This window comes from Brachybacterium rhamnosum (assembly GCF_039526185.1).
GTDB lineage: Bacteria > Actinomycetota > Actinomycetes > Actinomycetales > Dermabacteraceae > Brachybacterium > Brachybacterium rhamnosum.
In genome coordinates, this window is the sequence record NZ_BAAAIS010000006.1 from 56125 (window position 1) to 113275 (window position 57151).

Consider the following 57151-nt stretch of genomic DNA (forward strand, 5'->3'; position numbering starts at 1 on the left):
CGACTCCGTGATCAGCTCCGCCGAGGAGCTGAAGTACGTGGGCGCCCTCCGACGCGAGATCGCGGACGAGTTCCGCGAGCCGGCACCCGAGCTCGTCAAGATGCTCATGGGACGCGTCTCCGACCGTCGGGGCACGGCGGAGAACATCCGCCAGTTCACGGAGCTGACCTCGAAGGCGATGAAGCAGTTCCTCAAGGAGCAGGTGAACGCCCGCCTCAAGTCGGCGCTCGGGGAGGCGGAGCCCGCGCCGCTCGTCGCGGGCGCACCGGCACCGGACGCGGAGGCCGAGGTCGCCGCGACGAACGCCGACGAGGCGACCGGCCCCGCCGACGTCGTCACCACCGAGCAGGAGCTCGCCGGCTACCAGATCATCAAGGCGATCGCCTGCAGCGACGTGAAGCCGCAGCGCATCACCCATCGGGATTCGAAGACCTACTTCGCGATCATGCTGGACGACAACAACCGCAAGTCCATCGCCCGCCTGTGGTTCAACGGGAAGTCCCGCAAGCACCTGGGGCTGTTCGACGAGAACAAGGTGGAGACCCGGTACCTGCTCGAGGACCTCGATGACATCTACCGCTACGCCGAGCAGATCCGCGACACGGTGCGGCGCCACGCCGGGGACCAGGTCCCCGGCGAAGCCTGAGCGGTCCCCACGACGCAGGGAGTCCCCCTGCCCGCATCACGGGCAGGGGGACTCTCTCTCGAGCTGGAGACGGGAATCGAACCCGCAACCACCTGTTTACAAGACAGGTGCGCTACCGTTGCGCCACTCCAGCGGGCCGGGGCCGATCAGCGTGCCGATCGACCCCGGAATGGTAGCGGAGAGCAGGGCTCCCCGCCCATGTCAGCGTCCGCTGTCGGAGGCGCCACCGGTGTCGGAGGCGGAGGATCCCGCCGCCTCGAGCACGGCCTGCTTGAAGGCGCCCTCGGTGTAGTAGTCCTCGAAGACGGTGCCGTCGATCGCGACGTACGGGGTGGAGCTCGCGAGATCGGCGCCGTAGGGCTCCGCCGCCTTGCGCACGTAGCCCCAGTACGTCTTGGAGCTCATGCAGCTGCTCACCTCGTCGCTCGCGCCCGCCTGCTTGGCGTACTCGAGGATCTGGTCGTCGGTGAGCCCCGCGGAGCCCTCCGCCGGCTGGTTCTCGTACATGAGGGTCGTGAACGCGAGGGCGTTGTCCGGGTTCTCCTCGTACACGCACACGAGCGCATTCGCGGCGCGCGTGGAGTAGTCGCCGCTCGTGGAGTTCGCGTCGAGGAAGCGGCGCGGCGTGAGGTGCAGCGTCATCTGGTCGTTCTCGACGAGCTCCTGGATGTCCGCGGAGTTCACGCCGTCGAACTGCCCGCAGTAGGGGCACATGAAGTCGAGGTTCAGGTCCACGACGGGGGCACCGGAGCCCTCCTCCGCGCCGAAGCTGAGGTACGGGGCGTCCTCGCTCACGCCGGTCGGCATGGTGACCGGCTGCTTGTCCGCGGTGGCGGCGCGGTAGATGAACAGGCCCGCGACGGAGAGCAGGGCGAGCGCGATCACCGTGATGACGGCGATGATGATGATCCGGACCGAGCGCTGACGGCGCAGCTCGGCCTGGCGCTGCTGGCGCAGCGCCTCGCGCTGCGCCTCGCGACGCTCGCTCGCGGACTTCGGGGATCCGGACGCCATGGTCTCTCCTTGCGCCGTGCGGCGGTCGAGGGTGGGAACGCCGCGAGTGTATCCGTGGAACCTTCGACGATCCCGGGACGGGAGACCCGGCCCACGCCGCCCGCTCAGCGGCGCCAGAAGGCGATGGTCTCGAGGGTCGGCCCGGAGGAGAACGGGAAGTAGTCGACCATGCCCTGGCGCGCGCCGATCGTCGCGACGACCGCGACGAGCAGGAGCAGCAGCAGGCCCAGCAGGACGGCCGTCCAGGTGCGGTCCGGGGCGGCCGCGTCCACCATCCGGTGGGCGCCCAGGCGCGTGGTGCGCGATCCGATCCCGACCCAGGTCAGCAGGGTCGTGATGCCGACGGCGGTGCCGAGGGCGACGCCGTCCGGCAGGGCGGTCCCGGTCCCGAGGTACGTGGCGGCGTCCACCGCGACGCCGACGAGCAGGCCCAGCAGCAGCGGCAGCACCGCCTGGAGCGCCGTCTCCGCGACGCCCTGCAGGAACCGGAAGGGCGCTGCGGTGCCCGCCGCCCAGAGCGGCCCGGCGCCCGAGGAGCCGCGCATCCGTCGTGCGGCGACGGACCGGTGCGAGCGCTCCCAGGTGCGGGCGGCGCCGCCCAGCAGCAGCAGGAGCACGAGGGCGATGTAGGGGGCGATGACGCCGAGTCCGATCAGCAGCAGGTGGCCGAGCCACACGAGCACCGGCCGTCGGGGCGGCGGCGGGACGGGCTGCGGCGCCATGCCGTACGGGGCCATCTGCCCGTAGGGCTGCGGGGCCGGGTAGGGCGACGGGGCGGAGGTCTGCGCCGGGTACGGGGAGCCCACCGGGGCGGTCACGGGATAGCCGGCGAGGCCGCCGTCGGGCCCGCGCTGCACGGGTCGCTGCGGATCGTAGGAGCGCGGGTCGTTCCCGCTCGGGGTCGGGGTGGGGACCGGCCGGGGCGGCGCGGCGAGCTCCTCCTGGATCACGGGCAGGCGCATGGTGGGCGACTCGACGACGGGGAGCGCCTCGGTGCGCGGCGCCTCGGTGCGCAGGGCCTCGGTCGGCGCGTCGTACCCGCCACCCGGCTGCTCGCGCACCGCCTCCGCGCGGGCCGCGCCGGCGTCGTCGATGCGCGGCAGCGTCTCGGTGCGGTCGCCGTCCGCGACGACGGGGAGCACCTGGGTGGCCTCCGGTCCGGGGGCGCCGGCGCCCGTCGCGGGGTCGTCGGCGGCATCAGCATCAGCACCGTCGTCGGCGACGGGGAGGACCGTGGTCGCCCCGTCGCCACCTTCCCCGCTCGCCGCCTCGTCCCCGGGCGCCTCCGACGGTGTCGCCGCGGTGGCGCCGGCAGCGGCCGCGCCGGCGGGGAGCACGGCGGTGCGGCCGTCGGCCCCGAAGGCCTCGGTCTCCCCCGCGTCCTCGAAACGGGTCAGGTCGAGTTCCGCGAGCTTCCCGAGGTGCGTCGCCGGGTCGGGACGCCGCGCGGGATCCGCCTGCAGCGCCTCCCGCAGCCAGGCGGCGAGCTCGACGGGCAGCCCGTCGACGTCGATCTCCCCGCGGTCCGCGCGCAGGAACACCAGATCCGCGCGGCCGCTGCCATAGGGCTCGCGGCCCGTCGCGGCGTAGGCGAGCATCGCCGCGAGGGACCACCAGTCCCCCGCCTCCGCGGTGTGGTTGGTGCGCACCACCTCGGGGTCGAGGTACGCGGCGGTGCCCATGACGAGCCCGGTCGAGGTCAGCCGGGACTCCTCCGCGGCGATCGCGATCCCGAAGTCGATGATCACGGGGTCCAGGCGGTCGCCCTCGGGGTCGAAGCCGTCGAGGTCCCGCGGGCGGGCGCCGCGCAGCAGCACGTTGGAGGGCTTGAGGTCGCGGTGGATGACCCCGGCGGCGTGGATGACCCGCAGGGCGTCGCCGAGCACGAGCCCCACCTCGCGCACCGCCTCGGGGTGCAGCCCGCCGCGCTCGCGCACGGCGTCCTCGAGGGTGGGGCCGGGGACGAACTCGGTGACCACGAACGCGTCCGGCGAGTCGAGCTCCGCGTCGAGGATCCGCACGATCGACTCGCTGCGCACGAGCTTCTGGGCGGCGACCTCCCGGGCGAGGCGCTCGCGGGCGCGGGGGTCGTCGGCGATGTCGTGGCGCAGCAGCTTGATCGCGACCTCGCGGCCGTCGGCGTCGTGGGCGCGGTAGACGATGCCCATGCCGCCCGCGCCGATGCGCTCCTCGATCCGGTAGCCGGACTCCTCGGCGAGCGCGCCGAGCCGGGGATCGCGGCGGGGCGTGCGCTGGCGTCGGGTCTCCTCCATGCGCGCCATGCTACGGAACGGGCCGCGCGGCGACGTGCATCCGGGGCGGACCTTCACGAGGCGCACGCAGGCTCCGCACAGGGTGCGGGGAGGTCCCGGCTGTGGGACGATGCGCACGGCCGCGCGGGAGCGGCCGTGCGGCCGGAGCCGACCCCCGGGCGCGGAAGGGTGGGTCCCATGCGCTCGAACCTCTTCGACGCCACGAACCAGGAGCGCCAGACGACGGACCGCTGGGCGCTGCAGTCCTCGAAGATGCTGCGCTGCGCGCTGCAGCCGCAGTCCCCCGAGATCATCGCCGCGGCGGGCGCGATGGTCGCCTACCAGGGCCAGATGGACTTCGCCTACCAGGGCTCCGGCGGCGGCATGAAGCTCCTGAAGAAGCTCGCGACCGGCGAGGGCGGCAACCTCATGCACGTGCGCGGCCAGGGCGAGGTGTTCTTCGCGAAGAACGCCGAGGAGATCTTCCTCCTCCAGCTCGAGGGCGACGCGATCACGCTGAACACGAAGAACCTCCTCGCCTTCGACTCCTCGATCCAGTGGGACATCCGTTCCCTGGGCGCCGGCGGCTTCATGGCGGGCGGGCTGTTCAACCTCTTCCTCCAGGGACAGGGCATGGTCGCGGTGACCTCCGACGGCCCGCCGATGCTCCTGGACTGCTCGCAGCAGCCCACCTACGTCGACCCGCAGGCGGCCGTCTGCTGGTCCGCGAACCTGCAGCCGCAGATCAAGAACGACTTCAAGATGGGCTCGCTCATCGGCCGCGGCTCCGGCGAGTCCTTCCAGCTGGGCTTCCACGGCCCGGGCTTCGTCGTCGTCCAGCCCTCCGAGGGCGCCCCGGTCGTCACCAGCTCCTGACGCGGCCGGTCACCGGGGGCGGGCACCCGGGGTGGGCATGCGCGCCGCTCCCGGGCGGCCCGCCTACGATGACGCGGTGACCTTCGCGATCCCGACCGCGCCCGCTCGCGCGCTCGACGCCCTCGGCCCCGCCGGCCGGCGTCGCGCCGCGGCGGCGGCCGGCTCGCTGTTCGCCTCCGACGTCTCCGTCCCCTCCCCCGCCCTGGACCCGGTGCCGGTGGTGCTGGGGCCGGAGGAGTGGGGGGAGCTCTCCGCGGGCCTCGTCCAGCGGGCCCGGCTGCTGGACGCGCTGCACGCCGATCTCTACGGACCGCGCACCGTGCTGGGCAGCGACGTCGCCCCGGCCGCCGCGCTGCTCGCCGACCCCGCGTACCTGCGCACCGCCACCTCGATCCCCTCCCGCGGCGGCACCCACCTGCTCGCGCTCGGCTGCACCGTGCAGCGCGCCGCCGACGGCGGATGGCAGGTCCTCGCCGACCACACGGACGTGCCCGACGGCGCCGGCGTCGCCCTCGAGCTGCGCCGCGCCCTCTCCCGCAGCGCCCCCGAGCTGTACTCCTCGACCGCGCTGCGGCGGCTGCACCCCTTCATGGACGGCATGCGCTCCGCGCTCCACCAGCGCAGCCGGGCCGAGGGCCGCGCCGGCCGCGCCGTGGTGCTCACGGACAGCACCGATCCGCTTCGCGCCTTCGACCACCACTGGTTCGCGAACCTGCTGGGGGCTCCCGTCGTCTCCGTGACGGACCTCCGCACCGGCTCGGGCTCGCTCTCGCTGCGGCTCCCGGGGGCCGACCCCGACCCCGGGGACGGCATCGACGCGCTCGTGCGGCTCGTGCCCTCCGCCCTGCTGGACCCGCTGGACCTGGGCCCCACCCCCCTCGGCGGCGTGACGGGCCTCGTCGAGGCCGCCCGCTGCGGCGACGTGGAGGTCCTCAACCCGCTCGGGGCGGGGATCCTCGAGAACCCCGCGCTCGCGCGCGCGCTGCCGGACCTGTGCCGGCAGCTGCTCCACGAGGACCTGCTGCTGCGCCCGGCGGAGGACGATCCCGCGGATCCCGCCACGGCGCCCGGGGCGGCGCCGCCCTCGACCGCGCCGTCCCTGGACCCCGCGGGCGGCGACGCGCTCGTCGAGCGCCCGGTGCGGCTCCAGCTCCTCGTCATGGCCGGGGCCGACGGCTTCGAGGTCATGCCCGGCGGGATCGCGCGCACCGCGGACGCCGCCCCCGAGACCCTCAAGGACATCTGGGTCGCGGTGCCCCCGAGCTCCTCCGCGGGCGCGGAGACCCACGGCGGAGCCGGCACGACCGGCGCATCGGGGACAGGCGGCGCGGACGCCGTCACGGGCCTCTCGCCGTACCCCGCGATGACGCGCTCGGTGGGCTCGGACCTCTTCTGGTTCGGCCGCTACCTCGAGCGGGTCGACTCGACCGCGCGTCTGCTGCGCACCGTCCTGGACTCCACGAACGACCTCTCCGCGGAGACCGGCCGGGCCCCGCACACGGCGCTCGCCGTGCTGCTCGAGGCGACGACCGACGTCACGACGACCTTCCCCGGCTTCCACACGATCGACGTGCACGACACCGGCGCGGTGCGCGACGAGATCCGCAGCCTGCTCCACGACACGGGCCGCCCCGGCTCGCTCGCACAGTCCTTCGCCGCGCTCGCCCACACCACGCGCGGGCTGCGGGACCTCGTCTCGGACAGCGTCTGGCCCTCGATCTCCCGCATGCGCGGCCGCATCCGTGCGCTCGGCGGGGCCGACGAGCCGCTCGAGCAGGGACTCACCGACATGGTCGACGGCTGCCTCGCGCTCTCCGGCGCGGTCGCGGACTCCATGCCCCGCGATCTCGGCTGGGACCTCACCGAGACGGGTCGGAGGATCGAGCGGACCTCCGCCCTGCTCGCCCTGCTCAAGGCCGCCCTGGGCGGCCGCCGCAGCGCCGCCGCGGAGGCCCGGGTCACGGCCGCCGTCGTCGCGATCACGGAGTCCGGCGCGACCTACCGCCGCACGTACCATGCGGCGGTCCAGCCCGAGCTGCTGCTCGAGCTGCTGATCGGCGACGCGACGCTCCCCCGCTCCCTCGCCTTCCAGCTCGACCGGCTCGGCGCCGTGCTCGACCGGCTCCCGGAGCGGACCCCCGCCGTCGAGCTCCGCGCCCCGCTCACGGCGCTGCGCAGCCGCGTGGGCGCCTGGCAGCCGCGCGAGCTGCTGACGCCCCGCGACGAGGAGCCCGGATCCCCCACCGGTCTGGTCGCCGAGGCGGGCGCCGCCATGGAGTCCGTGCGCGAGCTGTCCACCGCCCTGGAGAACCGGTTCTTCCGCGCCTCCGAGTCCACCTCCCCCTGGGGGTTCGACGATGTCTGAGAACCTGCCCCGCATCCCCCTGCGCGACGAGGGCCCCGACGCCCCGGCGATCGACTACCGCGTCCACCACCTCACCGCGTACCGCTACGCGAAGGCGGTCTCCCGCAACTACGGCCGGGCCCACGTGGAGCCCCGCGCGACCCCGCACCAGCGGGTGCTCTCCCACGAGGTGACCGTGGACCCGGCGCCCGCCCGTCTCACCGCGCACACCGACTTCTTCGGCAACTCCTCGACCTACCTGCTCGTGGACGAGCCGCACGAGCACCTCGACGTGCACTCCCGCGCCGTGGTCTCCGTCGCGGAGCGCCGCTATCCCGCGGAGACCCTCGACCGGCCCTGGGAGCAGTGCACCCCGGAGCACTGGGGCCCGCTGATGCCGGCGGAGAGCATCGACTTCACCCACCCCTCGCCGCGCGTGCCCGCGCTCGCCGCCGCGCGGGAGCTCGCGCGCGAGGTGCTCACGCCCGAGCGTCCGATCGGGGAGGCGCTCGCGGCGCTGACCGGCATGATCTTCCGGGAGTTCACCTACGACTCCGCCGCCACGACCGTCACCTCGACGCTCGAGGAGGTGCTCCAGGCGCGGCACGGCGTGTGCCAGGACTTCGCGCACGCCGGGGTCGCCGCGGCGCGCGCCGCGGGCCTCGCGGCGCGCTACGTCTCGGGCTACCTGCGCACGGCCCCCGCGGCGGACGGCGCCCTCGTCACGGAGCCGGCGGACGAGATGATCGGCTCCGCCGCCTCCCACGCCTGGCTGAGCGTGCTCGTGCCGGGCACCGGCTGGGTGGACATCGACCCCACGAACAACACCTTCGTGGACCAGCGCTTCGTCACGACGGCCTGGGGCCGGGACTACGCGGACGTCCCGCCGCTGAAGGGCATCGTCGTGGGCCCGCCGGGTGCGAGCAGCACGCTCCGGGTCGCCGTCGGCGTGGTCCCGCAGCCCGCCGCCGACCGCCCGGCCGGGCCGGATGCGGGGGAAACCGCCTCCCGCGGGGGTCAGGGGGACTAGCCTGTCGGCGCATTTCCCGACATCCCCTCCCCTGCCGGACGGAGCCCCATGAGCACCCCCTCCACCACCCCCGCCCCGGCGAGCACGGCCATCCCCGCTCCCGCCGCCCTCGCCCGCACCCTCGAGGAGGGCATGCTCGCGAAGGCGACCATGCCGCGCGGGCGCATGTTCCTGCTGTCCCTCACGGGCGGCGCCTACATCGCGCTCGGCTTCGTGTTCATGGTGACCTCGCAGCAGGGCATGGGCGACTGGCCGGTCGGCATCTCGAAGGTCATCGGCGGCGTGGCCTTCTCGGTGGGCCTCGGCCTCGTCGTGGTCAGCGGCTCGGACCTCTTCACGGGCACCACCATGACGGCCATGCCGTGGCTCTCCCGGCGCATCACGACGGGACAGATGCTGGCCCACTGGGGCATCAGCATCGCCGGCAACCTCGTGGGCTCGCTGACGGTCGCGCTGCTGATCTTCCTCGCCGGGACCCCGTCCACGAACGGCTCCGCGTGGGGGCTCGTCGTCCTCACCACGACGGAGGCGAAGGTGACCCACAGCTGGGGGCAGTCCTTCGTGCTCGGGATCCTCGCGAACCTCGCCGTGTGCCTCGCGGTCTGGGTCTCGATCGCCGGGAAGACGGTCGCGGACAAGGTCCTCGCCGTCGCCGGCCCGATCGCGCTGTTCGTCGCGACCGGCTTCGAGCACTCCGTCGCGAACATGTTCATGCTGCCGCTGGGCCTGCTCGTGAAGAACGCGGAGGGTGCCGGCTTCTGGCAGGGCGAGGCGATCACCGCGGCCGGGGTCACGAAGGCCGACTTCGCGGCGATCACGGCGGGGCACGCGCTCTGGGACAACCTCGTGCCGGTGCTGCTGGGCAACATCGTGGGCGGCGCGGTGCTCGTCGCGGCGTACTTCTGGGCCGCCTACCGCCGTGACGAGGTGACCGCCGCCGGGACCACCGCCGCGCCGGCGGCCGATCAGGCCTCGACGGGCACGCGGGGCCGCGCCTCCTGAGCCCTCCCGCGGCCCCCGTGTCACGCAGGGGAGCAATGGTTCACACTCCTCGGCCGCCGGCATTTCCGCATATAGGATGGCGCGGAATTCTCAGCGACCCGGCGCCCCCGCGCGCCACGAGACCGAGGTGAGATGTCCTCCTCCACGCAGCCCTTCCGCCTGGCAGTGATCGGCTCCGGCCCCGCCGGCGTGTACGCCGCCGAGACCCTGCTGCGCTCCGCGCCCGTGAAGAGCGGTGAGCTGGCGGTCGAGATCGACCTGTACGACCAGCTCCCCACGCCCTTCGGCCTGATCCGCTACGGCGTCGCGCCGGACCACCCGCGCATCAAGGGCATCATCACGGCGCTGCACCGGATCCTGGACCGCGGCGACATCCGCTTCCTCGGCGACGTCGAGTTCGGCACGGACCTCACGATCCAGGACCTCCACACCCACTACGACGCGGCGATCTTCGCGACCGGCGCGCTCAAGGACGCGGACCTCGACATCCCGGGGATCGACCTCGAGGGATCGTTCGGCGCCGCGGACTTCGTGGCCTGGTACGACGGCAACCCCGACTACCCGCGCGAATGGGCGCTGGACAAGGAGTCCGTCGCCGTGATCGGCAACGGCAACGTCGCGCTCGACGTGGCGCGCGTGCTCGCCAAGAGCGCGGACGAGCTGCTGCGCACGGAGATCCCCGCGAACGTCCACGCGGACCTCGCCGCCGCGGCGACGACCGACGTGCACGTGTTCGGCCGTCGCGGCCCGGCGCAGTCGAAGTTCTCCCCGCTCGAGACCCGCGAGCTCGCGCATCCCAAGGGCGTGCAGGTCGTCCTCGAGGGCCGCGATCTCGAGCAGATCACCGAGGCGGAGTGGGAGGCGATCCGCGCGGACAAGCGCACCGACCAGATCGTCTCGACCTTCGAGGGCTGGCTCGAGGAGCAGAGGCGCCGCGAGGCGGCCGGCGAGGAGCCCACGGACGCCCACGGCGGCCCCGTGCAGCGCCGCCTGCACCTGCACTTCTGGCACCGCCCCGTCGAGGTGCTCGGCGAGGACGGCAAGGTCACGGGCATGCGCTTCGAGCGCACCCGCCTCGAGGAGGACGGCTCGCTCGTGGGCACGGGCGAGCTCGTGGACTACGAGCTCGGCGCCGTGTACCGCGCGGTGGGCTACTTCGGCTCGGCGCTGCCCGGGGTCCCCTACGACGAGAGCCGCGGCGTGATCCACAACGCCGCCGGACGCGTGACGAAGGCCGACGGCACCGTCATCCCGGGCGTCTACGCGAACGGCTGGATCAAGCGCGGGCCGGTGGGCCTGATCGGCGCCACGAAGTCCGATGCGATCGAGACGATCTCCTCGCTCCTGGAGGACATCGACGCGGGCGTCCTCACCCCGGCGCCGGAGCGCGACGCGGACGCGATCCTGCGCACCTTCGACGAGCGCGGCGTGGAGTACACGACGTGGGAGGGCTGGCGCGCCCTGGACGAGCACGAGAAGTCGCTCGGCGCGGCGGAGGTCGACGCCGAGGGCGAGCCCCGTGCCCGTGTGAAGGTCGTCGAGCGCGAGGAGATGGTGCGCGTCTCCCGCGACGGCATGACCACGATCTCGGTCTCCACCCCGGCCTGATCCTCACCCCTCCTTCCCCTGCCCGGGTCTGCCGGGTCGCAGCGCCACGGGCGCCGTCCTCCTCGGACGGCGCCCGTCGTGCGTCCACGTGAGGGAGCTCGCCCGTCGGGGCGGTGCGCGCCCGGCGCTCGGGACCTATAGTGGAGCAGTCATTCCATTACTAGGAGGCCCCATGCGCACCGTGTCCTACGAGCAGTTCGGCGAGCCCGCCGACGTCCTCACCACCCGCGAGGCGGAGGCCCCCGCGCCCGCCGCCGGCGAGGTGCTGCTGCGGCTGATCCTCAGCCCCATCCACCACCACGACCTGTGGACGATCCGCGGCACCTACGGCGTGCGCCCCGAGCTCCCGGCCGTGCCCGGCAGCGAGGCCGTCGCCGTGGTCGAGGCCCTCGGCGAGGGCGTGGACTCCGTGGCCGTCGGCGACCGCGTCGCCGCCACCGCGACCCCGGGCACCTGGTCGGAGCTGTTCACCGCCCCTGCCGGCTCCCTCGTCCCGCTGCCGGCCGAGCTGCCCGACGAGGCGGCCGCCCAGCTCGTCGCCATGCCCTTCAGCGCCCTGTCTCTCCTCGAGCACCTCGGCCTCGCCGAGGGCGAGGTGCTCGTCCAGAACGCCGCGACCGGCGCCGTGGGCCGCCTCGTCGCCCAGTTCGCCCGCGCCCGCGGCCAGCGCGTGATCAGCCTAGTGCGCCGCAGCAGCGGCGTGGAGGAGCTCGCCGCGCAGGGCATCGGCGACGTCGTCGCGACCGACCAGGACGACTGGCAGGAGCAGGCCCGCGCCCTCATCGGCGACGCCCATGTCGCCGCGGGCCTCGACTCGGTGGGCGGCGAGGCCGCCGGCCAGGTGCTCTCGCTGCTGGGCCGCGGCGGCCGCCTCGTCGTCTTCGGCGCGATGGGCGCGACGACCATGGCGCTCCCCTCCGGGCCGATCATCTTCAAGGATCTGAAGGTCGAGGGATTCTGGGGCGCCCAGATCTCCGCCGACATGAGCGACGAGCAGCGCCGCCGCCTGATCGGCGAGATCATCGCGCGCCTACTCTCGGGCGAGGCGACCCTGCCGGTCTCCGACACCTTCGGCCTGGACGAGGTCGCGGACGCCGTCGCGGCGACCCTGACCGACGGCCGCCAGGGCAAGGTCCTGCTGCGCCCCTGATCCCGGCGCACCACGACGAGGGGCCCCGGCAGGTGATTCCTGCCGGGGCCCCTCCGCATCCGCGCCGGGGGCGCGGGAGGGTCAGTCGTCGGAGACGGTGACCGTGACGGGGATGTTGCCGCGGGTCGCGTTCGAGTACGGGCACACCTGGTGGGCGGCGTCCGCGAGGGCCTGCGCCGTCTCCTGGTCGAGCTCGGGGATGACGACCTCGAGCTCGACGGCGAGCGAGAAGCCGCCGCTCTGCTCGGAGCCGATGCTCACGCGCGCACCGACGCTCGAGCCGTCGATCTTCACCTTGCGCTCGCGGGCGACGAGCTGGAGGGCGGAGTGGAAGCACGCGGAGTAGCCGGCGGCGAAGAGCTGCTCGGGGTTCGCGCCCTTGCCGGTGCCGCCCATGGCGGTGGGGACGGCGAGGTCGAGGGCGAGGTCGGAGTCGACGACGTCGACATGGCCGTCACGGCCGGCGCCGGTGGCGAGGGCCTCGGTGGTGTACAGGGGCTTCATGGTGTCGGATTCCCTTCCAAGGAGTTGAGGGCGGCGTCGAGGGAGGCGAGCGCCGCCCCCGTGTCCACCCGGGTCATGACCAATGCGCTGACGAGCAGCGCGACGAGGGTCTCGGCCAGACGCTCGCGATCGGCGAGCGGGAGGCCCGGATGCCGGGCCCCGACGCCGCGCAGGAACGCGGCGTGGAGCTCGGCGCGGTAGACGCGCACCACCTCAGCGATCCCGTCGTCCCGGGCGAGGCCCGAGCAGGCGGTGTTCACCAGGAGGCAGCCGTCGGGGAGGGTGCGTCCGGACGGGTCCGCGAAGATCTCGCGGGCGGAGCGGAAGTACCGCGCGAGGGCGCCGGGCTCGACGTCCGGCCCGCGCAGCGGGGTGAGACCGGGACGGACGACCTGGTCGAGGTAGTCCTCGACCGCGGCGTCGAAGAGACCGCGCTTGGAGCCGAACGCGTGGTAGATGCTGCTCGCGTTCAGCGCCGTGGCCTGCTGGAGCGTGGCCATGGACGCTCCGTCGTAGCCCTCGTGCCAGAAGACGTCGCGCGCGGCGCGCACCGCCTCGGCACGATCGAAGGTGAGGGGCCGTCCCATACGAGCTCCTCCTTCCGTTCCCGTCCCGGCCTCGCGGGCGCCGAGCCCTGGTGCCGGCGCCGCTTCCCCCACTATAATGGAATGACTACTTCAATAGAACCCCGGAGGTTCCTGTGGTCATCCTCGGATCCGTGCTCGCCCTCGCGGCGGCGGCCCTGCACGTCCTGATCTTCGCGCTCGAGTCCCTGCTCTGGGGCACGCCGCGCTCCCAGGCGGTGTTCGGGGCGCAGTCACCCGAGGAGATCGAGACGACGAAGCTCATGGCCCTCAACCAGGGCTTCTACAACCTCTTCCTCGCCGTGCTCGCCGCCCTCGGCGCGATCCTGCTGCTCGCCGGATCCACCGCCGTGGGCGGCGCGCTCGCCCTTGCGGGCACCGGCAGCATGCTCGCCGCCGCGCTCGTCCTGCTGCTCGCCTCCCCCGCGCACCGCGCCGCGGCGATCAAGCAGGGCACACTCCCGCTGCTGGCCGTGCTCGCGCTCGTGATCGGCCTCGCGATCTGACGCACCCGCGCGCAGGAGGGGCGCCCGCTCCCGCCGGATGGCGGAGGCGGGCGCCCCTCCCGTCGATCCCGGGAACCGGGCTCAGCGCCGGATGGAAGCCAGGTGGTCGGCGATGCGGTCCACGGCGTCCTCGAGGAGGTCCACGGGTGGGAGCGTCACGAGCCGGAAGTGGTCCGGCGTCGGATAGTTGAAGCCCGTCCCCTGCGTGACCAGGAGCTTCTTGGAGCGCAGCAGCTCGAAGGCGAACTGCTCGTCGTCGTCGATCCGGTACATCTCGCGGTCCACGCGCGGGAACATGTAAAGAGCACCCTGGGCCTTGACGACGTCGACCCCGTCGATCGCGCTGAGCCCCTCGTAGGCCACGTCGCGCTGCTCCTTGAGCCGGCCGCCCGGGAGCAGGAGCTCGTGGATCGACTGATGGCCGCCGAGCGCCGTCGCGACCACGTGCTGGGCAGGGACGTTGGGGCAGAGCCGCATGTTCGAGAGCACGTCGAGGCCCTCGATGAAGCTCGTCGCGTGGTCCTTGGGGCCGTAGAGCGCCATCCATCCGGCGCGGAAGCCCGCGACCCGGTACGCCTTGGAGAGCCCGTCGAAGGTGATGGTCAGGAGGTCCGGGGCGAGCTTCGCGATGTGGTGGTGGACCGCGTCGTCGTAGAGGATCTTGTCGTAGATCTCGTCCGCCAGGATCATCAGCCCGTGCTTGCGGGCGACCTCGACGATCTCCCTGAGCACGTGCTCGGGGTAGACCGCGCCCGTGGGGTTGTTGGGGTTGATGACGACGATCGCCTTGGTGCGCTCGGTGACCTTGTCCGCGAGGTCGGAGACGTCGGGCCACCACTGCTGCTCCTCGTCGCAGCGGTAGTGCACGGCGCGGCCGCCGGCGAGCGCGATCGAGGCGGTCCACAGCGGGTAGTCCGGAGCGGGCACGAGCACCTCGTCGCCGTCGTCCACGAGCGCCTGGCAGGTCATCTGGATGAGCTCGGAGACCCCGTTGCCGAGGTAGATGTCGTCCAGCTCCATGCCGGGCATGCCCTTGGTCTGGTAGTACTGCGCGACCGCGCGGCGGGCGGAGACCAGGCCCTTGGAGTCGGAGTAGCCCTGCGCGGTGGGCAGCGACCGGATCATGTCCACGAGGATCTCGTCCGGCGCCTCGAAGCCGAAGGGCGCGGGGTTGCCGATGTTGAGCTTGATGATCTTGTGCCCCTCGGCCTCCATGCGTGCCGCCTCTGCCGGGACCGGACCTCGGATCTCGTAGCAGACGTCGCGCAGCTTCGAGGACTGGGTGAAGATCATCAGTCGGCTCCTGTCGGGTCGGAGGGGAGAGCTCAGGGTAGCGCCGTGCGGGGCACGGGTGGAGGGATGCCCGCGGGAGGCCCTTGACGGCCCGTCCCGCACCCCTTATTTTCGGGTCGTAAGTAATTACCGGGCGAGGACGCCCGCCCCCGATCAGGAAGAGCGACGATGCCCACCGATCCCACGACCCGGCGCCTGCACCTCCGCGCGGCCGGCGTATCCCTCGTGCTCGACACGACCGGCGGGCGCGTCCCCGCGATCCTCCACTGGGGCGCGGACCTCGGCCCGCTCACCGGGACGGACCTCGCCACGCTCCTCGCCGCCGTCACCCCCGCGATCTCGAGCAACGGCCCGGACGTCCCGCTGCGCACGGGGATCCTCCCCCAGAGCGCCGACGGCTGGCTGGGCCGCCCCGGCCTCACCGGCTCCCGCGACGACGGCTCCGGCACCGCCCCGCGGCTCACCGTGACCGGCGTCCGGATCACCGAGCAGGGCACCGAGCGCACGCTCCCCGCCGGCGAGGGGACCGACCTCGAGACCGGCCCCGCCCTCGTCATGCTCGACCTCGCCGACGAGCTCCTCGGCCTCGCCGTGCGCCTCGACGTCGAGCTGCTCCCCTCCGGCCTCGTGCGCGTGCGCGCCGAGGTCACGAACACCGGCGACACCGCCTACACCGTCCACCAGCTCACCCCCGCCCTGCCGGTCCCCCTCGACGCCGACGAGCTGCTCGACTTCGGCGGCCGCTGGACCAAGGAGCGCACCCCGCAGCGCCGCGCCATGGTCACCGGCACCCACCTGCGCGAGAACCGCCGCGGCCGCACCGGCGCCGACGCCGCGCACCTGCTGCACCTGGGCACCTCCGGCTTCGACTTCGCCACCGGCGAGATCTGGGCCGTGCACACCGCCTTCTCCGGCAACCACACCCACCACGCCGAGCGGCTCTCCGCGGGCGTCCAGGTGATCGGCGGCGGCGAGCTGCTGCTCCCCGGCGAGGGCCGCCTCGCCCCCGGCGCCGCGATCGCCTCCCCCTGGCTCTACGGCGCCCACTCCGCCGCCGGGCTCGACACGATCGCCCGCCGCTTCCATGCCCACCTGCGCGACCGCGAGACGCACGGCGGCCTCCCCTACCCGGGCACCGACCGCCCCGTCACCCTCAACGTGTGGGAGGCCGTCTACTTCGACCACGACCTCTCCGTGCTCTCCGAGCTCGCCGACCGCGCCGCGGAGCTCGGCGTCGAGCGCTTCGTGCTGGACGACGGCTGGTTCGGCTCCCGCCGCGACGACACCTCGGGCCTCGGTGACTGGACCGTCTCGGAGGAGGCCTGGCCCGGCGGCCTCGCCCCGCTCGTCGAGCGCGTCACCGGCCACGGCATGCAGTTCGGCCTCTGGTTCGAGCCCGAGATGATCAACGAGGACTCCGACCTCGCCCGCGCGCACCCGGAGTGGATCATGGCCCCCGGCCCGGACCGCATGCCGCTGCCCGCCCGCCACCAGCAGGTCCTCAACCTCACGATCCCCGAGGCCTGGCAGCACGTCCACGACGCGATCGACGCGCTCCTGACCGAGCACGACATCGCCTACATCAAGTGGGACCACAACCGCGACCTCGTCGAGGCCGCGACCCGCGCGACCGGCGCCGCCGCCGTCCACGAGCAGACCCTCGCCGTGTACCGGCTCTGGGACAGCCTCAAGGCCGCGCACCCCGGCCTCGAGATCGAGTCCTGCTCCTCCGGCGGGGCCCGCGTGGACCTCGGCATCCTCGAGCGGGCGGACAGGATCTGGGTCTCCGACTGCATCGACCCCCTCGAGCGGGCGACCATGAACCGCTGGACCTCCCAGCTCGTGCCGCTCGAGCTCATGGGCAGCCACATCGCCTCCGGCGGCTCCCACACCACCGGCCGTCTGCACTCCCTCTCCTTCCGCGCCGCGAGCGCGATCCTGGGCCACCTCGGCATCGAGTGGGACCTGCGCCGCGCGACCGAGGAGGAGCTCGCCGAGCTGCGCACCTGGATCGCCCTGTACAAGGAGCAACGCGAGCTGCTGTTCACCGGTGACCTCGTCCGTGCGGACCGCGGCCAGGACGCCGTCTGGATCACCGGCGTGCTCTCCCCCGAGCGCGACCGGGCCCTGTACACGGTCACCGCCGTCGGCACCCCCGACATCGCCCCCGTCGGCGCCCTCCGCCTGCCCGGCCTCGACCCGCGGCGCCGCTACCGCGTGCGCCCGCTCGTGCTCGGCCCCCAGCCCACCGGCTACGTGTGGCCCGCCTGGGCCCGCGAGGGCGCGGACCCGGCCACGGACGCGAAGGGCGCCGGCTACGGCCCGCCCGCCCTCGTCGACCACCTCGACGTGCCCGGCGCGGTGCTGCTGCGCACGGGCCTCGCCGCCCCCGTCATGGCGCCGGAGACGGCGTTCCTGCTCGAGGTCACCGCGCTCGCGGACCGACCCTGACCCCCGCCCATCGGAGAGAGGACGACGATGTCCACCACCACCCCCGAGGCGACGAGGACGCCGGGCACGCGCCCGGCGCTTCCCCGCCGCCGCCACCGGGACGACACCCGCCTGGCTCTGCTGTTCATCCTGCCCGCGAGCGTCGGCCTGCTCGTGTTCCTCGTCTGGCCGCTGATCACGGGCCTGTACTACTCCTTCACCGAGTACGCGATCCTCACCCCCGCCCAGTGGGTGGGGCTCGAGAACTACCGCACGATGCTCACCGACCCGGTGTTCTGGAAGTCGCTGCGGGTGACCGTGCTGTACGTGCTCATCAACATCGGCGTGCAGACGGTCGTCGCGCTGCTCATCGCGGTGCTCATGCAGCGCCTCACGCAGTCCACCTGGCTGCGCTCGATCGTGCTCGCCCCTTACCTCGTCTCCAACGTCGTCGCCGCGATCGTGTTCCTGTGGATGCTCGACAGCCAGCTCGGCATCGTCAACATCGCGCTGCAGGCGATCGGCTTCGACCCCGTCTCCTTCTGGGCGAGCGAGACCTGGGTGATCCCCACCGTCGCGCTCGTGAACGTGTGGCGCCACATGGGCTACACAGCGTTGCTGCTCTTCGCCGGGCTGCAGTCCATCCCCGAGCAGCTCTACGAGGCGGCCCGCACGGAGGGCGCCGGCGAGTGGCAGCTGTTCCGCCGGATCACCCTGCCGCTGCTGCGGCCGATCCTCGCGCTCGTGCTGATCATGTCGATCATCGGCAGCTTCCAGGTGTTCGACACGATCTCCGTGACCACCCAGGGCGGGCCCTCGGACGCCTCCAAGGTGCTGCAGATGTACATCTACGAGAACGCCTTCGCGCAGTACCAGTTCGGGTACGCCTCCGCGCTCTCCGTGGCGCTGCTGGTGATCCTCGTGATCATCACCTTCGCCCAGTACTTCCTGAGCCGTGCCGGCGAGTCGGACCTGGACTGAGAGGACCCATCGATGACCACCACCGACGCCCCCGTCACGACCACCGCCCACGCGGCGGCGCCCGCGCCCTCCGCGCGGCCGCGCCGTCGCCTCTCCCCCGGCCGCCTCGCCGCCTGGGCCGTGATGATCGTGATCCTGCTGATCACGGTCTTTCCCTTCTACTGGATGCTGCGCACCGCCCTCTCCTCGAACACCGCGCTCGCCACCAACCCCAGCAGCCTGCTCCCCGTGGGCTTCTCGCTGGGCGGCTTCGCACGGGTCTTCGGCCTCCAGGACGTCGACACCGCCGTCTCCCAGGGCGGCTCCGGCGCCTCGATCACCTTCTGGCAATACCTGCTGAACACGGTGGTCGTCGCGACGAGCATCACCGTCGTCCAGACCTTCTCCTGCGCGATGGCCGCCTACGCGTTCTCCCGCCTGCGCTGGCGGGGCCGCGAGACGGTGTTCCTCGTGTTCCTCGCGGCGATGATGATCCCGCAGATCTTCACCCTGCTGCCCAACTTCGTGCTCATCAAGAACCTGCACCTCGTGGACACGCTGCTCGGGATCATGCTGCCCAGCCTGTTCATCTCCCCGTTCGCGATCTTCTTCCTGCGGCAGTTCTTCAACAACATCTCCCGCGAGGTGGAGGAGGCCGCGCTGATCGACGGGGCGAGCAAGGTGCGCGTGTTCTTCACGCTCATCCTGCCGATGTCCTCGGCGCCGCTCGCGACGCTCGGGCTGCTGACCTACATGACCGCGTGGAACGAGTACTTCTGGTCGCTGATGGTCTCCTACTCGGACTCCTCGCGGGTCCTGACCGTCGCGCTCGCGGTGTTCCGCGCGCAGTCCCCGAACACGGGCACCGACTGGGCCGGGCTCATGGCGGCGACGCTCGTCGCGGCCCTGCCCATGCTGATCCTCTTCGCGCTCTTCGCGAAGCGGATCGTGAACTCCATCGGATTCAGCGGGATCAAGTGAGGGACCGACGATGACCAACCACCATCCCCACCACCGCCAGCACTCCCTCAGCCGCCGGCGCCTGCTCGGCGGGGCCGCCGCCCTCGGCGCGGCGGCCGGCACGACGGCACTCGCCGGCTGCGGCTCCTCCGCCGCCGCGGGCGACGGCGTCGAGCTCGACTACTGGCTCTGGGACGCGAGCCAGCTGCCCGGCTACTCCGAGGCGATCGACCTGTTCATGGAGCAGAACCCGGGCATCCGTGTACGGATCACCCAGATGGGCTGGGACGACTACTGGACCAAGCTCACCGCGAGCTTCGTCGCCGGCGCCGGGCCCGACGTCTTCACCGACCACCTGGGCCGGTACCCGGAGATGCTCTCCCTCGGCGTGATCGTCCCGCTCGACGACTTCGCCCCGATCGCGGAGATCCCCGAGGACCGCTTCCAACCGGGGCTCCAGGACCTCTGGACGGGCCAGGACGGCAAGAAGTACGGGCTGCCCAAGGACTACGACACCATCGCGATCATGTACGACACGACGGTGCTCGAGGAGGCCGGGGTCACCCCCGAGGACCTCGCGTCCCTGGACTGGAACCCGGCCGACGGCGGCAGCTTCGAGCAGATGCTGCTGCACCTGACCGTGGACACGAACGGGAAGCGCGGCGACGAGGACGGCTTCGACGCCGGCAGCATCGCCACCTACGGGCTCGGGGCGGACGCCGGGATCGACTACGTGGGGCAGTCCACCTGGTCGCCCTTCGCCTTCTCCACCGGCTGGGCGTTCACCGACAAGGACACCTGGGGCACGCACTTCCGGTACGACGAGCCCGAGCTGCAGCAGACCCTCGACTGGTACTTCGGCCTCGTCGACAAGGGGATCCTGCCGCCTTTCGGCATGTTCGGCGACTCGAGCCCCGCCCAGACCCAGCTGCAGTCGCGCAAGGCGTCGCTCACGCTCGCGGGCTCCTGGATGATCGGCACCTACGCGAACCTCGAGGGGCTCTCGCTGGGGATCGCGCCGCTGCCCTCGGGCCCGATCAGCCATCCCATGTCGATGTTCAACGGCCTCGGCGACTCGATCTCGGCGCAGTCCGAGCACCCCGAGGAGGCGGCGCGGCTCGTCGCGTTCCTCGGCTCGGACGCCTCGCAGGAGATCATCGGCCGGCGCGGCGTCGTGTTCCCCGCGACCGATGCCGGGACGGCGGCGGCGATCGCCGCCTACGAGGAGCGCGGGCTCGACGCCTCCCCGTACACGGACCGCGTCGAGAACGGCGAGACGGGGCTCTACCCGCTCGTCGAGAACGCGGCCCAGATCCAGTCGATCATGCAGCCGGCGCTCGACGACCTCTGGCTGCGCAAGACGGACGCCTCATCGCTGACGGCGTACAACGAGAAGGTCAACGCCCTGTTCACCTGACGCGCGCGGGAGAGGGCGAGGGGCCCGGGCCGGGACACGGCCCGGGCCCCTCCCGTGCTCAGACGGGGCCCGTGCCCGTGATGAAGCGCCTCGCCGCGATGACGGCCGCGCCGCGCGCCCAGTCCTCGAAGTCGTCGGGCAGGTAGCGCACCACGACGTCCTGCTGCTGCGCGGGGAGCAGGGCACGCAGGGTCTCGGCGAAGGCGGGGTCGTCGCGCAGCAGCCCCACGCTCTCGCCGCCCAGCAGCAGCGCCTCGGGGTCCAGCACGCCGAGCACCCCGGCGGCGGAGACGGCGACCGCGTGGCCCACCTCCGCGGCGAGCTCGCGGGCGGCGGGGTCGCCGGCGCGCACCGCGTCGAGCACCGCCTGCAGCCGCTGCTCGGGGGTGCCCGTGCCGGCTCCCGGCACACCCCGCTCCCGGCCCGCCTCGATGACGGCGTCGTTGCAGGCCACGTCCATGAGCCGCACACCGCGGCCGTCACGGGTGACCGTGGTGAGGGCGCCGGTGAGCCCGGCCGTGTGCCCGGCCCCGCGGCGCACGACGCCGCCCTCGACCGTGCCCACCGCGACCCCGGCGCCCACGGTGATCGCGACGAAGGAGTCGTGGCGGCGGCCCGCGCCGAACCAGGCGAGCCCCTCGAGCAGGGCATGGATGTCGTTGCGGACGCTCACCGGCAGGCCCAGCGCCTGCTCGAGCCGCTCCCGCAGCGGGACCGGTCCCTCCCAGCCGAGCAGCTCGGCCGGGGCGACCACGCCGTCGTCGTCGACCCTGCCGCCGAGGCCGATCCCCACGCCCGCGATCCGCGGGTGCGAGGAGCGCAGCGCCTCGCACAGCTCCGTGACCGTCGCGATCACGGCGTCCGGGTCCTTGCGGCGCAGCGGGGCGGCGAGCTCCTCGAGGGACTGACCGCGCACGGTGACGACCGACGTGTGCACGGCCGTCGCGGTGATCTTCACGCCGATCAGCCGCACGTGCTCCTCGGCGACGTCGAGCGGCAGCTGCGGCCGGCCCTTCGCCTGGGGTCGCGGCGGGAGCTCCCGCAGCAGGCCGTTCTCGAGCAGCTCCCGGGCGAGACGGGTGAGGGTCGGGTGGGACAGGCCCAGCACCGCCGCGAGGTCCGTGCGGGCGTGCGGCCCGCGGCGCACGAGGTGCTCGTAGACGGCCGCGGCGGAGGGCGACCCCGGGGCGGCGGGGAGGTCGGTCGCGGCGGCGGTCATGAGCACCAGAGTAGGCGGCGCCCGGTCCCACGTGAGCAGGGACACTAGAGTGGCGGGCATGACCTCCGCGCCCACTGGCCCCTCGTCCCCCGCCGGCACCGACGAGCACGGGCAGGAGGAGCCGGATCTGCGCGGCAACCCCCTCGCGGTGCCCTCGGGCCTCCCCCACGGCCTGCCGGACTTCGCGGCGCTGCGCACCGAGCACTTCCTCCCCGCCTTCCGGGCCGGCGTCGCCGCCCAGAAGGCGCTGCTCGAGGAGGTCGCGACCTCGACCGCACCGCCCTCCTTCGCCTCCGTCGTGCTGCCCCTCGAGGACGGCGACCCGCTGCTGCGCCGGGTCTCCCGGGTGTTCTTCCACCTCGTCGCGACCGACGGCACCTCCGAGATGCAGGCCGTCGAGGCCGAGGTCACGCCCTGGCTGACGGCGCTCTCCGACGCCGTGTTCCTGGACCCGCGGCTCTTCGCACGCGTCGACGCTCTGCACGGCGACGAGACGGCGCGAGCGGCGCTGAGCGCGGAGGAGCGCCACCTGCTCGAGCGGCTGCACCAGCGCTTCGTGCTGCGCGGGGCGCGGCTCGACCCCGAGCAGAAGGAGACCCTGGCCGCGCTGAACCAGGAGATCTCCCGCCTCGAGACCCGCTTCACCCAGCAGGCCCGCGCGGACCTCAAGGGCGCCTCCGTGCACCTCACCGACGCGGCCCAGCTCGCGGGCCTCGACGCGGGGCAGCGCTCGGCCGCGCGCGAGGCCGCGATCGACGCCGGGCTCGAGGGCTGGCTGCTCACGCTCGTCCTGCCCACCGTCCAGCGCCTGCTCCCCTCCCTCGAGGACCGCTCCGTGCGCGAGCGGCTCTACCGTGCCTCGGCCGAGCGCGGCACCGAGACCTGGGACCTCGCCGCGCAGATCGCCGAGCTGCGCTCCCGGAAGGCCGCCCTGCTGGGCTTCGCGGACTTCGCCTCCCTCGCCGTCGCCGATCGCACGGCCGCCGTGCCCGAGGCCGTCGAGGAGCTGTTCGCGGCGACCGTCGGCCCCGCGATGCGCAACGTCGAGGGCGAGGCCGCACGGATCGCGGCACGCGCCGCCCGCGACGGCGTCGAGGACCTCGCCCCCTGGGACTGGGCCTTCTACGAGGCGCGCGTGCGCACCGAGGAGCATGCGGTGGACGAGGCCGCCCTGCAGCCCTACTTCGTGCTCGAGCGGGTGATCGAGGACGGCGTGCTGCGCGCCGCCGGCGAGGTCTACGGCCTCGCCTTCACGCGCCGCGACGACCTCACCGGCCCGCACCCGCAGGCGCTCGTCTGGGAGGTGCACCGCGAGGACGGCGAGGAGGTGGGCCTGTTCATCGGCGACTACTTCACCCGGGACGCGAAGCGCGGCGGGGCCTGGATGAACGTGCTCTCCGTGCGCTCCCGCGCCGAGGGCACCCGGCCGATCGTCATGAACACGCTGAACATCTCCCGCCCCGCCCCGGGCGAGCCGGCCTTCGTCACCCTCGACGAGGTGCGCACCCTGTTCCACGAGTTCGGTCACGCGCTGCACGCGCTGCTCTCCGACGTCGAGCACGCTTCCGCCTCGGGCACGGCCGTGCCGCGGGACGTCGTCGAGTTCCCCTCGCAGGTCAACGAGATGTGGGCGCTGCGGCCCGGGATCGTCGAGCACTACGCGCGCCATGTCGACACCGGGGAGCCGGTGCCCGCCGAGCAGCTCGAGCGGGTGCGCTCCGCAGCGCTGTGGGGCGAGGGCTTCGCGACCGCGGAGTACCTCGCGGCCGCCGTGCTCGACTGGCGCTGGCACCGCCTGCCCGGGGACACGCGCGTCGAGGACCCGCGCGCCTTCGAGGCGGAGCAGCTCGAGCAGGCGGGCCTCGCCCATCCGCTCGTCGCCCCGCGCTACCGCACCGGCTACTTCCAGCACACCTTCTCCGGCGGGTACGCGGCCGGGTACTACTCCTACCTGTGGGCGGAGGTCTTCGACGCGGACTCCGTCGCCTGGTTCGAGGAGCAGCTCGCCGCCGGCCGCCCCGTGCGCGAGGTGGGCGAGGAGTTCGCGCGGGCGATCCTCGCGATCGGCGGCTCCGCCGATCTCCTCGCCGCCTACCGCGGACTGCGCGGCCGCGACCGGGAGGTCACGCCCCTGCTCGAGCGGCGCGGCCTGGTCTGATCCCCGGCGCCCGGCTGGAGGGGGCCGCCGGGCATCTGACATGCTTCCCCCAGCGATCGAGCGGCGGCCACCTGCCGCCGGAGGAGGAGCCCCGATGAGCCAGACCAGCGCCACGACCGAGGCGGACGACCAGCCGACGATCTACACCGCCTACGAGATCGACTTCATGATCTCGCTGCGCCCCACCGAGAACGCCGCGGTCACCCGCGAGCAGGTGGGGCTGCGCAGCGCCCCCGAGGAGGCCCGCGAGTTCGTCACCGCCGCCGTCACCTCGGGCCTGCGCGCCCGCGGCAAGGTCGAGCGCTCACAGGACGGCCAGTGGCTGCTCGGCGAGGAAGGGCAGGTCGTGGCGGGCACGCTCACCTCCGCGGACCGCTGGCTGGGGCTCGCGCTCTCCGAGGGGGAGGCGATGCGCATGGCGTTCGTGGTCTCCGCGGGGGACGCGGTGCTCATGCTCACCCAGGACGAGCTGGACTCCTTCATCGTCTCCGCCCTGCCGGACCCCGCCCAGGTGCCGCGCTCGGTGACGGACATCGTCACCGCCTTCCTCGAGGACGGCGCCGGCCGCACGGTCTCCCTGCGCCGCACGGAGCTCGGGACGGCGCAGGAGCAGACCCCGTTCATGCTCCACGTCGAGGCCGACGGCTCCTGGCGCGCCGGCCACCTCCCGCTCGACGAGGAGGGGGTCCTCTCGGTCTCCCCGATCGACCGGGCGCAGGTGAGCGACGCCGTCCGCGCCCTCTGGGAGGACGGCGTCAGCGCCGCCCCCTCCGCCTGAGACCTGCTGCGCCCGCCCCGCCGCGGTGCGTCAGGCGAGAGGGTCCGCGCCGCGCGCGCTCCGCACCTCCCGGGCCTCCCGGGCCCGGGCGCGCAGATGGCGGTACCGGCGGTGCAGCCGCACCATCACCCAGATCCCGCAGGCCAGCAGGAGCACGGCGATCACCGCCGCGAGGGCCGGCAGCAGCACGGTCAGCACACCCATCACCACGGCCGCGAGATCCTCCCCCGTCGAGACGACGACGTTGGAGACCGGCTCCGGGGAGATGTTCACGGCGGCGCGCGTCGTGCTCTTGACGGCGTGGGAGCCGAAGGCCGTCGCGGCGCCGATCACCGCCATCACCACCGCGGTGGTCGTGTCGGTCTCCCCGCCCAGCAGGTAGCCGATCGCGCCGCCCGCCACGGGCCGCACGATCAGGTGCAGCTGGTCCCAGAAGGAGTCGAGGAAGGCGATCTTGTCCGCCGCGAGGTCCACGAGCAGCAGGATCCCGGTGATGACGAGGAGATCGGTGCGCTGCAGCACCTCGGGCACCTGCTCGAGCCCCAGCACGCGGCCGGCGAGCCCCAGCAGGAAGACCATGAAGTAGGGCCGCACCCCGCTCACCCATCCCGAGCCGAGCGTCATCACGAGCGCTTCCATGTCGCCTCCCCTGCCGCGCACCCGACCCTCGCGCGGGCGCCGTGCGCCCATCGTGCCCCGGATCCGCTCCCCGCGCAGTCCCCCGCGCGAACCGGCCCGCCCTCAGCGGTGGCCGGGGCCCCGGCGGCGTCGCCGGTGCAGCTCGCGCCGCAGGATCCGGACCCCCTCGGCGCTCGGCCGGCCGTGCTCGCGCACCGGTCGGTCCAGCGCCGGCAGCACCACGCGCCGTCCTCCGCGCAGGCGCAGCGCGACCGTGAGCCAGTGGACCGGGTGCACGACCCGCGCCTCGACGTCGACCACGTCCTCCCAGCGCACCCGCCGCGTGCGCAGGGCGCCGCGGCTGACGATCTCCTCGGCCCCGATCTCGACGCTCGCCCGCGCCGCCGCGAGCCCGGACAGCGCGAACCGCAGTCCCAGGCCGCCGAGCACCAGCACGAGCAGGCCGAGCGCCGCCTCCGCGGCGAGGAGGCCGAGCGAGGGCGCCTCCGGGCCGGTGCGGGACAGGGCGAGCAGCACCCCGGCGCCGGCCGCGATCGTCGCCCCGGCGAGCCCCGCCGCGCCGGCGACCGCGCCGACCACGCTGCGTCGCAGGGCGTGCGCGGGCAGCAGCACACGCGGGGCCGGGACGCTCCTGCCCTCGCCCGGCCGGGTCCCGGCGACGGCGCGCGGTGCGGCGGCGTCACGGGGTGCGGGACGGAGACCCTCGACCGCGCGCAGCATGCGTTCGACGGTCGCGGCGCCGCGCGAGAAGTCCGGCAGCGGCCGGGGGCCGGGGCCGGGGTCCAGCGAGCGGGGGACGGTCATGGCCCGACCGTACGGCGGCCGTGCGAGCCGCGCCATGGGGAGAGGTCCCCAGGTGCGTGCGCGGAGGGAGCGGTCGTACAGTGCGGGGCATGTCCGGCTCCTCCCCCCGCTTCCGCCGTCCCGCCTCGCTGTACCCCTCCGTCGCCGACCAGCTGCCCGGCGACCCGGACCCGGGCACCGCGAGCGACCTCGCCCACAGCTCGGCGAGCGCGCTGCTGGACGGCGTCTTCCACAGCGAGGACCCGGAGGTCGTGCAGCGGGTGCTGACCCTCGCCGCGCGCGAGGGCCTCGGCGACCTCGCGACCCTGTGGTCCCGCGCCCCCGCGACGACCCTGCCGGGCGCGCTCTGGCGCCTGTACGTGCTGCACACGTGGGTGCAGCGGGCCGGCGACGACGTGGTGCTGCGCTACCGCCAGGGCTCCCGCACCGTGCCCGGCCTGCGCTACCTCTCCGGCCTCTCCGAGCCGCCGGACGTCGACGAGGTGCGCCGCACGATGGACGACATCCTGCGCGGCGCCTTCACCGGCGATCTCGGCATGGCCCTGATCCGCGCCGGGGCGGTCGCGACGATCGTCGCCCACGGCACCGCCCACCTCGCCGACTCCTCCCCCGAGGAGGGCCTCACGGCGCAGGCGGAGCGGCTGCTGAGCACGGGCGAGGAGCTCGTCGCGGCCGGCCGTCACGCCGAGGCGGGCACGCTGGACTGACGGCGCCGAGGCCCCTCCTGGGCGGGGCGTGCTGGGGGGCGCCGTGCGAGATGCTTCACTCCTCCCCCGCCCGCGGCCGCTCCACGGGCCTCCCCGCTGACACCGCCCGGGCGAGTGCCCTACGATGGTTCGCGCGTCGGGCCGCGGTTGCCCCGGGCTCCAACATTTGCCGCTTCGAGCGGCCTTCGCGCCGACAGGCGCATCCCGGTCCGGCGCATCGACGTTGGAACGGCCCCGCACCCCTGATCCGGGTGCCGAGGGCGAGGGCTGCGCCACCGAGCGCGAGGAGGCGTCTGGCCATGGTGCAGCTGTTCCCCCGGCGGCTCGAGCGCCCCATGTACGGACTGTTCGCCGAGCTCGCCGAGATCCAGGTGCAGGCCGCGGACACCCACTCGACCGTCCTCGGCTCGGGCTACCGCGAGCGGATGCGCATCGCCCCCCGCCTGCACGAGCACTCCACGAGCGCCGAGGAGCTCGTGCGCCGCATCGCGAACCGTCTCGCGGACTCCCTCATCACGCCCTACGAGGCGGAGCTTCTCTACTCCCTCGCCCTCACGGTCGCGGACTCGATCTCCGCGATGGAGCACAGCGCCGAGCTGCTCGTGCTCTTCCACAGTGGCACGCAGCCCACGCCGCTGCTCGAGGCGGCCAAGGGCATCGAGCGCTGCGCCGAGCTGACCGTCACCGCGAGCTGGAAGCTCGACACCGTGCGGGAGCTCGGCGACTACTACGCGCAGGTGCGCAAGGTCGCCCGGCAGGGCCGTCGGCTCACCCGCCAGGCGCTCGGGGAGCTCTACGCCCGCGGCGGCTCCGGGATCGACCTGCTGCCCCAGCGGGACGTGATCGACGCGGTGGACACGATCGTCGAGCTGCAGGAGCGGGCGGCGCGCACCGCGGATCTGCTGCGCGTCAAGGACGCCTGAGGTGACGATCGCGCTTCTGGTCGCCGTGGTGCTGCTCGCCTTCGTCACCGCGTTCTGCACCGGGTTCCACGACGCCTCGAGCGCCGTCTCCACGACCATCTCCACCCGCTCGCTGCGGGAGAGCACTGCGCTGAACCTCGCCGCGGTGCTCAACCTCCTGGGCGCCCTGATCGGGATGCTCATCGTGCCGCTCAGCGTGGGCTGGGCGGTCTCCCTGCTGGGGCTGGGCCCGATCATCGCGGCGAGCGCCGACACCCCGGACCTCATCGGCATCGCGCTCGTGCTCATGCTGCTCGCGACCCTCGCCTGGGAGATCATCACCTGGTGGTACGGGACGCCCTCCTCGACCTGGCACGCCTTCCTCGGGGCCGCCCTCGGTGCCTCCGCCGCCCTCGGCGCCTTCGAGGCCTGGCTGCCCGTGATCGGCCTGCTCGCCCTCGCGACGCTGCTGGGACCGCTCATGGGCATGCTCCTCAGCATCGCCGGCATGCGGGGCCTGCTCGCGCTGGGACGCACCGAGCGGCTGAGGGTGGGGCACCTCCGCTTCGCCCAGACCGTCTCCGCGTGCGCGGTCGCGACGGGGCACGGACTGAGCGACTCCCGTCTCCCCTACGCGCTCGTGGTCCTCGCCTGCCAGGCGGCCGGCTTCCCGCTCGCGGACTCCCTGTGGCTGCTCGCGCCGATCGCGGTCGCGATCGCGGCGGGGACCCTCATGGGCGGCCACCGGATCATCCGCACCATCGGGCGCCGGCTCACGTCGCTGAACTCGGCGCAGGGCTTCGTCGCGGAGTGCACCTCGGCACTGCTCATGGCCCTCGCCGTGGTCGGCTTCCAGGTGCCGATCTCGAGCTCCCACACGCTCGCCTCGAGCGTGGTCGGTGCAGGCGCGGCGATCGGTCCGCGGCACGTGCGCTGGACGGTCGCCGCGAAGATCGTCGGCTTCTGGATCGCGACCCCGATCGTGACCTGTGTGATCACGGCGATGGGGATGCGGATCGTGCTCGGGGCTCTCTGAGACCTCTCGGAGGCGGCGTCGCTATCCTTCCCGGGTCCCCCCGCGAAGGAGCCCCTGATGTCCGACGGCGACACCACGGCACCCGGCCAGCGCCGGCGCCCCACCTACGGCCTGCCCGCCCCCACCCCGCAGCCCGGTGACGCCGCCGCCCCGGGCGCGTACGGGAGCCCCGCACCGCAGGGCCGGTACGGCAGCCCGGCCCCGCAGGGCCAGTACGGCAGCCCGGCGCCGCAGGGTCAGTACGGAAGCCCGACGCCGCACGAGCCCGCCGCCTGGGCCTCGCACGGCGCGGCCCCGTCCCCCGCGGGCGGCCCGTCGGCCCCGGCCCCCGCTCGTCGTCGCCGCGGGCTCGTCCCGCTGATCATCGGCCTCGCGCTGCTGATCATCGTGGGCCCCGCGGCCGCCGTCGGCGGGATCATCTGGGGGTTCAGCGGGGTCATGGGGCAGGCGACCGACGGCCCCACCGTGGTCCAGGGCACGAGCGGCACCGTCGAGATGGGCGAGGGCGAGATGCTCATCCTCTACGTCCCGACGGCGGACGCCGGCGCCACCTGCACCGTGGAGGGCGCGAGCCCGTCGGACCTCACCACCGTCCCCACCTCCGGCACGATCACCGCGCCCGACGGCACGTCCTACGAGCAGAGCCTCGGCGTCGTCGCGACGGCGGACACGACCGCCACGATCACCTGCACGGGGACCGAGGCGCCCGCCTACATGGGGCCGCTCGACGTGTTCGGCATCGCCCTGCCGCTGATCCTGGGGCCGATCATCGGCGTCGTCGTCGGGCTCGTCGGCCTGGTGCTCGCGATCGTGGGCGCCGTCCTGCTCGTGCGGTCCCGGCGGAGCTGAGCCCCGATCTCCTTCCCCGGACCCGGACCGCGCGGTCCTCCTGTCTCAGGGATCGACCGCGCGGGCCACGGTCGGGGCCGGGGGCACCTAGAGTGGCCGCGTGACCCCGACCCCCGGAACGGAGTGGTGACCATGCATCCCCGCGCAGGCCAGAAGGCCCTCCCGGAGGATCTCGTCGACGTCGACGAGCTCCTCGACGCGTACTACGACCTCCACCCGGACCCCCGCGACCCGGACCAGCAGGTCGCCTTCGGCACCTCCGGCCACCGCGGCTCCTCCCTGGACACCGCCTTCAACGAGGACCACATCGCCGCGACCACGCAGGCGATCGTGGAGTACCGCGCGGGCCAGGGCATCCGCGGGCCCCTCTTCATCGGCCGCGACACCCACGCGCTGTCCCGCCCGGCCTTCGACACCGCTCTCGAGGTGCTCGCCGGCAACGACGTCGCGGTGCTCATCGACTCCGGTGACCGCTACACGCCGACCCCGGCGGTCTCGCACGCGATCCTCGTGCACAACCGCGGCAAGGCGGCCTCCGACCCCTCGCGGGCCGACGGCATCGTCGTCACGCCGAGCCACAACCCGCCGCGCGACGGCGGCTTCAAGTACAACCCGCCCCACGGCGGCCCCGCGGACTCCGACGCGACCGGATGGATCGCCGACCGCGCGAACGAGCTGCTCGGGGCCGGCCTGCGGGGTGTGCGCCGCGCAGGCCGCCAGAAGGCGCTGCAGGAGGCCGGTCGCCACGACTACCTCCACACCTACGTGCAGGACCTGCCGAACGTCGTGGACATCGACGCGATCCGCAAGGCGGGCGTGCGCATCGGCGCCGATCCGCTCGGCGGCGCGTCGGTGGACTACTGGGCGATGATCAGCGATCTCCACGACCTCGACCTCACGGTCGTGAACCCGGAGGTCGATCCGCAGTTCGGCTTCATGACCCTGGACCGCGACGGCAAGATCCGCATGGACTGCTCGAGCCCGTGGTCGATGGCCTCCCTGCTCGAGCGCCGCGACGAGTACGACATCGCGACCGGCAACGACGCGGACTCCGACCGTCACGGCATCGTCACGCCCGATGCGGGGCTCATGAACCCCAACCACTACCTCGCGGTCGCGATCACCTACCTGTTCGCGCACCGTCCGGGCTGGCCGGCGGGGGCGAAGGTCGGCAAGACGGTGGTCTCCTCGAGCCTCATCGACCGGGTCGTCGCCGATCTGGGACGCGAGCTGTTCGAGGTCCCCGTGGGCTTCAAGTGGTTCGTCCCCGGGCTCATCGACTCCTCGGTGGGCTTCGGCGGCGAGGAGAGCGCGGGCGCCTCGTTCCTGCGCCGTGACGGCTCCGTGTGGACCACGGACAAGGACGGCATCATCCTCGCGCTGCTCGCCTCGGAGATCCTCGCGGTGACGGGCCGCTCCCCGAGCGTCCTGCACGGCGAGCTCGTCGAGCGCTTCGGCGAGAGCGCCTACGCCCGCACGGACGCCCCCGCGGACCGCGAGCAGAAGGCGAAGCTCAAGAAGCTCAGCCCCCAGCAGGTGACGGCGACGGACCTCGCCGGCGAGCCGATCACCGCGGCGATCACCGAGGCCCCGGCCGGCGGGGCGATCGGCGGCCTGAAGGTCTCCACGGAGTCCGCGTGGTTCGCCGCGCGCCCCTCCGGCACGGAGGACATCTACAAGATCTATGCGGAGTCGTTCCGCGGCGAGGAGCATCTCGCGAAGGTCCAGGAGGAGGCGAAGGCCCTGGTCGACGGCGCTCTCGCCGACTGACCCTCCCCGCCCGCGGTGCCGATCGGTGCCGCGGGCGGTCCATGTCGGGATGACCGCACGGTCACCATCGGGCTCCCGGGAACCTCGCGGGGGCCTCACGGAGGTCTCCCCGGTTGCCCGTGGCACCGTGCACACGTCCTTGCCCCGACCGCCGTTCCCCGCACATCATGAATGAGAAGGTAAAGGTTCGGTAGGGTAAGCTTCCCCGCTGGATCTGCCGCACGTGCCACGAACAGCCTGCCCACAGGACTACACCGGGAGAAGGGGGGTTTCGCCTATGCGTCTGCGCTCACGACTGTGCGCCGGCACCGCGGTGCTCGCCCTCGGCCTCCCCGCCGCCGCCGCCCCGGCTCTTGCCGCGGGCGGGGACCAGGACTCCTCGGGCACGACCACCACCCAGCAGCCCGCGACCGTCTCGTCGAGCGCGACGACCTCCGGTGACGACGTCACCGTCGAGGTCACCCTCGGCACCGCCGAGGAGGACGACCAGGGCGAGAGCACCCCTGCCGAGGCGGCCACCCCCTCCGAGCGGACCACGCCCTTCGAGGAGACGACGACCGGGACGAGCGCGCCCGCGACGCCCACGGAGTCGACGGAGTCCGAGACGACGTCGGCCCCGGAGACCACGGAGCCGGAGTCGACCGAGCCCGCCACGACCGAGCCCACGGCCGCGGATCCGGAGCCGACCACGGAGCCGTCGACCACGGAGACGACCGAGCCGTCGACGACGGAGCCGGAGCCCACGCCGACGACCACCACCCCCGAGCCCACGGCCGAGGACCCCACCGACTCCCCCGTCGAGCCGGCCACGGCGAACCCCTCAAGGTCGCTGACGAGCTCCAAGACGACGTCGACCGCCCCGACCGAAAGCAGCTCGGCGAGCGACGGCGGCGGGGACGACGAGCAGTGCACGCCCGACCCGTCCGACGCCGGCGCAGACGACAGCTGCGCGTCAGACGGCGGCGGCGGAAACGGATCCGGCGGCAACGGCGGACAGACCACCGCGCCGGAGACGCCCTCGGAGTCGGAGTCGCCGTCGGGCACCCCGACGACGGATCCGGGCACACCGACCACGGAGCCGACGACGCCCGATCCGACCACGACCGAGCCCCCGTCGTCCACGACGGCCCCGACTCCCTCGACCTCACCGGGGTCGGAGCTCACCACCGAGCCGTCCGAGTCCACCGAGAGCCCCACCACGACGGACAGCGCCTCGCCGAGCGAGCAGCCGCGGGACCCGGAGCCCACGAGCGAGCAGCCCTCCGCCCCGGTCGAGGAGCCCGTGCTCACGGATCCCGAGTCCGCCTCCGCGCCCGAGTCCGGATCGGCATCCGAGTCCGACCCCGCGTCCGAGTCCGCGAGCGCCCCCGGGAGCTCCACGAGCGCCGGCACCAGCAGCACGGGCAGCGGCTCCGACTCCGGCGGCTCCACGAGCTCCGGCAGCGCCGACGGATCCGCCACCGAGGAGCCCGTGGCCCCGCCGACCACCCCGGACGACCCCAACGCGAGCGGCGGCCCGATCGTCCAGCTGCTCAGCGCGATCACCCAGGAGGACGGGAACGGCTTCGGCCGTCTGCGTCAGGTGCTCGTCGCGGCCCTCGGCATCGGCTTCCTCACCGCCGCCGGTTTCATCGGCGCGACGCTCCGCAGCCGTCAGATCTCCGGGCCCCGCGGCCACCGCCGCCGCTCCTGAGGGCGGTCACCCGCTCCTCGGAGGGGCCGGGCGGCCGTCGGCCCGCCGCGTCAGGCGCGGTCGCGCAGGGTGAGGCGCAGGTGCAGCAGCAGCGAGGGCAGGGACTTCTGCATCTGCAGCACCGTCCGGTCGAACGCCTTCTGCCCGTAGTACCAGGGATCCTTGACGCTCAGCTCCGCCTCGCGGGCCTGCACGGGCGCGGTGGGGTCGAACTGCCGCCACAGCACGACGTCCGGCGCGGAGGAGCCCTCCGGCGCCTGATCGATCATGCGCCGCAGCACCTGTGCGTGCTCGGCCGTCATCGGCAGCACGAGATCCCAGGTCAGCAGCTCCGTGAGGTGGATCGAGCGGGCCGTGTGCTCGAAGGGGCGGTCGTAGCCCGCGCGCTCGAGGGCCACCTCGGTGCGCTCGTCGATGGGCTGGCCCTCCGCCTCCCAGCTCGTGCCGGCGGAGCCGATCTCGACGCGGTCGGCGAGCCCGTCCAGGCGCACGGCCTCGCGCAGCATGATCGCGGCCGCCGGGGAACGGCAGACGTTTCCGGTGCAGACGGTGAGGACGCGGAAGGGCTCCATCGCGCCATTGTCGCAACTCCTGCGGGCAGGTGCGCGCCGTTCGTCCATGGCCCGTATGATGCTGGCGGAGGCGCCGGCCCTGGCCGTGCCCCGCACGGCATGAGTCCACCCCCGGTGGTCATCGCCCATCCCCCGCACCGACGGCTCAGGAGGACTGCCATGGCCGACATCATCCGCGCCCACGACGACGACTGGTCGCTCGTGCGTGAGATCCGGCTCCGCTCTCTCAGCACCGACCCCGCGGCCTTCGGCCAGAGCTGGGAGAAGGAATCCACGTACGACGACGCCGTGTGGCGCCAGCGTGTCCAGGACGCCGCCTGGTTCCTCGCGGTCGAGGACGGCCAGCCCCTCGCCGTGGTCGCCGTCCGCCACGAGGCGGACTCCCCGGAGAACGAGCGCGAGCTCCAGGCCATGTGGGTCACCCCGACCTCCCGCAAGACCGGTCTCGCCCAGCGCCTCGCCGAGGCGGTCCTCGCCTGGGCCGCGGAGGACGGCGCCGACACGGTGACGCTCTACGTCGGCCCCAGCAACGTCGGCGCGACCGGCCTGTACCGGGCCCTCGGCTTCCAGGACACGGGCGAGCGCTGGCAGATCGTCGAGGACGATCCCGACGGCGCCTGGCTGAAGATGGCCCGCGGCGTCTGAGCCGCCTGCGGTCCCGTCCGTGCGCTCCCCGCTGCCCGCACCGCGACTGAACGGTCGCGGCGCGCCCGAGCACACCGCGCAGCCCCACTGGGCGGCGCGCGTGGAGGACGCGAAGAACGTGGGCATCGGCCGGGTGCTGCGGCGCCTGGGCTGGGACCTCCGCCTGCAACCCTTCCACGGCTACGGCAGCACCCGCGCCGTGCGCGTGCTCGCGAAGGTCCGCTACGCCTCGCCGCGCACCCCCGCCGACCACCACGACCAGCCCGTCGAGGACATGCGGCGGATGGCGGTGCGCGGCTGGCGGAACTTCGCGGGCCAGGTGGCGCCCCACCGCACCGTGCACCTGCGCATCGGCGACCGGGAGATCACGACCCGCGCGGACCGCGCCGGCATCGTCGACGTGCGCCTCGACGTCGAGCTCGAGCCTGGGCACCACGAGGCGATCCTGTGGACCACCCCGTCCAACGCCGTCACCGCAGACGTCACCGTCGTCCCGCCGGACGCGGAGGTGGGCCTCGTCAGCGACATCGACGACACGGTCATGGTCACGTGGCTGCCGCGGCCGATGCTCGCCTTCTGGAACGCGTTCGTCGCCCACCAGTCCACCCGCAAGGTCGTCCCCGGCATGCCGATGCTCTACCAGCAGCTGCTGCGCGACCACCCCGGCATGCCGGTCCTGTACCTCTCCACGGGCGCCTGGAACGTGTTCCCCGTGCTGCGACGGTTCCTGTACAAGAACGGCTACCCCGACGGCCCCCTGCTGCTCACCGACTGGGGGCCCACGAACACGGGCATGTTCCGCTCCGGGCGCCGCCACAAGGAACGCTCCCTCGAGCACCTCGCCCGCGACTTCCCCGGCATCCGCTGGATCCTCGTGGGCGACGACGGCCAGCACGACCCCGCGATCTACGGCGACTTCGCGGCCGAGCGGCCCGATCAGGTCGAGGCCATCGCGATCCGTCAGCTGACCGAGCCCGAGCAGCTGCTCTCCCACGGCACCCTGCGCCCGCTCGGCGGCGGCACCCCGCGCGTCGCCCCGCCGCCCGGCACCCTCCCGGCCGCCGTCGGCGGAGCCTCCTCCGCCCCGGCGGGTGAGCCCACCACGGCGGAGGCCGACGCCCAGGTCCTCGCCACCCGCCCCATCCCTTCCGTCGCCGCCCCCGACGGCCACGGCCTGCTGCGCGCTCTGCGCAGGATCGGAGTCCTCCCCTCGTGACCGGCACCGCCACCTCGCTCTCCCTCCGTCCCGCGGGCCCGCAGGACGTGCCGCGGATCGTCGAGATCGTCGAGGCCGCCTACCGCGGCGAGGGCGGCTGGACCACCGAGAGCTCCCTCGTGGGCGGCGCCCGCACCCACGCCGGCGAGGTGCAGGCGCTCCTCGGGGACCCGGACGTCGACCTCGTCGTCGCCGCCCCAGGTGAGGATCCCTCGGCCCCCGTCCTCGGCTGCTGCTACACCTCGCGCGACGGGGACCGCGCCGAGTTCGGCCTCTTCGCCGTCGATCCCGCCGCGCAGTCCGGCGGCATCGGCCGTGCGCTCCTCGAGGAGCAGGTGCGGCGCTGCGCCGAGCGGGGCGTGTGCGTCCTCGAGATCCACGTGCTGCAGTCGCGGCCCGAGCTGCACGCCTGGTACGAGCGCCACGGGTTCGTCCCGACCGGGCAGACCATCCCCTTCGCCGGCCGCGACGAGGACCTCAAGGTCCCCGGTCTCGGCATGGACGTCATGGAGCGGGACCTCACCGCGTCCTGAGCTCCGCAGCGGGACCGGGCACCGACCGGTCGAGCAGAGGCCCGACGTTCCCAGGATCCGGGCGCTGACCAGCATCTCCCCCTGCCGTCGGCCCTGCCCCGGCACTATGCTGGAGGCATGAGCAACGAGGCCTACACCCCCGCCGCCACGCGCTACGCGCACACCGACTACCGCCGCGTCGGCCGCTCCGGCCTCCGCCTCTCCCCCATCTCCCTGGGCCTGTGGCAGAACTTCGGCGCCGGCCGCGACCCGGAGCTGCTGCGCTCGATCGTGCGCCGCGCCGTGGACCTCGGCGTCACCCACCTCGACCTCGCGAACAACTACGGCCCGCCGCCCGGATCCGCGGAGGAGAACATCGGCCGGATCCTCGCCCAGGACTTCTCCGGGCACCGCGACGAGCTGGTCATCTCCACGAAGGCCGGCTACACCATGTGGGACGGCCCCTACGGCGACTGGGGCTCCCGCAAGTACCTGCTGTCCTCCCTCGACCAGTCGCTCGAGCGCCTGGACCTCGAGTACGTCGACATCTTCTACCACCACCGCGAGGATCCCGAGACGCCCCTCGAGGAGACCATGGGCGCCCTCGACCAGGCCGTGAAGAGCGGCCGCGCCCTCTACGCGGGCATCTCCAACTACTCCCCCGAGCGGACCCGACAGGCCGCCCGCATCCTCGGCGACCTCGGCACCCCGCTGCTGATCCACCAGCCGTCGTACTCGATGTTCAACCGCCACGTCGAGAACGGCCTGCTCGACACGGTCGAGGACCTCGGTGTGGGCCTCGCCGTCTTCTCCCCGCTGCAGCAGGGCTTGCTCACCAACCGCTACCAGCAGGGCGTCCCCCAGGGCTCGCGCGCCCGGACCAGCGGCTCGCTCTCCGAGGAGAAGATCAGCGACCCGCTCTACCAGGAGCGTGTGCGCGGCCTCTCCGCGATCGCCCACGACCGCGGGCAGAGCCTCGCCCAGCTCGCCCTCGCCTGGGTGCTGCGCCACCCGCAGGTCACGACGGCTCTCGTGGGCGCCTCCTCGGTCCAGCAGCTCGAGCAGAACATCTCCGCGCTCGAGAACCTCACCTTCACCGAGGACGAGCTCGCCGCGATCGACGAGTTCGCGGTGGACGGCACCGCCCGCTGACCCCTGGGCGCCGGCGCGGCGCCGGCCGGAGCCCGAGCCCCACGCGCCTCCCGCCCCCACTCCCGCTCTCGCGAGCCGGCCCAGCCTCAGATGTGGCGGCCGGGGAACTCCTGGCGTCTCAGGGAGCGTCTTCGCTCGAGCATGCTCTCTGAGGCGCCACATCTTCTGAGGATCCCGCGCCCCGAGGATCGATGCGGACCAGGCTGCGGATCCCGCGGAGTTGGCGTGCACCGTCGGTGCCGCCTCTGTCGTTCCTCCCCGTGCGCGCCGGTCCACCGCGGCGCGGACGTCGCGGCGTGGGCGACGCGGCGAGCCTCGATCGGATCACTGCGGTGCTGCAGACGAGCGTCCTCCCTCACTCGGTCATCAGCCATAGGACCGCCGCCGCGTTCCACGGGATGCCGCCGCCCTGGTGGGTGGACGACGGCATCAGCTTCCTCGCCGAGCTCGATGCAGGTGCCCGGTACCCGGCGCCGATCCCCAGCCGCCGCGCCGGCAACGAGGAGCACGGCGACACGGGCAGGCCCGGTGACACGGCGGGGACGGGCGGCGCAGGCGAACGATCGGTCGGTGTCCGCGGGAACCGGTTGCCGAGCCTCCGGGCGCCCGCTACGGTCGAATCCCGACCTGATCCGGAGGCGCCCGATGGGCCATCCAGTCCACCTCATCATCGATGGTCAGCCGCATGACCTGACCGTCGACCCGCGCACCACCCTGCTCGACGCGCTGCGGGACCACCTCGGGAACATGTCCCCGAAGAAGGGCTGCGACCACGGCCAGTGCGGCGCCTGCACCGTTCTGGTCGACGGGCGGCGGCTGAATTCCTGCCTGCTGCTGGCCGTGTCCCTCGACGGCGCGGAGGTGCTCACCTCGGACGGCCTCGCCCCGGACGGCGAGCCCTCCGTCCTGCACACCGCTTTCCTCGAGCAGGATGCGTTCCAGTGCGGCTACTGCACCCCCGGGCAGATCTGCTCCGCGACCGGCGTGCTCCGCGAGGCGGCCGACGGGCACCCCAGCGTGGTCACCGAGGACCACGGCCACGACCACCCGATCGAGCTCACCGAGGACGAGATCCGCGAGCGGATGAGCGGGAACCTGTGCCGCTGCGGCGCCTACGTCAACATCGTCGCCGCCGTCCGGCAGGCGGCCGGGGCGAGCACCGCGAGCGAGGGGACGGCCCGATGAGACCCTTCGACTACGTGCGCGCGGACGACCCCGCCGGCGCCGTCGCCGCGATGGCCGAACGACCCGACGCGGCCTACCTCGCCGGCGGCACCAACCTCGTCGACCACCTCAAGCTCGGGATCACCGCCCCCGATCTGCTGGTCGACCTCGGCCGTCTCGACCTCGCGGACATCGAGGAGCTGCCGGACGGCGGCCTGCGCGTCGGCGCCATGGTCCGCAACAGCGATCTCGCCGCCGATCCGCGCGTGCGTCGCGACCACCCGATGCTCTCCCGCGCCCTTCTCTCCGGCGCCTCGGGCCAGCTGCGCAACGCCGCCACCACCGGCGGGAACCTGCTGCAGCGCACCCGTTGCGTCTACTTCCAGGACCCCACCACCCCCTGCAACAAGCGTGCTCCGGGCAGCGGCTGCTCGGCGCTCGGGGGATACACCCGCTACCACGCGATCCTCGGCGCCTCCGACGCGTGCATCGCCACCCACCCCTCCGACATGGCGGTCGCCCTCGCCGCCCTGGACGCGACCGTGGTGGTGCTGGGCGACGACGGCGAGAAGCGCCTGCCCCTCACCGCGCTGCACCGCCTTCCGGGGGACGAGCCCGAGCGCGACACGGTCCTCGAGCACGGCGACCTGATCACCGCCGTCGAGCTGCCCCCGCCGGACGGCGCCGCCCGCACCCGTTCCACGTATCGCAAGATCCGCGACCGCGCCTCCTACGCCTTCGCCCTGGTCTCGGTCGCCGCGGTGCTCGAGCTCGACCCGGACGCCGCGCGGCCGACGATCCTCTCCGCGAGGATCGCCCTCGGAGGCGTCGCCCACGCCCCCTGGCGGGCTCGCCGCGCCGAGCAGCTCCTCGCCGGCGCCCCCGCCACCCGCGAGAGCTTCCGCCGGGCCGCGGCGGCCGAGCTCGAGCGGGCCCGGCCGGTCGCGGGCAACGAGTTCAAGGTGACGATGGCCCAGGGCGCGATGGTGAGCGTGCTCGCCGAGCTCGCCGGCCTGGGCGAGGAGAACGAGGATTCCCCTGATGAGTGACCTCCTGCGAGCCTCCGCGATCGGCACCGGACGGGTGCGTCTGGACGGGCCCGACAAGGTGCGCGGCCTCGCGCCCTACGCCTACGAGCACCCGGTCGAGGATCCGCTCCATCTCTTCCCGCTGTGCTCCACGATCGCGCTCGGCCGCGTCACCGCCATCGACGCCACGGCCGCGCTCGCACTCGACGGTGTGGTGCACGTGATCACCCACGAGAACGCCCTCCGGCTCGCCGACACCGAGGACGGTGAGCTGGCGATCCTCCAGGACGACCGGATCGGCTTCCGCGGCCAGTACCTCGGCGCCGTCCTCGCCGAGACCCCGGAGGCGGCCCGCCAGGCCGCCGACCTCGTCGAGGTCACCGCAGAGGGCGCACCGCACGACGCCGTCTTCCGCCCCGACCACCCCGCAGTGCGCGAACCCGAGGGCGGCGGTGACGACATCGACACCGGCGACTACGAGGCCGCGATCGCCGCCGCGGAGATCGTGGTGGACCAGCGGTACTCCACCCCGCTCGAGCACAACAACCCGATGGAGCCGCACACCACCATCGCGCGCTGGGACGGCGAGCAGCTCACGCTGTGGACCTCGACCCAGGGTGTGCACCCCGCGCGACAGACCCTCGCCCCGATGCTGGGCATCGACCCCGAGCAGCTGCGGATCATCAGCCCGCACGTCGGCGGCGGCTTCGGCTCCAAGGGCTTGCCCCACGCGGACATGATGCTCACGGCGCTGGCCGCGCACGCCGTGCCCGGCCGCGCCGTGAAGCACGCCGTCACCCGCCAGCACATGTTCGCGCTGACCGGGTACCGGCCCGCCACCTCCCAACGCTTCCGGATCGGCGCCCGGGCCGACGGCACGATCACCGCCTTCGGGCTCGAGGCGGTCTCCAGCTCCTCGCACACCAAGGAGTTCCCCGAGGAGGCGATCAAACCCTCCCGGCAGATGTACGCCGGGGAGCACCGTCGCATCACCCAGCGCGTGCTCCCGCTCGACGTCGCCGTCCCCTCCTGGATGCGCGCTCCCGGCGAGGCACCGGGGATGGTGGGCCTGGAGATCATGATGGACGAGCTCGCCGAGGCCTGCGGGCTGGACCCGATCGAACTGCGGGTGCGCAACGAGCCGGAGCACGACCCCGACACAGGGAAGCCCTTCAACCGACGCCGGCTGATCGACTGCCTGCACGAGGGCGCCACCCGCTTCGGCTGGGCCGACCGCGACCCGCGGCCCCGCGCACGCCGGGAGGGCGGGTGGCTGATCGGCACCGGCGTCGCCTCGGCGACCTACCCCGCATCCCGGCAGCCCGGCTCGAAGGCCCGGATCCGTCACGAGGCGGGGGTCTACGAGGTGGGCATCGGTGCTGCCGACCTCGGCACCGGCACCTGGACCGCTCTCACCCAGGTCTCCGCCGACGCCCTCGAGGTCGACCCGGACCGCATCGCGCTGCGGATCGGCGACACCGCGCTGCCGAACGCGACCGTGGCCGGCAGCTCCACCGGACTCGCCAGCTGGAGCGCGGCTGTGCTGGCCGCCGCGGACGCCTTCCGCCGCGAGCACGGCACCGCCCCGGCCGATGGCGTCGAAGCGATCGGTGAGGCGGCGGAGAACCCTGCCGAGAAGCAGTTCGCCATGCACTCCTACGGCGCCCAGTTCGCGCAGGTCCGCGTCCAGGAGGAGACCGGCGAGATCCGTCTGGACCGCATGCTCGGGGTGTTCTCCGTCGGGCGGATCATCAACCCCCGCACCGCCCGCTCCCAGCTCCTCGGCGGGATGACCATGGGGGTGGGGATGGCGCTGCACGAGAAGGGCGAGCTCGACCCTCGCTTCGGACACGTCGTCAACCACGACCTCGCCGAGTACCACGTGCCCGTCAACGCCGACATCCGCTCCCTCGAGGCGCACTGGCTGGACGAGGAGGACCCTCAGGCCGGCCCGCTCGGCGCGCGCGGCATCGGCGAGATCGGCACCGTCGGCGCCGCCGCGGCGATCGCCAACGCCGTCCACCATGCCACAGGGGTGCGTGCGCGGGACCTGCCCGTGTTCGGCAGCGACCTCCTGGCACGGTGAGCGTCGCGTCGTCCGAGGGCCCTCGACAGGCGGCCGCGTCTCCCGTCGGCCTGATCCTCGCCGCGGGCGCCGGACGGCGACTGGGCCGCGGCCCCAAGGCGCTGCTGCTCCTGCGCGGCGTCCCGCTGGTCGAGCACGTCGCTCGCGTCCTGCGCGAGGGCGGCTGCGCCGAGGTCGTGGTCGTCACCGGCGCGGGCGCCGAGGGGGTGGGCGCCGTCATGGACGGGATGCCGTGGGCGCGCACGGAGCAGAACCCGCGCTGGCGCGAGGGGATGGGGACCTCCCTGCGCACCGGCCTGGCCGCGATCGGACCGGGCCGCGACGTGCTGGTCACGCCGGTGGACCGCCCCGGGACGTGCGCGGCAGAGGTGGCCCGGGTGCTGGCCGCCCACCGCCCTGGAGGGATCACCGCCGCCGCCCACCGGGAGGCGTCCGGCGAGCTCCGACGGGGCCATCCGGTGCTGCTCGACGCCGCCTGGACCACCGCCGCCGCGGAGGCCGCGCACGCGGACGTGGGCGCCCGCGACCTGCTCCGCGCCCGACGGGATCACGTGCAGCTCGTGGACTGCACGGATCTCGACGACGGTGCGGACCTCGACCTCCCCGAGGACCTGTGGCGGCTGGACGTGCGGGGCTGACCTCTCAGCGGCTCGCAGCAGTGCGCGCATGCAGCGGACCGCTGCCGTCCCGCAGCGGCTCGACGGTGCGACGCTCGGCCCGCACGGCCAGGATCTCCGCGAGGATCGCGACCGCCACCTCCGACGGGCTCCCCGCCCCCAGGTCGAGGCCGATCGGGGAGCGCAGCCGCGACAGCGCCCCCTCGTCCATCCCGGCCTCCCTCAGCGCCGTGCGCCGATCGTGATCGCTGCGCCGGGACCCCATCGCACCGACGTAGGCGATGTCCAGCCGCAGAGCGGTGGCGAGCACCGGCACGTCGACCTTCGGATCGTGCGTGAGCACGCAGACCATGCTGCGGGCATCGAGATCCCCGCGCTCCGCGGCCGCAGCCAGGAAACGGTGCGGCCAGGCACGCACCACCTCCGCCCCCGGGAACGCCGTGGGATCGGTGAACGCCGGTCGATGGTCGCACAGCGTGATCCGCAGCCCGAGCGGCCGTGCCGCCTCCACCAGCGCCTGCCCGAAGGCGTTCGCCCCGCACACCACCAGGTGCGCGGGCCGGATACGGGACTCGACGAACAGGTCGATCGTCGAGGCACCCGCAGGGAGGCGGAGGGTGCCGGAGCGAGCCTCGCGGAGCATGGCGGCGACCTGGGCGCTCCCTGCCTCGAGCAGCTCCGGGGGGAGCAGCATCGTGAGCGCGCCGCGGACCTCCTCGGCGCCGTCGCCCGCGAGCAGGACGGCGCGCGGGTCGTCGGCGTCGTCACCCTCGGGAGCGACCGTTCGTGGTACGTCGGAATCTCGCGGCAACCGGGTCACGTAGGCGGCGGGGGACGGGTCGTCGACCGTGCCGAGGGGGCTCCGCGCCCCCGGGGGCGGGGCAGCGAACGGCTGGATCAGCACCTCGAGCGAGCCTCCGCACATCAGTCCGACGGCGAAGGCGTCCTCGTCGCTGAACCCGAAGCTCCGGAGGCTGCTCCCCCCGGTCTCGAGCGCTTCGCGGCAGGCCTCGAGCACCGCTCCCTCGACGCAGCCGCCGGAGAGCGAGCCGTGCAGTGCGCCATCGGCGCCCACCAGCATCGAGGTGCCCACGGGCCGCGGCACGGAGCCCTGGGCGGAGACGATGGTCGCGACGGCGCAGGGGACCGGATCGGAGGCGCGGGCGAGGCGCTCCCGGGCGCCGTCGAGGATGTCGAGCACCTCCTCAGACTATGCCGCGGCCCGGATCGACGCGACGGTTTCGACCTCTCGATCGGGCGGGGTGCAGATCACCAAGGCGGTGCTGCCGGTGGCGGCCGTCGGCGTCTCGACGGTGTTGATCCTGCGCTCCACCGCTTCGATCTCTCCGAGGTGCTCGGCAGGGCCGTCGCGGAACATCCCGACCGCGTCACCGCCCTCGAGCCGTGCGGCGACGGGCCGGCTCGGGCGCAGACGGCAACCCCGGGTCTCAGCCGGCCTCGTCGAGGGTGACCCCGTCCCGCGCAGATCCCCGTGAGCTCCGGGCGCACGCCGTCGATCTCGAGCACGTCGCCCACCTGCTGGGCCATGACAACCCGCTCCCCGCCCGGCAGATCGCTGGGCGGGAGGTCTGCCAGACGATGCTGGCGACAGGAGCCGTCGCCATGTGGTCGACGACATTAGCGCTCAGCGAGATCCGCCCGCCGGAGCCGGTCTTCGGCGCGGAGCTCCCCCGATGGAGTCTTCTCCGCGCTGCTGCAGAAGAACGCCCTGGACCGTGAGCGCCGGCGGACCGGAGAAGCGCTGCGCATCGCGATCATCACCGGGATCGAGCGGACCCACCACCGACGGCGGCCGCCCCCGAGGTGTGGACGGCCGCCGTCGTGCGCCGGGCTCCGGAGATCAGCCCGTGTTCTTCAGGCCCGCGGCCACACCGTTGATCGTGGTCAGCAGCGCCCGCTGGAGCTCGGGGTCGACCTCCTCGCCCGCCGCGGCGGCGGCGCGCACGCGCTGCAGCATCGCGACCTGCATGTAGGAGATCGGGTCGAGGTAGCGGTCGCGCACAGCGAGGGTGCGCTTGAGCACGGGCTGGTTGTCCAGCAGCTCGAGCACACCGGTGAGGCGCTCGAGCTCCGCGACGGAGAGCTCGTACTCCTCACGGATCCGCTCGAACAGCGGCCACAGCCGCTCCGGCACCAGCGAGTGCACGTAGTGGGCGGCGATCTGCATGTCGGTCTTCGCGAGCGTCATCTCGACGTTGCTGATGAGCGAGCGGAAGAAGTGCCAGTGCTTCAGCATCTCGTGGAGATCCGGCTCGAGGCCCGCCTCGCGGGCGGCCTTGAGGCCGGAGCCGGCGCCGAACCAGCCCGGGACGATCTGGCGGGACTGGGTCCAGCCGAACACCCACGGGATGGCGCGCAGGCCGTCGAGCCCCTTGTCCGAGGTGGCGCGCTTGGAGGGGCGCGAGCCGATGTTGAGATCGCCGAGCTGCTCCACCGGGGTGGAGGTCACGAAGTACTCGGGCAGGTCGGGGTCGTCGGCGAGGGTCCGGTACCGCGTGAAGGCGGCGTCGGAGACCTGCTGCATGACCTCGCCGAAACGGTCCAGCTGCTCGGGGGTGGTGCGCGGCGCGGTGTGCAGCGCGGAGCCCTCGATGACGGCCGCGAGCGAGAGGTCGAGGTTCTCGCGCGCGAGCGTGGGCAGCATGTACTTGTCGGAGATGACCTCGCCCTGCTCGGTGAACTTGATCTCGCCCTCGAGCACGCCGTACGGCTGGGCCAGGATCGCGTCGTAGGTGGGGCCGCCGCCGCGGCCGACGGACCCGCCGCGGCCGTGGAACAGGCGCAGGGTGACCCCGTGGCGCGCCGCCGCGTCGCGCAGCGAGCGCTGGGCCTGGTGGATCTCCCACTGGCTCGTGATGACGCCGGCGTCCTTGTTGCCGTCGGAGTAGCCGAGCATGACCTCCTGGCGGTCGCCGTTCAGGCGCACGATCTCGCGGTAGGAGGGGTCCGAGAACAGGCGCTCGAGGATCTCGCCGGAGCTGCGGAGGTCCGCGACCTCCTCGAGCAGCGGAGCGAAGCCGATGTCCGCCCGGTTCTCGTCGCTGCCCGGCCCGCCCGCGAGGGTGATGAGCCCTGCCTCGCGCGCCAGCAGCGCCGCGGCGAGGACGTCGTCGGCGCCGTGCGTCATCGAGATGATGTAGGTCTCGATCGCGGCGGTGCCGTAGGAGCGGTGCGCCTCGCGGATCTCGCGGAACACGCCGTAGGTGGTGCGCGTGGCGTCGTCGAGGATGGTCTCGTCCTCGGAGATCGCGGCGCCCACGAGCGGCCGGCGGCTCGAGAGCTCCGAGGAGAGCACGTCCGTGCGCTCGACGCGGGAGAGCTCGGCATAGGGCCGGTCCAGCTCGCCCACGCGGTCGAACAGACGGGCGGCGACCTCGTGGTGCTTCTCGGAGTGCTCGCGCACGTCGAGGGTCGCGAGGTTCAGACCGGAGCCGGCGAGCACCTGCTGAGCGATCGCGACGGTGCCGTCGGCGACCTTGTGGGCGCCATGGCGGGAGAGCGCCGCACGCAGCACCTCGAAGTCCGCCTGGAGCTCCTCGCCGTCGCGGTAGTCCTTGCCGTCCACGTGCGCGTCGCCGCTGCGCAGCCGTGCCCGGGTCGCGGCGAGCTTGGCGCGCATCGCGCCGAGCTTGAGGCGGTAGGGCTCCTGCTCGAAGAGGCGCTGCTGGTTCTCGTCGACCTGGGACTCGAAGGCGAGATCGGCGCGGAGGCTCTCGCGGAGCTCCTCGTCGTCGCCCGTGAGTACGGAGGAGATCGAGAGATCGGAGATCAGGTCGTTGATGACCTGGGTCGCGATGTCGATCGCGGCCTCGGCCTGGAGCTGGAGCACCTCGCGGGTGACCTGCGCGGTGACGAAGGGATTGCCGTCGCGGTCGCCGCCGATCCAGGAGCCGAAGCGCAGCGGGACCTGGCGCTCGGAGAGCTCCGCCCCCTTGGCGCGGAGCTCCTCGCGGAGGTCGTCGAGGAACCCGGGCAGGGTCTGGAGGTAGAGCTGGCGCAGGTAGTAGAGGACGTTGCGCGCCTCGTCCTGCGGGGTGGGCCGGTCACGGCGCAGCTCGTCGGTCAGCCACAGGCCCTCGATCGCCTCAGAGAGGTCGTGGTCCTGGCGACGGCGCTCGACGCTGCCCTCCGCGGTCTCCGTGGCCAGGAGGTCGGAGATCCGACGCAGCTTGGTGAGCACGGCGCGGCGGGAGGCCTCGGTGGGGTGCGCGGTGAAGACGAGGCGCACATCGAGGGAGTCGACGGCCTCCTGCAGGCCCTCGGGGCCCACCTTGTCCACGACGCCCTGGACGGCGCGGGGCACCCACGACTCGGCGGTGGGGCGCTCCTGCAGGGCGCGCACGCGGTAGACCTGCTCGGCGGCGTTCGCGAGCAGGAAGTACTGGGTGAAGGCGCGGGTCAGCGGGGTCGCCTGCTCGAGGGGGAGCTCGGCGAGCCGCTTCTGCACGTCGCGCGCGGTCGCGGTGCTGCCCGAGGACTTCGCCTCCTTGGTCAGCTGGCGCACCTGCTCGACGAGGTCCAGCAGCTCCTGACCGTGCTGGTCGGAGAGGGTGCGGCCGAGGAGCGTCGACAGCCGGCGCACGCTCGCACGGAGCGGGGCATCGATGTGCGGATCGTCCCCGACGACGGGGAACTCGCTCGTGAGCGTGGGCACAGGGAACGCGTCGGTCTCTGGCACGGGGCCTCCTGATGATCGGCGGCGCCGCAGCACGGCCGCCGACGGTGCGAGCGACCGCGACGGCGCGGGACAACGCCGCCCAGACTACCGCGCGCCGGTTCCGCCTCCGCCGCGAGGGCCATTCCTCGGGACACCCGCCCGCCGTCGCACCGACGTCGCGAGACCGCCGCCCGCCCGCCGCGGCCCGGTCGCCGCCCCACCGACACTCCATCCCACCCGCGATGGTCCGATTCCGTTCCATGGCGGGCATCGATCTGGAACGGAATCGGACCATCACCACGAGTGTGGGCGGGCGGAGGTGGGTGCGGGCGGGGCGGGCGGGCGGAGCTGGGTGCGGGCGGGGCGAGCGGGCGGGGCGGGGCGGCCGAGGGCCGCGCGCAGGCCCGGGAACGCCGACGGGCCCCGGCGCTGCGCACCGGGGCCCGTCGATCGAGGGCGGAGACGAGAGGATTTGAACCTCCGAGGCGGTTTATCACCACCTACTCCCTTAGCAGGGGAGCGCATTCGGCCGCTCTGCCACGTCTCCTCATGACCGTCCGGTGCCAGCACCGGGTGAGGACATGCCGTGACAGCATACGGGAGCCCGAGCATGCGCACCAAAGCGGCGGGAGGGCGATCACGTCACAATCCAGCGACCGGCCGACGGGGGCGGCTCCCGGTCGCGGGACCCGCACCTGCGGCGAGAGTCGTCGGCACCGTCGGCGCCGTCCTGTGCCCCGCCGACGACGCGCTCAGAGGCCGAGCTTCTCCTGCAGCAGCGCGATGTGCTTGGGCGTGCCCACCCGGTACTTCGCGAACTCGATCCTGCCCTCGGCGTCGATCGCGAAGGTCGAGCGGATGACGCCCTCGACGAGCTTGCCGTACATGTTCTTCTCGCCCCAGGCGCCGTAGGCGGCCATGACGGCGTGCGACTCGTCGGAGGCGAGGTCGTAGGGCAGGTCCTGCTCGGCGATGAAGCGGTCGAGCTCGGGCACCGGATCCGGGGAGACGCCGATGACCCGGTAGCCCGCGTCGACGAACATCTGGTGGTTGTCCCGCAGGTCGCAGGCCTGCTTGGTGCACAGGGAGGTGTTCGCGGCGGGGTAGAACCACAGCAGCGCGGGGGCGCCGGCGAGGTCCTCGAGCGTGACCCGGCCGCCGCCCGCGAGGGGCAGGTCCAGGGCGGGGGCGGCATCGCCGACGGCGAGCTTGACAGGGGCGGAGGTCATGGGCTGCTCCTCAGGGACGGGCGGGAGGGAGGTTCGGTGGGAGGCGGGGCGCGTCAGTGCTCGGCAGGGCCCAGCAGGTGCTCGACCACGGTGACGACGCCGCGCTCCGCGTTCGAGGGGGCGACGTAGCGGGCGAGGGCGAGGATTCCGGGGTGCGCGTTCGCCATCGCGAAGGACCAGTCGGCGACGGCGTACAGGCCCGTGTCGTTGAGGTAGTCGCCGAACACGGCGGTCTGCGCGCGGGTCACGCCGAGCGCCTCCTGGAGGGCGAGCACACCCTGCCCCTTGTCGACCTCCTGGTTCATGACGTCGATCCAGTGCTGACCGGAGACGACGACCTGCTCGGTCTCCTCGAAGCGGGCGAAGGCGGGGGCGGTGGCCTCGGCGTCGACCGCGTCGTGCACGGCGAGCTTGAGGACGGGACCCTCGACGTCGGCGAGGTCGCCGACGACGGTGAGGTTCCGGTAGTACTTGCGGGCCTCGGCGAGGAAGGCCGGATCGGTGCTCTCGACGAACGCGCCCTCGATGCCGCACCGCACGAGGCCCAGGGCCGCTCCGCCTGCCGTGAGCTCGCGGACCAGCGCGAGCACCGCCTCCGCGGTTGCCTCGGCGACGACGGTGGTGCCGACGATCTCGCCCTCGTGCACCACGAGGGTGCCGTTCTCGGCGATGTAGCTGGCGACGCCCTCGCGGCCGGTCGCGGCGTCGGGGCCGAAGGTCGCCTGCAGGGTCGCGAGCTGGCGGCCGCTCGCGGGGACGAAGGCGACGCCGCGCTCGCGCAGGCGGTCCATGAGCTCCCAGAAGCCCTCGGGGATCTCACCGCTCGGGGTGAGGAGGCTGCCGTCCATGTCGCTCACCACGAGGCGGAGGTCCGCGGCGCCCGCGGGGATCGTCTCCAAGCTCGCCGGGGTGGCCGTGGGGCCGACGGCGGCGGCGTCGGCGGTGGTGACAGCGGCAGTGCCGTCGACGGTGGTCGGGTCTGCGGGGCTGGGGATCACGGTGTCCCTTCCGGGGGTCTGAGGGTGCTCCCCCATTGTGGCCCGGCGGCGCGGCGGGCGGCGCTCAGCGACGGGCGAGCGGGAGGTAGGTCTCCCGGAAGATGCGCTCCGCGTGCCGGTCGCCGAGCAGCAGCAGCTTCACCGCGCCGGAGGGGATCGACTCCGAGTCGTAGGAGAGTGTGCCGTCCTCCCCCGCGACCGCGACGATGTGGCAGCCGGTGCGGCGATGCACCTCGGAGTTGCGCACGCTGCGGCGCACGAGCACCCGCGGGCACGGCACGAGGAACAGCTCGTTGCCCTCCGCGATGAGCACGCGGTGGCTGAGCCCGGCATGGTTCCACAGGTCCGTCGCACCGATCGTCGCGTAGGAGAGCACGCTGTCCGCGCCGGCGCGGTAGAGCGTCGCGACGTTCCGCTCGTAGGTCGCGCGGGAGACGATTTGCAGCTCGGGGCGCAGGCGCCGGCAGTAGAGGGTGAGGTAGACGTTGAGGTCGTCGTCATGCGGGGTGACGAGCACGCCGGAGGCCTCCTGCAGTCCGGCCTCGCGCAGCACGCGCTGGTCCGCCGCGTCGCCGTGGACCACCTGATAGCTCGCGGTGCCCTCGCGGGCGCCGGTCGAGGCCTCGACGCGGCCGGGGATCTGCTCGACGATCATGCTGGGCACGCCGTCCTCGCTGAGCGCGCGGGAGGCGGCGCGGCCCACGCGGCCGCCGCCGAGGATCACCACGGGCGCCTCGAGCTGCTGCCCGGCGAGGAAGGCCGCGTCGAAGACGGCGAGGTCCTCCACCTCCCCGGCGAGGATGAGCACCGTGTTCTCGGTGATGCGCTGCTCGGGCTTGAGGGGGCGCAGTCGGCCCTTGCGCATGATCGCGAGGATGCGCACACGGGAGGAGATCTCCGCGGTCGCCTCCGCGAGGGTGCGACCCACGAGGGAGGTGCCGCGCGCGGCGGCCTCCGCGATGACGGTGCTGCCGAAGCTGCCGATCCGGTGCACCTGGCCGGTCGATCCGAGCACTCGGCCGGCCATCTCGGTGCCGAGCTCCGCGCCGAGCTGGAGCACGTGGTCCGCGCCGGCGAGGCCGAGCACGTCGACGCTCGCCCACTTCTCCGCGGTGACCGCGATCGGCACCTCGCCGGAGACCTGCCGCACGGTGAAGGCGACGTTGGTGTTCGCGGTGTCGGAGAGGGTCGAGGCGATGAGCTTCGCGCGGTCCGCCCCGGCGTTGCGGTACGTGTAGGCGGAGTCGAGGGGGCCGACGACGACCTGGAGGCCCAGGTCGTGGAGGCGGCCGGCCTCGACCGGGTCCTCGACGACCATGACGGCCGGGGCGCCGGAGCGCTCGGCCCGGGCGATGAAGGTCTGGGTCACCGCGTTGGAGCCCACGAGGATCACGTGGTCGCGCAGCTGCGGGCTCACCTTGCGGGGTGTGCGCGCAGTGTGCCGCATGTCCAGCCACGGCGTGACCATGTAGTTGATGACGAAGAAGGGCAGCAGCACGAGCAGGAAGACGACGCCGCTGAGCAGGACGAGCAGGGAGAACAGCCGCCCGGCGTCCGACTCGAAGGTCACGTCGCCGTAGCCGAGCGTGGTCATCGTGGTGATCGCCCAGTACACGGCGCTGATCCACGAGTACTCGCGGCCCTCGCGGGCCATCAGCGCGTGGAAGATCGTGGCGTAGCCGCCGATCATCGTGAGCCCCACGACGAGGAACACGAGCCCCGGTCCCAGGCGTCGCCGTGCGGTCCGGCGATCGGCGCGGCTCGGGCCGCGGCGCGGTTCGATGGGGTCGCCCATCAGTGCTCCTCCCCTCGAGGCCCCTGGACGGACCCTGCTGTGACGGGGCCAGCGTAGGCCAGCGCAGGGGCTCCCGCGGACGGCCGTCGGCGGCCCGGCGCGCCCGTCGCTCAGCCCTCCCGGCGCGGTGCCAGGCCGCGCGGGAGCGCGATCTGCAGCGCCACCAGGAGCACCGCGAGACCCGCCCCGGCGGCCAGCGCCGCCCCGCGGGAGACGACGACGTCGAGCACGAACACGGCGACCGCGACGAGCAGCAGGCCCAGCAGGAGCAGCGCGACCTGCACGAGCACGCCGACCGTATGGACCATCCGGTCCTTGAGGCGCCGGCGGAACAGCTGCCGGTGCAGGCTCACGGGGGTGAGCAGCAGGGCGACGATGACGAGGGCGAGCAGCAGGAGCCCGAGGTAGAGCGCGGTCTGGAAGGCGTCCAGCTCGGGGAAGCGCGCCTGGAAGGGCAGCACGACCAGGAAGGCCGCGAGGATCTGCGATCCCGTCTGCAGGACCCGGATCTCCTGCAGCAGCTCGTTCCAGTTGCGGTCGAGGGTCTCCGCGCGGCTCTCCTCGCGCTCGTAGCGCGGGGCCTGCTGCTCCTCGCTCACCGCCGGTGCGCGTCGATCGCCCGCACGCCGCGCCAGGCGGCGGGGATGAGGACCGCGGCGATGACGGCCTTCACGAGGCCGCCCGCGAGGAACGGGGTGACGCCCACGGCGAGGATGCCGGCGAGGTCGTAGCCCGCGCCCATGACGACGTTCAGGATGTAGGCCATGTAGGGCACGCCCACGAGGAAGGGCACGATGCTCGCGGCGACGAAGCCCACGAGGGCGAGCCACGGGCGGCGGTCCCAGGCGCGCTCGGCGAGCCAGCCGGCGAGGAACGCCGCGGGCACGAAGCCGAGGATGAAGCCGAAGCTCGGGGTCATGATCGCGGCGAGCGAGCCGGTGAAGCCCGCGAACACGGGCAGGCCCGCGAGGCCGGCGACCATGTAGGTCACGAGGGCGGCTGCGCCGCGACGCGCGCCGAGGGCGGAGCCGACGACGAGCACGGCGAGGGTCTGGCCCGTGATCGGGACGATCGGCAGCGGGATCTCGACCTGTGCGAGCAGCGCCACGACCGCGGCGCCGGCCGCCACGAGGACCGCGTCGAGCAGCCACGAGGTGCGGTGCAGCAGGGCGTCGGCGAGCACCGGTCGGCGGGTGGGGACGGCGGGGGCCAGGGCGGTCATCGGACTCCTCGAGGAGGGGCGGGCACGGGAGCGACCAGGGTAGACCAGCGCCGACGCGCGCCGCGCGCGGTGACCGCGGCGCCGCTCAGAGCAGCTCGCGCAGGCCCGGTGCGAGCACGGCGAGGGCCCAGAGCGTGCAGGCGGCGAGCACGAGCAGGTAGCTGCCGATCCAGACGGCGGCCGGCAGCGGGGTGAGGCGGGCGAGCTGCGCGGGGTCGTCGCCGCGGCCGCCGCTGCTCGCGACGACGAGCACGTGCCTCCAGGCGCCCATCAGCAGGAAGGCGCCCACGGCGAGGGTCACGAGGGCGACGAGCGCGGGACTCCCCCACCACCACACCGCGCCGACGACGGCGGCGCTGCCGAGCACGGCGAGCACCGTGTGCACCGAACGGGTGAAGACGAGGGAGACGAGCAGCGCCGCCAGCGCGACGGCGAGCGCGGTCCCGGCGGCGCCGGCGAGCGCGACCTGGATCAGCACGGCCCCGAGGAGGGCGGGCGCGGGGTATCCGGACCAGGCGGAGATCACGCGGCCCGGCCCCCGCGGACGGCCCACGGTGATCGCGTGGCCGGACATGTCCGCGGAGACGACGAAGCCGGTGAAGCGGCGGCCCGCGAGGATGCCCGTCACGGCGTGTCCGAGCTCGTGGACGATCGTCACGGCGGGGCGCAGCAGCCGCCACAGCGGGGAGACGAGCACGGCGACCAGGGCGAGGGACAGGGAGACGAGGGGCCACCAGGTCCCGCTCGGCGCCGGTCCGGGCGCGGCGCGGTCCCCGATCTCGCCGAGCAGCGTGGGCAGGTCCATCCGGCCATGGTGCCAGGGCCGGCCCGGCGCGCCCTGGGAGCGGGCGGGCGGGTGCCGGAGAGGCTCACCGCCGTACCCTGGCATGCGGCGGTGAGCGCCGGGGACGCCCGGCGACGGCTCCGGCCCCGCCCCGATCCCCGAGGACGTCATGACCCCCTCCCCCGCCGTGACCGCGGACGCCCCTGCCCATTCCCAGGAGCGGCCGCCCACCGTGCTCTCCGCGCTGCGATCCCCGCGCCGGCTGCGGATCGAGCTGCTCTCCGGACTCGTCGTCGCGCTCGCGATGATCCCCGAGGTGCTCTCCTTCTCGGTGCTCGCGGGCGTGGACCCGAAGGTGGGCCTGTTCACCGCGGTGATCATGGCGATCACGATCGCGGTCGTGGGCGGGAGGCCGGCGATGGTCTCCGCCGCCGCGGGGGCGACGGCGCTGGTGATCGCGCCGCTCGTCGCCTCGCACGGCACCGACTATCTCGTCGCGGCGGTGCTGCTCGCGGGGCTGATGCAGATCCTGCTCGCGCTGCTCGGCGTCGCGCGGCTCATGCGCTTCATCCCGCGCTCGGTCATGACGGGCTTCGTCAACGCCCTCGCGGTGCTGATCCTGCTCGCCCAGCTGCCGCACCTCGTGGGGCGGGACCTGCCATGGCTCGTGTACCCGCTGCTCGCCCTCTGCCTCGTGCTGCTCGTGGTGGTGCCGCGGCTGACGTCGGCCGTCCCCGCCCCGCTCGTCGCGATCGTCGTCGTGACGGTGCTCGTGGCCGTCACCGGCTGGCAGGTGCCGGACGTCGCGGACCAGGGCGAGCTGCCCTCCTCGCTGCCGGTCCCGGGCCTGCCGCACGTGCCGCTCACGCTCGGGACGCTGCGGATCATCGCCCCCTACGCGCTCGCGATGGCGCTCGTGGGGCTCATGGAGTCGCTGCTCACCGCGAAGCTCGTCGACGACATCACGGACACCCGCAGCGACAAGACCCGCGAGTCCTGGGGCCAGGGCGTCGCGAACCTCATGGCCGGCGCGTTCGGCGGCATGGGCGGCTGCGCGATGATCGGCCAGACGATGGTCAACGTGAAGCAGGGCGGGGGCCGCACGCGACTGTCGACCTTCAGCGCGGGCGTGTTCCTGCTGATCCTCGTGCTGCTGCTGAGCGAGGCCGTGGGGCGGGTGCCGATGGTCGCCCTCGCCGGGGTCATGCTCGCCGTGTGCGCCTCGACCGTGGACTGGCACAGCCTGCGCCCCTCGACCCTGCGCGCCATGCCGCTCTCGGAGACGGTCGTGATGGCGGTGACCGTGGTGGCGACGGTGTGGACGCACAACCTCGCGATCGGCGTGGTGCTCGGCGTGCTCACGGCGATCGTGCTGTTCGCGAGGCGGGTCGCGCACCTCGTGCGCGTGGAGCCGGAGGGGCCGACCATGGTTGACACGGCCGACGGGGCCGACGGGGCCGACGGGGGCACGCTCACCGTGCGCCGCTACCGGGTGCGCGGCCAGCTGTTCTTCGCCTCGAGCAACGACCTCGTCCACCAGTTCGACTACGCGGGCGACCCGGAGGAGGTCGTCGTGGACCTCTCCGCGGCGGAGGTCTGGGACGCCTCGACCGTCGCCGCGCTGGACGCGGTGGTCACCAAGTACGCCGAGCGCGGCAAGCGGGCACGGATCGTGGGTCTCGACGGGGCGAGCGCACGGCGCATGGAGCGGCTCTCCGGGCGGCTCGGCGCCTGAGCGCCCGTCGCCGTCCCGTCCGTCGGGCCCCGCGGGTAGCCTCGGCCCCGTGACCGATCGCCGCAGCACTCCCCCGCCGATCCCCACGTCGATCGCCGTGCGCGGTGCGCGCGTGCACAACCTGCGCGGGATCGACGTGGACATCCCGCTGCAGTCCCTCGTCGGCATCGCCGGCGTCTCCGGCTCCGGCAAGTCCTCCCTCGCGATGGGCGTGCTCTACGCGGAGGGCTCACGGCGCTACATCGAGGCGCTGTCCACCTACACGCGCCGCCGGCTCTCGCAGGCGCCGCGGGCGGACGTCGACGAGGTCGCCCACGTGCCCGCCGCGCTCGCCCTGCGCCAGCGGCCCTCCGTGCCCGGCGTGCGTTCCACCTTCGGCACCTCCACCGAGCTGCTGAACGTGCTGCGGCTGATCTTCTCCCGGCTCGCCGCGCACCTGTGCCCGAACGGCCACCGGGTCCCGCCCACCCTCGACGTCGCCGCGGAGGTCCCCTTCTCCTGCCCCGAGTGCGGGGAGCAGGTGATCGCCCCGGGCGCCGAGGAGCTCGCCTTCAACGCCGAGGGCGCCTGCCCGCGCTGCGACGGGGTCGGCACGATCCGTTCCGTCGACGACGCGTCCCTCGTCCCCGATCCCACGCGCACCCTCGAGGACGGCGCCGTCGTCCCCTGGCAGATGTTCGGCTTCAACGTGCAGCCCGCGATCGCCCGCGAGTTCGGCGTGCGCATCGACGTGCCCTGGCAGGACCTCGAGGAGTGGGAGCGGCAGATCGTCCTCGACGGTCCCGAGGAGAAGAAGCACATCACCGTCACCTCGAAGAAGGGGCTGCACGAGCTCGACTTCACCTTCCGCAACGCGCGCCTCACCGTCACCGAGGAGCTGCGCCGCGCGGACACCGAGAAGCGGCTCGCCCGCGTGGACCGCTTCCTCACCGAGAGCGTCTGCCCGGACTGCGAGGGCACCCGGCTGTCCCCGCGCGCCCGCGGGCCGCGGATCGGCGACCTGGGCCTCGCCGACGCCACCGCCCTCACCCTCGACGCGCTCCTGGCCTGGGCGCCCACGATCATCGACCCCCTGCCGGAGAGCATGCACCCCATGGCGCGGGTGCTCGTCGAGCAGCTCGTGTCGATGGCGGGGCGGCTCACCGAGCTGGGACTCGGCTACCTCGCCCTGGACCGGGCCGGGTGGAGCCTGTCCACGGGCGAGCTGCAGCGCGTGCAGCTCGCGCGGGCCGTCCGCAACCGCACCACCGGGGTGCTCTACGTGCTCGACGAGCCGAGCATCGGCCTGCACCCCTCGAACATCGAGGGCCTGCTGGGGCTCGTCGAGGACCTCCTCGCCGACGGCAACTCCGTAGTGCTCGTCGACCACGACGTGCAGGTGCTGCGCGCCGTGGACCACCTCGTCGAGATCGGTCCGGGCTCCGGCGCGGAGGGCGGCACCGTCATCGCGCAGGGCACCGTCGAGCAGATCGCCGCGGCGCCCGCCTCCCGCCTCGGCGGCTTCCTCGACGGCCGCGAGGAGGTGATCGTGCGGGAGCGCGCCGCGGGCGACGGCGAGTCGCTGCGCCTGGTCACCGACGCGATCCACACCGTCCACCCGCTCGAGGTCGAGCTGCCCCGCGGCCGCCTCACCGCCGTCACCGGGGTCTCCGGCTCCGGGAAGACGACGCTCGTGCTCGACTCCCTCGTCCCCGCGGTGCAGGCCCTCATCGACGACCGCCCCCTGCCCGGCCACGTGCGCTCCCTCGAGGCGCCCGGCATCCGGCGCGTGCACCGGATCGACGCGAGCCCGATCGGCGTGAACGTCCGCTCGACCGTCGCGACCTACTCCGGCGTCATGGACGAGCTGCGACGCGCCTTCGCCCGCACCGAGGGCGCCCGTGAGCGCGGGCTCACGCTCAGCGACTTCTCCTACAACACCGGCTCCCTGCGCTGCCCGCGCTGCGAGGGCACCGGGCAGGTCTCCCTCGACGTGCAGTTCCTGCCGGACGTCGACATCGACTGCCCCGAGTGCGGCGGCCACCGCTACGGGCCGCAGGCCGACGCGATCCTCCGCCCGCGGGCCGACGGCCCCGGCGACGTCTCCCTGCCCCACCTGCTGTCCCTCTCCGTGCGGGAGGCGATCGGTCTCGTCGACGACCTCCCCTCCGTGCGCCGCCGGCTGCAGGCCCTCATCGACCTGGGCCTGGGCTACCTGACCCTCGGCGAGGACACCCCGGCGCTCTCCGGCGGGGAGGCGCAGCGGCTCAAGCTCGCCGGGCAGATCGACCGCCGCCAGGACGACGCCCTGTTCGTCTTCGACGAGCCGAGCGTGGGCCTGCATCCCGAGGACGTCCGCACCCTGCTCGCCGTGCTCGACCGGCTCGTGGAGCACGGCGCGAGCGTGGTCGTCATCGAGCACGACCTCGACATGATCGCCAATGCGGACCACGTCCTCGACATGGGCCCGGGCGGCGGCGAGGCCGGTGGCCGCGTGGTCGCCCTCGGCACCCCCGAGGAGGTCGCCGCGGATCCGGCGAGCGTGACCGGCCGGCACCTGAGGGCGCATCTCGCCGGGGAGGGCTGAGCACCGCTCCTGGTCGCAGCA

Annotated in this window: 48 protein-coding genes and 2 tRNA genes (1 of these 50 cut by a window edge); 30 read left to right on the top strand and 20 right to left on the bottom strand. The window is 73.6% G+C overall.

Annotated elements, in window-relative coordinates; all coding sequences use genetic code 11:
* On the top strand, positions 1-646 hold the 3' portion of the coding sequence (locus tag ABD080_RS16330) for a type I restriction endonuclease (protein ID WP_343906570.1). 479 nt of this gene lie to the left of the window's left edge; 646 of the gene's 1125 nt are visible here — the last part of the coding sequence; the start codon falls outside the window, past its left edge; its stop codon occupies positions 644-646.
* Positions 647-707: 61 nt separating this feature from the next.
* Here ABD080_RS16330 and ABD080_RS16335 read toward each other — a convergent pair.
* From ABD080_RS16335 to ABD080_RS16345, 3 genes are all read right to left on the bottom strand, one after another.
* A tRNA-Thr gene (locus ABD080_RS16335) sits at positions 708-779 on the bottom strand.
* Positions 780-847: 68 nt separating this feature from the next.
* The gene (locus tag ABD080_RS16340) at positions 848-1660 is read right to left on the bottom strand and encodes a DsbA family protein (protein WP_137771512.1); all 813 of its coding nucleotides are present in this window, start codon (positions 1658-1660) and stop codon (positions 848-850) included.
* A 104-nt stretch (positions 1661-1764) separates the two neighbouring features.
* Entirely contained in the window at positions 1765-3933 is a 2169-nt protein-coding gene (locus ABD080_RS16345; protein ID WP_343906462.1) for a serine/threonine-protein kinase, read from the bottom strand.
* 177 nt (positions 3934-4110) lie between these two features.
* Between ABD080_RS16345 and ABD080_RS16350 the strand changes: the two genes are divergently transcribed.
* The 6 genes from ABD080_RS16350 to ABD080_RS16375 all read left to right on the top strand — a co-directional run bounded on the left by ABD080_RS16350 (position 4111) and on the right by ABD080_RS16375 (position 11922).
* The gene (locus ABD080_RS16350; protein ID WP_137771514.1) at positions 4111-4788 is read left to right on the top strand and encodes an AIM24 family protein; all 678 of its coding nucleotides are present in this window, start codon (positions 4111-4113) and stop codon (positions 4786-4788) included.
* Positions 4789-4864: 76 nt separating this feature from the next.
* Positions 4865-7153 carry a circularly permuted type 2 ATP-grasp protein gene (locus ABD080_RS16355; protein WP_343906463.1) on the top strand — a complete coding sequence of 763 codons (2289 nt, stop codon included), beginning with the start codon at positions 4865-4867 and terminating at the stop codon, positions 7151-7153.
* Positions 7146-8162, top strand: a complete 1017-nt coding sequence (locus ABD080_RS16360; protein ID WP_343906464.1) for a transglutaminase family protein — start codon at positions 7146-7148, stop codon at positions 8160-8162. The genes ABD080_RS16355 and ABD080_RS16360 overlap by 8 nt, the downstream gene beginning before the upstream one ends.
* Positions 8163-8210: 48 nt before the next feature.
* Positions 8211-9164, top strand: a complete 954-nt coding sequence (locus ABD080_RS16365; RefSeq protein ID WP_137771517.1) for a formate transporter FocA — start codon at positions 8211-8213, stop codon at positions 9162-9164.
* Positions 9165-9296: 132 nt separating this feature from the next.
* Positions 9297-10772: an FAD-dependent oxidoreductase gene (locus ABD080_RS16370; RefSeq protein WP_343906465.1), complete on the top strand. Its 1476-nt coding sequence runs from the start codon at positions 9297-9299 to the stop codon at positions 10770-10772.
* A gap of 172 nt (positions 10773-10944) precedes the next feature.
* On the top strand, positions 10945-11922 hold the full coding sequence (locus tag ABD080_RS16375) for a zinc-binding dehydrogenase (RefSeq protein ID WP_343906466.1): 978 nt from the start codon (positions 10945-10947) through the stop codon (positions 11920-11922).
* An 81-nt stretch (positions 11923-12003) separates the two neighbouring features.
* On the opposite strand, the gene ABD080_RS16380 is transcribed toward ABD080_RS16375, so the two are convergent.
* Together ABD080_RS16380 and ABD080_RS16385 are read right to left on the bottom strand one after the other, a co-directional pair.
* Positions 12004-12426, bottom strand: a complete 423-nt coding sequence (locus tag ABD080_RS16380) for an organic hydroperoxide resistance protein (protein ID WP_343906467.1) — start codon at positions 12424-12426, stop codon at positions 12004-12006.
* Positions 12423-13013, bottom strand: a complete 591-nt coding sequence (locus ABD080_RS16385; protein WP_343906468.1) for a TetR/AcrR family transcriptional regulator — start codon at positions 13011-13013, stop codon at positions 12423-12425. Before ABD080_RS16385 ends, ABD080_RS16380 begins: the two co-directional genes overlap by 4 nt.
* A gap of 113 nt (positions 13014-13126) precedes the next feature.
* Between ABD080_RS16385 and ABD080_RS16390 the strand changes: the two genes are divergently transcribed.
* Positions 13127-13516, top strand: coding sequence for a DUF1304 family protein (locus tag ABD080_RS16390; RefSeq protein ID WP_137771522.1), 390 nt, complete (start codon positions 13127-13129; stop codon positions 13514-13516).
* 81 nt (positions 13517-13597) lie between these two features.
* On the opposite strand, the gene ABD080_RS16395 is transcribed toward ABD080_RS16390, so the two are convergent.
* Positions 13598-14809 carry a pyridoxal phosphate-dependent aminotransferase gene (locus tag ABD080_RS16395; RefSeq protein ID WP_137771523.1) on the bottom strand — a complete coding sequence of 404 codons (1212 nt, stop codon included), beginning with the start codon at positions 14807-14809 and terminating at the stop codon, positions 13598-13600.
* Positions 14810-14977: 168 nt separating this feature from the next.
* Between ABD080_RS16395 and ABD080_RS16400 the strand changes: the two genes are divergently transcribed.
* From ABD080_RS16400 to ABD080_RS16415, 4 genes are read left to right on the top strand one after another with little or no spacing between them, the layout of a single operon-like run.
* Positions 14978-17260, top strand: a complete 2283-nt coding sequence (locus tag ABD080_RS16400; RefSeq protein WP_343906473.1) for an alpha-galactosidase — start codon at positions 14978-14980, stop codon at positions 17258-17260.
* 27 nt (positions 17261-17287) lie between these two features.
* On the top strand, positions 17288-18220 hold the full coding sequence (locus tag ABD080_RS16405; protein ID WP_343906475.1) for a carbohydrate ABC transporter permease: 933 nt from the start codon (positions 17288-17290) through the stop codon (positions 18218-18220).
* A gap of 12 nt (positions 18221-18232) precedes the next feature.
* Entirely contained in the window at positions 18233-19180 is a 948-nt protein-coding gene (locus tag ABD080_RS16410; RefSeq protein WP_137771526.1) for a carbohydrate ABC transporter permease, read from the top strand.
* A gap of 10 nt (positions 19181-19190) precedes the next feature.
* Entirely contained in the window at positions 19191-20576 is a 1386-nt protein-coding gene (locus ABD080_RS16415) for an ABC transporter substrate-binding protein (protein ID WP_343906477.1), read from the top strand.
* 58 nt (positions 20577-20634) lie between these two features.
* On the opposite strand, the gene ABD080_RS16420 is transcribed toward ABD080_RS16415, so the two are convergent.
* Positions 20635-21795 carry an ROK family protein gene (locus ABD080_RS16420; RefSeq protein ID WP_343906479.1) on the bottom strand — a complete coding sequence of 387 codons (1161 nt, stop codon included), beginning with the start codon at positions 21793-21795 and terminating at the stop codon, positions 20635-20637.
* Between the two features lie 58 nt (positions 21796-21853).
* Between ABD080_RS16420 and ABD080_RS16425 the strand changes: the two genes are divergently transcribed.
* The gene (locus ABD080_RS16425) at positions 21854-23953 is read left to right on the top strand and encodes a M3 family metallopeptidase (RefSeq protein ID WP_343906481.1); all 2100 of its coding nucleotides are present in this window, start codon (positions 21854-21856) and stop codon (positions 23951-23953) included.
* 94 nt (positions 23954-24047) lie between these two features.
* Positions 24048-24731, top strand: a complete 684-nt coding sequence (locus ABD080_RS16430; RefSeq protein WP_343906483.1) for a hypothetical protein — start codon at positions 24048-24050, stop codon at positions 24729-24731.
* 30 nt (positions 24732-24761) lie between these two features.
* On the opposite strand, the gene ABD080_RS16435 is transcribed toward ABD080_RS16430, so the two are convergent.
* Positions 24762-25370 (bottom strand): DUF4126 domain-containing protein, encoded by a 609-nt coding sequence (locus ABD080_RS16435; protein ID WP_343906487.1) that lies wholly within the window; start codon positions 25368-25370, stop codon positions 24762-24764.
* Between the two features lie 102 nt (positions 25371-25472).
* Positions 25473-26174 carry a PH domain-containing protein gene (locus ABD080_RS16440; protein ID WP_343906490.1) on the bottom strand — a complete coding sequence of 234 codons (702 nt, stop codon included), beginning with the start codon at positions 26172-26174 and terminating at the stop codon, positions 25473-25475.
* Positions 26175-26263: 89 nt separating this feature from the next.
* Between ABD080_RS16440 and ABD080_RS16445 the strand changes: the two genes are divergently transcribed.
* The 6 genes from ABD080_RS16445 (at position 26264) to ABD080_RS16470 (ending at position 33131) form a co-directional block, all read left to right on the top strand.
* Positions 26264-26881 carry a hypothetical protein gene (locus ABD080_RS16445; protein ID WP_137771533.1) on the top strand — a complete coding sequence of 206 codons (618 nt, stop codon included), beginning with the start codon at positions 26264-26266 and terminating at the stop codon, positions 26879-26881.
* Between the two features lie 299 nt (positions 26882-27180).
* The gene (locus ABD080_RS16450; RefSeq protein ID WP_137771534.1) at positions 27181-27804 is read left to right on the top strand and encodes a hypothetical protein; all 624 of its coding nucleotides are present in this window, start codon (positions 27181-27183) and stop codon (positions 27802-27804) included.
* A 1-nt stretch (position 27805) separates the two neighbouring features.
* Positions 27806-28819, top strand: coding sequence for an inorganic phosphate transporter (locus ABD080_RS16455; RefSeq protein WP_343906493.1), 1014 nt, complete (start codon positions 27806-27808; stop codon positions 28817-28819).
* A gap of 57 nt (positions 28820-28876) precedes the next feature.
* A complete protein-coding gene (locus ABD080_RS16460) occupies positions 28877-29668 on the top strand; it encodes a hypothetical protein (RefSeq protein ID WP_343906495.1) in 792 nt (263 codons plus the stop codon).
* Positions 29669-29800: 132 nt separating this feature from the next.
* Positions 29801-31438, top strand: a complete 1638-nt coding sequence (gene pgm, locus ABD080_RS16465; RefSeq protein WP_137771537.1) for a phosphoglucomutase (alpha-D-glucose-1,6-bisphosphate-dependent) — start codon at positions 29801-29803, stop codon at positions 31436-31438.
* 277 nt (positions 31439-31715) lie between these two features.
* On the top strand, positions 31716-33131 hold the full coding sequence (locus tag ABD080_RS16470) for a hypothetical protein (protein ID WP_343906497.1): 1416 nt from the start codon (positions 31716-31718) through the stop codon (positions 33129-33131).
* Between the two features lie 50 nt (positions 33132-33181).
* Here ABD080_RS16470 and ABD080_RS16475 read toward each other — a convergent pair whose 3' ends face one another.
* Positions 33182-33703, bottom strand: coding sequence for an arsenate reductase/protein-tyrosine-phosphatase family protein (locus ABD080_RS16475; protein ID WP_343906498.1), 522 nt, complete (start codon positions 33701-33703; stop codon positions 33182-33184).
* A gap of 159 nt (positions 33704-33862) precedes the next feature.
* Between ABD080_RS16475 and ABD080_RS16480 the strand changes: the two genes are divergently transcribed.
* From ABD080_RS16480 to ABD080_RS16515, 8 genes are all read left to right on the top strand, one after another.
* Positions 33863-34348 carry a GNAT family N-acetyltransferase gene (locus ABD080_RS16480; protein WP_137771540.1) on the top strand — a complete coding sequence of 162 codons (486 nt, stop codon included), beginning with the start codon at positions 33863-33865 and terminating at the stop codon, positions 34346-34348.
* A gap of 19 nt (positions 34349-34367) precedes the next feature.
* Positions 34368-35564 carry an App1 family protein phosphatidate phosphatase gene (locus tag ABD080_RS16485; RefSeq protein WP_343906501.1) on the top strand — a complete coding sequence of 399 codons (1197 nt, stop codon included), beginning with the start codon at positions 34368-34370 and terminating at the stop codon, positions 35562-35564.
* Positions 35561-36097, top strand: a complete 537-nt coding sequence (locus ABD080_RS16490; RefSeq protein ID WP_343906503.1) for a GNAT family N-acetyltransferase — start codon at positions 35561-35563, stop codon at positions 36095-36097. The genes ABD080_RS16485 and ABD080_RS16490 overlap by 4 nt, the downstream gene beginning before the upstream one ends.
* Before the next feature lie 117 nt (positions 36098-36214).
* Positions 36215-37228, top strand: coding sequence for an aldo/keto reductase (locus tag ABD080_RS16495; RefSeq protein ID WP_343906505.1), 1014 nt, complete (start codon positions 36215-36217; stop codon positions 37226-37228).
* A 645-nt stretch (positions 37229-37873) separates the two neighbouring features.
* Positions 37874-38413, top strand: a complete 540-nt coding sequence (locus ABD080_RS16500) for a (2Fe-2S)-binding protein (protein WP_137771544.1) — start codon at positions 37874-37876, stop codon at positions 38411-38413.
* Entirely contained in the window at positions 38410-39441 is a 1032-nt protein-coding gene (locus ABD080_RS16505; RefSeq protein ID WP_343906507.1) for an FAD binding domain-containing protein, read from the top strand. Before ABD080_RS16500 ends, ABD080_RS16505 begins: the two co-directional genes overlap by 4 nt.
* Positions 39434-41506 carry a xanthine dehydrogenase family protein molybdopterin-binding subunit gene (locus tag ABD080_RS16510; protein WP_343906509.1) on the top strand — a complete coding sequence of 691 codons (2073 nt, stop codon included), beginning with the start codon at positions 39434-39436 and terminating at the stop codon, positions 41504-41506. The genes ABD080_RS16505 and ABD080_RS16510 overlap by 8 nt, the downstream gene beginning before the upstream one ends.
* Positions 41503-42144, top strand: coding sequence for a nucleotidyltransferase family protein (locus ABD080_RS16515; protein ID WP_343906511.1), 642 nt, complete (start codon positions 41503-41505; stop codon positions 42142-42144). Before ABD080_RS16510 ends, ABD080_RS16515 begins: the two co-directional genes overlap by 4 nt.
* Positions 42145-42148: 4 nt before the next feature.
* Here the strand turns inward: ABD080_RS16515 and ABD080_RS16520 are convergent, their stop codons facing one another.
* The 10 genes from ABD080_RS16520 to ABD080_RS16565 form a co-directional block, all read right to left on the bottom strand.
* A complete protein-coding gene (locus tag ABD080_RS16520) occupies positions 42149-43324 on the bottom strand; it encodes an XdhC family protein (RefSeq protein ID WP_343906513.1) in 1176 nt (391 codons plus the stop codon).
* Between the two features lie 9 nt (positions 43325-43333).
* A complete protein-coding gene (locus ABD080_RS16525) occupies positions 43334-43501 on the bottom strand; it encodes a hypothetical protein (protein ID WP_343906515.1) in 168 nt (55 codons plus the stop codon).
* A gap of 483 nt (positions 43502-43984) precedes the next feature.
* Positions 43985-46822: a phosphoenolpyruvate carboxylase gene (ppc, locus tag ABD080_RS16530; protein ID WP_343906517.1), complete on the bottom strand. Its 2838-nt coding sequence runs from the start codon at positions 46820-46822 to the stop codon at positions 43985-43987.
* A 436-nt stretch (positions 46823-47258) separates the two neighbouring features.
* Positions 47259-47348: transfer RNA gene (locus ABD080_RS16535), tRNA-Ser, on the bottom strand.
* Between the two features lie 205 nt (positions 47349-47553).
* Positions 47554-48030 carry a peroxiredoxin gene (locus tag ABD080_RS16540; protein ID WP_137771550.1) on the bottom strand — a complete coding sequence of 159 codons (477 nt, stop codon included), beginning with the start codon at positions 48028-48030 and terminating at the stop codon, positions 47554-47556.
* Between the two features lie 53 nt (positions 48031-48083).
* Positions 48084-49028 carry an HAD-IIB family hydrolase gene (locus ABD080_RS16545; protein WP_343906520.1) on the bottom strand — a complete coding sequence of 315 codons (945 nt, stop codon included), beginning with the start codon at positions 49026-49028 and terminating at the stop codon, positions 48084-48086.
* A 64-nt stretch (positions 49029-49092) separates the two neighbouring features.
* A complete protein-coding gene (locus ABD080_RS16550; RefSeq protein WP_137771552.1) occupies positions 49093-50823 on the bottom strand; it encodes a potassium channel family protein in 1731 nt (576 codons plus the stop codon).
* A 110-nt stretch (positions 50824-50933) separates the two neighbouring features.
* Positions 50934-51422 carry a DUF6328 family protein gene (locus tag ABD080_RS16555; RefSeq protein ID WP_343906523.1) on the bottom strand — a complete coding sequence of 163 codons (489 nt, stop codon included), beginning with the start codon at positions 51420-51422 and terminating at the stop codon, positions 50934-50936.
* The gene (locus tag ABD080_RS16560) at positions 51419-52045 is read right to left on the bottom strand and encodes a biotin transporter BioY (protein ID WP_343906525.1); all 627 of its coding nucleotides are present in this window, start codon (positions 52043-52045) and stop codon (positions 51419-51421) included. Before ABD080_RS16560 ends, ABD080_RS16555 begins: the two co-directional genes overlap by 4 nt.
* Before the next feature lie 85 nt (positions 52046-52130).
* A complete protein-coding gene (locus ABD080_RS16565) occupies positions 52131-52850 on the bottom strand; it encodes a M50 family metallopeptidase (RefSeq protein WP_343906527.1) in 720 nt (239 codons plus the stop codon).
* Positions 52851-52998: 148 nt separating this feature from the next.
* Here ABD080_RS16565 and ABD080_RS16570 point away from each other — a divergent pair, with 148 nt between their 5' ends.
* Both ABD080_RS16570 and ABD080_RS16575 read left to right on the top strand, forming a co-directional pair.
* Positions 52999-54564 carry a SulP family inorganic anion transporter gene (locus ABD080_RS16570; RefSeq protein ID WP_343906530.1) on the top strand — a complete coding sequence of 522 codons (1566 nt, stop codon included), beginning with the start codon at positions 52999-53001 and terminating at the stop codon, positions 54562-54564.
* A 49-nt stretch (positions 54565-54613) separates the two neighbouring features.
* The gene (locus ABD080_RS16575; protein WP_343906533.1) at positions 54614-57130 is read left to right on the top strand and encodes an excinuclease ABC subunit UvrA; all 2517 of its coding nucleotides are present in this window, start codon (positions 54614-54616) and stop codon (positions 57128-57130) included.
* Positions 57131-57151: the final 21 nt, after the last annotated feature.

What these genes read in the sequence shown, in the direction of transcription:
- ABD080_RS16340 (WP_137771512.1), bottom strand. Translation starts at nt 1,660, where the DNA reads ATGGCGTCCGGATCCCCGAAGTCCGCGAGCGAGCGTCGCGAGGCGCAG.
- ABD080_RS16345 (WP_343906462.1), bottom strand. Translation starts at nt 3,933, where the DNA reads ATGGAGGAGACCCGACGCCAGCGCACGCCCCGCCGCGATCCCCGGCTC.
- ABD080_RS16350 (WP_137771514.1), top strand. Translation starts at nt 4,111, where the DNA reads ATGCGCTCGAACCTCTTCGACGCCACGAACCAGGAGCGCCAGACGACG.
- ABD080_RS16360 (WP_343906464.1), top strand. Translation starts at nt 7,146, where the DNA reads ATGTCTGAGAACCTGCCCCGCATCCCCCTGCGCGACGAGGGCCCCGAC.
- ABD080_RS16365 (WP_137771517.1), top strand. Translation starts at nt 8,211, where the DNA reads ATGAGCACCCCCTCCACCACCCCCGCCCCGGCGAGCACGGCCATCCCC.
- ABD080_RS16370 (WP_343906465.1), top strand. Translation starts at nt 9,297, where the DNA reads ATGTCCTCCTCCACGCAGCCCTTCCGCCTGGCAGTGATCGGCTCCGGC.
- ABD080_RS16375 (WP_343906466.1), top strand. Translation starts at nt 10,945, where the DNA reads ATGCGCACCGTGTCCTACGAGCAGTTCGGCGAGCCCGCCGACGTCCTC.
- ABD080_RS16380 (WP_343906467.1), bottom strand. Translation starts at nt 12,426, where the DNA reads ATGAAGCCCCTGTACACCACCGAGGCCCTCGCCACCGGCGCCGGCCGT.
- ABD080_RS16385 (WP_343906468.1), bottom strand. Translation starts at nt 13,013, where the DNA reads ATGGGACGGCCCCTCACCTTCGATCGTGCCGAGGCGGTGCGCGCCGCG.
- ABD080_RS16395 (WP_137771523.1), bottom strand. Translation starts at nt 14,809, where the DNA reads ATGATCTTCACCCAGTCCTCGAAGCTGCGCGACGTCTGCTACGAGATC.
- ABD080_RS16400 (WP_343906473.1), top strand. Translation starts at nt 14,978, where the DNA reads ATGCCCACCGATCCCACGACCCGGCGCCTGCACCTCCGCGCGGCCGGC.
- ABD080_RS16405 (WP_343906475.1), top strand. Translation starts at nt 17,288, where the DNA reads ATGTCCACCACCACCCCCGAGGCGACGAGGACGCCGGGCACGCGCCCG.
- ABD080_RS16410 (WP_137771526.1), top strand. Translation starts at nt 18,233, where the DNA reads ATGACCACCACCGACGCCCCCGTCACGACCACCGCCCACGCGGCGGCG.
- ABD080_RS16415 (WP_343906477.1), top strand. Translation starts at nt 19,191, where the DNA reads ATGACCAACCACCATCCCCACCACCGCCAGCACTCCCTCAGCCGCCGG.
- ABD080_RS16420 (WP_343906479.1), bottom strand. Translation starts at nt 21,795, where the DNA reads ATGACCGCCGCCGCGACCGACCTCCCCGCCGCCCCGGGGTCGCCCTCC.
- ABD080_RS16425 (WP_343906481.1), top strand. Translation starts at nt 21,854, where the DNA reads ATGACCTCCGCGCCCACTGGCCCCTCGTCCCCCGCCGGCACCGACGAG.
- ABD080_RS16430 (WP_343906483.1), top strand. Translation starts at nt 24,048, where the DNA reads ATGAGCCAGACCAGCGCCACGACCGAGGCGGACGACCAGCCGACGATC.
- ABD080_RS16435 (WP_343906487.1), bottom strand. Translation starts at nt 25,370, where the DNA reads ATGGAAGCGCTCGTGATGACGCTCGGCTCGGGATGGGTGAGCGGGGTG.
- ABD080_RS16440 (WP_343906490.1), bottom strand. Translation starts at nt 26,174, where the DNA reads ATGACCGTCCCCCGCTCGCTGGACCCCGGCCCCGGCCCCCGGCCGCTG.
- ABD080_RS16445 (WP_137771533.1), top strand. Translation starts at nt 26,264, where the DNA reads ATGTCCGGCTCCTCCCCCCGCTTCCGCCGTCCCGCCTCGCTGTACCCC.
- ABD080_RS16450 (WP_137771534.1), top strand. Translation starts at nt 27,181, where the DNA reads ATGGTGCAGCTGTTCCCCCGGCGGCTCGAGCGCCCCATGTACGGACTG.
- ABD080_RS16460 (WP_343906495.1), top strand. Translation starts at nt 28,877, where the DNA reads ATGTCCGACGGCGACACCACGGCACCCGGCCAGCGCCGGCGCCCCACC.
- pgm (WP_137771537.1), top strand. Translation starts at nt 29,801, where the DNA reads ATGCATCCCCGCGCAGGCCAGAAGGCCCTCCCGGAGGATCTCGTCGAC.
- ABD080_RS16470 (WP_343906497.1), top strand. Translation starts at nt 31,716, where the DNA reads ATGCGTCTGCGCTCACGACTGTGCGCCGGCACCGCGGTGCTCGCCCTC.
- ABD080_RS16475 (WP_343906498.1), bottom strand. Translation starts at nt 33,703, where the DNA reads ATGGAGCCCTTCCGCGTCCTCACCGTCTGCACCGGAAACGTCTGCCGT.
- ABD080_RS16480 (WP_137771540.1), top strand. Translation starts at nt 33,863, where the DNA reads ATGGCCGACATCATCCGCGCCCACGACGACGACTGGTCGCTCGTGCGT.
- ABD080_RS16495 (WP_343906505.1), top strand. Translation starts at nt 36,215, where the DNA reads ATGAGCAACGAGGCCTACACCCCCGCCGCCACGCGCTACGCGCACACC.
- ABD080_RS16500 (WP_137771544.1), top strand. Translation starts at nt 37,874, where the DNA reads ATGGGCCATCCAGTCCACCTCATCATCGATGGTCAGCCGCATGACCTG.
- ABD080_RS16505 (WP_343906507.1), top strand. Translation starts at nt 38,410, where the DNA reads ATGAGACCCTTCGACTACGTGCGCGCGGACGACCCCGCCGGCGCCGTC.
- ABD080_RS16510 (WP_343906509.1), top strand. Translation starts at nt 39,434, where the DNA reads ATGAGTGACCTCCTGCGAGCCTCCGCGATCGGCACCGGACGGGTGCGT.
- ABD080_RS16525 (WP_343906515.1), bottom strand. Translation starts at nt 43,501, where the DNA reads ATGTTCCGCGACGGCCCTGCCGAGCACCTCGGAGAGATCGAAGCGGTG.
- ABD080_RS16540 (WP_137771550.1), bottom strand. Translation starts at nt 48,030, where the DNA reads ATGACCTCCGCCCCTGTCAAGCTCGCCGTCGGCGATGCCGCCCCCGCC.
- ABD080_RS16550 (WP_137771552.1), bottom strand. Translation starts at nt 50,823, where the DNA reads ATGGGCGACCCCATCGAACCGCGCCGCGGCCCGAGCCGCGCCGATCGC.
- ABD080_RS16560 (WP_343906525.1), bottom strand. Translation starts at nt 52,045, where the DNA reads ATGACCGCCCTGGCCCCCGCCGTCCCCACCCGCCGACCGGTGCTCGCC.
- ABD080_RS16565 (WP_343906527.1), bottom strand. Translation starts at nt 52,850, where the DNA reads ATGGACCTGCCCACGCTGCTCGGCGAGATCGGGGACCGCGCCGCGCCC.
- ABD080_RS16570 (WP_343906530.1), top strand. Translation starts at nt 52,999, where the DNA reads ATGACCCCCTCCCCCGCCGTGACCGCGGACGCCCCTGCCCATTCCCAG.